Origin of the sequence: Streptomyces sp. NPDC101225 (assembly GCF_044767585.1) — a bacterium.
GTDB lineage: Bacteria > Actinomycetota > Actinomycetes > Streptomycetales > Streptomycetaceae > Streptomyces.
This window is the reverse complement of record NZ_JBIWOE010000046.1, coordinates 1-56098: the sequence shown is the minus strand read 5'-3', so window position 1 is coordinate 56098 and position 56098 is coordinate 1. Positions and strand designations below refer to the sequence as shown.

General features: G+C 73.1%; 53 protein-coding genes and 1 pseudogene (1 of these 54 cut by a window edge). 30 read left to right on the top strand and 24 right to left on the bottom strand.

Going from position 1 to position 56098, the window contains the following annotated elements:
• A protein-coding gene (locus tag ACIRPX_RS39175; RefSeq protein ID WP_404204396.1) for a LacI family DNA-binding transcriptional regulator crosses the window boundary here: on the top strand, positions 1-780 show its 3' portion. Its footprint begins 225 nt before the window's first position; the window shows 780 of its 1005 coding nt (coding positions 226-1005); its start codon lies off the left edge, out of view; it ends in the stop codon at positions 778-780.
• A gap of 33 nt (positions 781-813) precedes the next feature.
• The gene (locus tag ACIRPX_RS39170) at positions 814-1602 is read left to right on the top strand and encodes an SGNH/GDSL hydrolase family protein (protein WP_404204394.1); all 789 of its coding nucleotides are present in this window, start codon (positions 814-816) and stop codon (positions 1600-1602) included.
• A gap of 27 nt (positions 1603-1629) precedes the next feature.
• Here the strand turns inward: ACIRPX_RS39170 and ACIRPX_RS39165 are convergent, their stop codons facing one another.
• The gene (locus ACIRPX_RS39165) at positions 1630-2253 is read right to left on the bottom strand and encodes an anti-sigma factor antagonist (RefSeq protein ID WP_404204392.1); all 624 of its coding nucleotides are present in this window, start codon (positions 2251-2253) and stop codon (positions 1630-1632) included.
• A gap of 216 nt (positions 2254-2469) precedes the next feature.
• Here ACIRPX_RS39165 and ACIRPX_RS39160 point away from each other — a divergent pair, with 216 nt between their 5' ends.
• A complete protein-coding gene (locus ACIRPX_RS39160; protein WP_404204390.1) occupies positions 2470-2808 on the top strand; it encodes a helix-turn-helix transcriptional regulator in 339 nt (112 codons plus the stop codon).
• 31 nt (positions 2809-2839) lie between these two features.
• Here ACIRPX_RS39160 and ACIRPX_RS39155 read toward each other — a convergent pair whose 3' ends face one another.
• Complete coding sequence (locus tag ACIRPX_RS39155) at positions 2840-4084, bottom strand: PP2C family protein-serine/threonine phosphatase (protein WP_404204388.1); 1245 nt, start codon at positions 4082-4084, stop codon at positions 2840-2842.
• Positions 4085-4164: 80 nt separating this feature from the next.
• Positions 4165-5850, bottom strand: coding sequence for a hypothetical protein (locus ACIRPX_RS39150; protein ID WP_404204386.1), 1686 nt, complete (start codon positions 5848-5850; stop codon positions 4165-4167).
• 176 nt (positions 5851-6026) lie between these two features.
• On the opposite strand from ACIRPX_RS39150, the gene ACIRPX_RS39145 reads away from it, so the two are divergent.
• Positions 6027-7235, top strand: a complete 1209-nt coding sequence (locus ACIRPX_RS39145; protein WP_404204384.1) for a carbohydrate-binding protein — start codon at positions 6027-6029, stop codon at positions 7233-7235.
• 34 nt (positions 7236-7269) lie between these two features.
• On the opposite strand, the gene ACIRPX_RS39140 is transcribed toward ACIRPX_RS39145, so the two are convergent.
• Positions 7270-7968 carry an alpha/beta fold hydrolase gene (locus tag ACIRPX_RS39140; protein WP_404204382.1) on the bottom strand — a complete coding sequence of 233 codons (699 nt, stop codon included), beginning with the start codon at positions 7966-7968 and terminating at the stop codon, positions 7270-7272.
• A gap of 201 nt (positions 7969-8169) precedes the next feature.
• Here ACIRPX_RS39140 and ACIRPX_RS39135 point away from each other — a divergent pair, with 201 nt between their 5' ends.
• Entirely contained in the window at positions 8170-8904 is a 735-nt protein-coding gene (locus ACIRPX_RS39135) for an FAD binding domain-containing protein (RefSeq protein WP_404204380.1), read from the top strand.
• Positions 8905-8940: 36 nt separating this feature from the next.
• On the opposite strand, the gene ACIRPX_RS39130 is transcribed toward ACIRPX_RS39135, so the two are convergent.
• Positions 8941-9681: a GntR family transcriptional regulator gene (locus ACIRPX_RS39130; protein ID WP_404204378.1), complete on the bottom strand. Its 741-nt coding sequence runs from the start codon at positions 9679-9681 to the stop codon at positions 8941-8943.
• A gap of 212 nt (positions 9682-9893) precedes the next feature.
• On the opposite strand from ACIRPX_RS39130, the gene ACIRPX_RS39125 reads away from it, so the two are divergent.
• The 6 genes from ACIRPX_RS39125 to ACIRPX_RS39100 all read left to right on the top strand — a co-directional run bounded on the left by ACIRPX_RS39125 (position 9894) and on the right by ACIRPX_RS39100 (position 15964).
• Positions 9894-11045 carry an ABC transporter substrate-binding protein gene (locus ACIRPX_RS39125; RefSeq protein WP_404204376.1) on the top strand — a complete coding sequence of 384 codons (1152 nt, stop codon included), beginning with the start codon at positions 9894-9896 and terminating at the stop codon, positions 11043-11045.
• Positions 11042-11941, top strand: coding sequence for an ABC transporter permease (locus ACIRPX_RS39120; protein ID WP_404204374.1), 900 nt, complete (start codon positions 11042-11044; stop codon positions 11939-11941). Before ACIRPX_RS39125 ends, ACIRPX_RS39120 begins: the two co-directional genes overlap by 4 nt.
• Positions 11926-12744, top strand: coding sequence for an ABC transporter permease (locus tag ACIRPX_RS39115; protein WP_404204372.1), 819 nt, complete (start codon positions 11926-11928; stop codon positions 12742-12744). The genes ACIRPX_RS39120 and ACIRPX_RS39115 overlap by 16 nt, the downstream gene beginning before the upstream one ends.
• 3 nt (positions 12745-12747) lie before the next feature.
• Entirely contained in the window at positions 12748-13824 is a 1077-nt protein-coding gene (locus ACIRPX_RS39110; RefSeq protein ID WP_404204370.1) for an ABC transporter ATP-binding protein, read from the top strand.
• A 43-nt stretch (positions 13825-13867) separates the two neighbouring features.
• The gene (locus tag ACIRPX_RS39105; RefSeq protein ID WP_404204368.1) at positions 13868-15337 is read left to right on the top strand and encodes an HAD-IA family hydrolase; all 1470 of its coding nucleotides are present in this window, start codon (positions 13868-13870) and stop codon (positions 15335-15337) included.
• Positions 15338-15496: 159 nt separating this feature from the next.
• Positions 15497-15964, top strand: coding sequence for a hypothetical protein (locus ACIRPX_RS39100; protein WP_404204416.1), 468 nt, complete (start codon positions 15497-15499; stop codon positions 15962-15964).
• A gap of 18 nt (positions 15965-15982) precedes the next feature.
• On the opposite strand, the gene ACIRPX_RS39095 is transcribed toward ACIRPX_RS39100, so the two are convergent.
• From ACIRPX_RS39095 to ACIRPX_RS39080, 4 genes are all read right to left on the bottom strand, one after another.
• Positions 15983-16978: an MASE1 domain-containing protein gene (locus ACIRPX_RS39095; protein ID WP_404204366.1), complete on the bottom strand. Its 996-nt coding sequence runs from the start codon at positions 16976-16978 to the stop codon at positions 15983-15985.
• Positions 16979-17029: 51 nt separating this feature from the next.
• On the bottom strand, positions 17030-17857 hold the full coding sequence (locus ACIRPX_RS39090; protein WP_404204364.1) for a PP2C family protein-serine/threonine phosphatase: 828 nt from the start codon (positions 17855-17857) through the stop codon (positions 17030-17032).
• Positions 17858-18010: 153 nt separating this feature from the next.
• Complete coding sequence (gene pgm / locus ACIRPX_RS39085) at positions 18011-19651, bottom strand: phosphoglucomutase (alpha-D-glucose-1,6-bisphosphate-dependent) (protein WP_404204362.1); 1641 nt, start codon at positions 19649-19651, stop codon at positions 18011-18013.
• An 80-nt stretch (positions 19652-19731) separates the two neighbouring features.
• A complete protein-coding gene (locus ACIRPX_RS39080; protein WP_404204360.1) occupies positions 19732-20919 on the bottom strand; it encodes a serine hydrolase domain-containing protein in 1188 nt (395 codons plus the stop codon).
• 402 nt (positions 20920-21321) lie between these two features.
• Between ACIRPX_RS39080 and ACIRPX_RS39075 the strand changes: the two genes are divergently transcribed.
• The 8 genes from ACIRPX_RS39075 (at position 21322) to hypA (ending at position 27730) form a co-directional block, all read left to right on the top strand.
• On the top strand, positions 21322-22863 hold the full coding sequence (locus tag ACIRPX_RS39075; RefSeq protein ID WP_404204358.1) for a hypothetical protein: 1542 nt from the start codon (positions 21322-21324) through the stop codon (positions 22861-22863).
• A gap of 1 nt (position 22864) precedes the next feature.
• On the top strand, positions 22865-23935 hold the full coding sequence (locus tag ACIRPX_RS39070) for a hydrogenase expression protein HypE (protein ID WP_404204356.1): 1071 nt from the start codon (positions 22865-22867) through the stop codon (positions 23933-23935).
• A gap of 67 nt (positions 23936-24002) precedes the next feature.
• Positions 24003-25796, top strand: coding sequence for a nickel-dependent hydrogenase large subunit (locus tag ACIRPX_RS39065; protein ID WP_404204354.1), 1794 nt, complete (start codon positions 24003-24005; stop codon positions 25794-25796).
• Positions 25789-26346, top strand: a complete 558-nt coding sequence (locus tag ACIRPX_RS39060; RefSeq protein WP_404204352.1) for a NifU family protein — start codon at positions 25789-25791, stop codon at positions 26344-26346. The genes ACIRPX_RS39065 and ACIRPX_RS39060 overlap by 8 nt, the downstream gene beginning before the upstream one ends.
• On the top strand, positions 26343-26924 hold the full coding sequence (locus ACIRPX_RS39055) for a DUF5947 family protein (RefSeq protein WP_404204350.1): 582 nt from the start codon (positions 26343-26345) through the stop codon (positions 26922-26924). Before ACIRPX_RS39060 ends, ACIRPX_RS39055 begins: the two co-directional genes overlap by 4 nt.
• A gap of 40 nt (positions 26925-26964) precedes the next feature.
• The gene (locus tag ACIRPX_RS39050) at positions 26965-27171 is read left to right on the top strand and encodes a hypothetical protein (protein ID WP_404204348.1); all 207 of its coding nucleotides are present in this window, start codon (positions 26965-26967) and stop codon (positions 27169-27171) included.
• Between the two features lie 27 nt (positions 27172-27198).
• Positions 27199-27384 (top strand): hypothetical protein, encoded by a 186-nt coding sequence (locus tag ACIRPX_RS39045; protein ID WP_404204346.1) that lies wholly within the window; start codon positions 27199-27201, stop codon positions 27382-27384.
• A gap of 7 nt (positions 27385-27391) precedes the next feature.
• Positions 27392-27730, top strand: a complete 339-nt coding sequence (hypA, locus tag ACIRPX_RS39040) for a hydrogenase maturation nickel metallochaperone HypA (protein WP_404204344.1) — start codon at positions 27392-27394, stop codon at positions 27728-27730.
• 236 nt (positions 27731-27966) lie between these two features.
• Here the strand turns inward: hypA and hypE are convergent, their stop codons facing one another.
• The 7 genes from hypE to ACIRPX_RS39005 form a co-directional block, all read right to left on the bottom strand.
• Positions 27967-28956: a hydrogenase expression/formation protein HypE gene (hypE, locus tag ACIRPX_RS39035; protein WP_404204414.1), complete on the bottom strand. Its 990-nt coding sequence runs from the start codon at positions 28954-28956 to the stop codon at positions 27967-27969.
• 73 nt (positions 28957-29029) lie between these two features.
• Positions 29030-30175 carry a hydrogenase formation protein HypD gene (gene hypD, locus ACIRPX_RS39030; protein ID WP_404204342.1) on the bottom strand — a complete coding sequence of 382 codons (1146 nt, stop codon included), beginning with the start codon at positions 30173-30175 and terminating at the stop codon, positions 29030-29032.
• Positions 30172-30489 carry a HypC/HybG/HupF family hydrogenase formation chaperone gene (locus tag ACIRPX_RS39025; protein WP_404204340.1) on the bottom strand — a complete coding sequence of 106 codons (318 nt, stop codon included), beginning with the start codon at positions 30487-30489 and terminating at the stop codon, positions 30172-30174. Before ACIRPX_RS39025 ends, hypD begins: the two co-directional genes overlap by 4 nt.
• Positions 30490-30499: 10 nt before the next feature.
• The gene (gene hypF / locus ACIRPX_RS39020; protein ID WP_404204338.1) at positions 30500-32833 is read right to left on the bottom strand and encodes a carbamoyltransferase HypF; all 2334 of its coding nucleotides are present in this window, start codon (positions 32831-32833) and stop codon (positions 30500-30502) included.
• The gene (gene hypB, locus ACIRPX_RS39015) at positions 32830-33576 is read right to left on the bottom strand and encodes a hydrogenase nickel incorporation protein HypB (protein WP_404204336.1); all 747 of its coding nucleotides are present in this window, start codon (positions 33574-33576) and stop codon (positions 32830-32832) included. Before hypB ends, hypF begins: the two co-directional genes overlap by 4 nt.
• Positions 33577-33624: 48 nt before the next feature.
• Positions 33625-34212 (bottom strand): hydrogenase maturation protease, encoded by a 588-nt coding sequence (locus ACIRPX_RS39010; RefSeq protein ID WP_404204334.1) that lies wholly within the window; start codon positions 34210-34212, stop codon positions 33625-33627.
• Positions 34209-35960, bottom strand: a complete 1752-nt coding sequence (locus tag ACIRPX_RS39005) for an enoyl-CoA hydratase-related protein (protein WP_404204332.1) — start codon at positions 35958-35960, stop codon at positions 34209-34211. Before ACIRPX_RS39005 ends, ACIRPX_RS39010 begins: the two co-directional genes overlap by 4 nt.
• A gap of 188 nt (positions 35961-36148) precedes the next feature.
• Between ACIRPX_RS39005 and ACIRPX_RS39000 the strand changes: the two genes are divergently transcribed.
• Genes ACIRPX_RS39000 through ACIRPX_RS38975 form a run of 6 tightly spaced genes read left to right on the top strand, consistent with a single transcriptional unit; the run spans position 36149 to position 42933 of the window.
• Positions 36149-37027, top strand: coding sequence for an FAD binding domain-containing protein (locus ACIRPX_RS39000; protein WP_404204330.1), 879 nt, complete (start codon positions 36149-36151; stop codon positions 37025-37027).
• 14 nt (positions 37028-37041) lie between these two features.
• On the top strand, positions 37042-37527 hold the full coding sequence (locus tag ACIRPX_RS38995; RefSeq protein ID WP_404204412.1) for a (2Fe-2S)-binding protein: 486 nt from the start codon (positions 37042-37044) through the stop codon (positions 37525-37527).
• A complete protein-coding gene (locus ACIRPX_RS38990; protein ID WP_404204328.1) occupies positions 37524-39920 on the top strand; it encodes an aerobic carbon-monoxide dehydrogenase large subunit in 2397 nt (798 codons plus the stop codon). The genes ACIRPX_RS38995 and ACIRPX_RS38990 overlap by 4 nt, the downstream gene beginning before the upstream one ends.
• A gap of 11 nt (positions 39921-39931) precedes the next feature.
• Entirely contained in the window at positions 39932-40807 is an 876-nt protein-coding gene (locus ACIRPX_RS38985) for an XdhC family protein (RefSeq protein WP_404204326.1), read from the top strand.
• Between the two features lie 3 nt (positions 40808-40810).
• The gene (locus ACIRPX_RS38980; protein WP_404204324.1) at positions 40811-41725 is read left to right on the top strand and encodes an AAA family ATPase; all 915 of its coding nucleotides are present in this window, start codon (positions 40811-40813) and stop codon (positions 41723-41725) included.
• On the top strand, positions 41722-42933 hold the full coding sequence (locus ACIRPX_RS38975; RefSeq protein WP_404204323.1) for a VWA domain-containing protein: 1212 nt from the start codon (positions 41722-41724) through the stop codon (positions 42931-42933). The genes ACIRPX_RS38980 and ACIRPX_RS38975 overlap by 4 nt, the downstream gene beginning before the upstream one ends.
• Positions 42934-42974: 41 nt before the next feature.
• Here ACIRPX_RS38975 and ACIRPX_RS38970 read toward each other — a convergent pair whose 3' ends face one another.
• From ACIRPX_RS38970 to ACIRPX_RS38960, 3 genes are all read right to left on the bottom strand, one after another.
• Entirely contained in the window at positions 42975-43448 is a 474-nt protein-coding gene (locus ACIRPX_RS38970) for a carboxymuconolactone decarboxylase family protein (protein WP_404204321.1), read from the bottom strand.
• Between the two features lie 128 nt (positions 43449-43576).
• Positions 43577-44533 carry a LysR family transcriptional regulator gene (locus ACIRPX_RS38965; RefSeq protein ID WP_404204320.1) on the bottom strand — a complete coding sequence of 319 codons (957 nt, stop codon included), beginning with the start codon at positions 44531-44533 and terminating at the stop codon, positions 43577-43579.
• A 129-nt stretch (positions 44534-44662) separates the two neighbouring features.
• Positions 44663-45121 (bottom strand): flavodoxin family protein, encoded by a 459-nt coding sequence (locus ACIRPX_RS38960; RefSeq protein WP_404204318.1) that lies wholly within the window; start codon positions 45119-45121, stop codon positions 44663-44665.
• Positions 45122-45248: 127 nt separating this feature from the next.
• Here ACIRPX_RS38960 and mgrA point away from each other — a divergent pair, with 127 nt between their 5' ends.
• Positions 45249-46292 (top strand): L-glyceraldehyde 3-phosphate reductase, encoded by a 1044-nt coding sequence (gene mgrA, locus ACIRPX_RS38955; protein ID WP_404204316.1) that lies wholly within the window; start codon positions 45249-45251, stop codon positions 46290-46292.
• Between the two features lie 15 nt (positions 46293-46307).
• Here the strand turns inward: mgrA and ACIRPX_RS38950 are convergent, their stop codons facing one another.
• On the bottom strand, positions 46308-47189 hold the full coding sequence (locus ACIRPX_RS38950) for a YegS/Rv2252/BmrU family lipid kinase (RefSeq protein ID WP_404204314.1): 882 nt from the start codon (positions 47187-47189) through the stop codon (positions 46308-46310).
• 78 nt (positions 47190-47267) lie between these two features.
• Positions 47268-48866, bottom strand: coding sequence for an FAD-binding oxidoreductase (locus ACIRPX_RS38945; protein WP_404204312.1), 1599 nt, complete (start codon positions 48864-48866; stop codon positions 47268-47270).
• An 82-nt stretch (positions 48867-48948) separates the two neighbouring features.
• Between ACIRPX_RS38945 and ACIRPX_RS38940 the strand changes: the two genes are divergently transcribed.
• The 3 genes from ACIRPX_RS38940 to ACIRPX_RS38930 all read left to right on the top strand — a co-directional run bounded on the left by ACIRPX_RS38940 (position 48949) and on the right by ACIRPX_RS38930 (position 51466).
• A complete protein-coding gene (locus ACIRPX_RS38940; protein WP_404204310.1) occupies positions 48949-49548 on the top strand; it encodes a TetR/AcrR family transcriptional regulator in 600 nt (199 codons plus the stop codon).
• On the top strand, positions 49545-51122 hold the full coding sequence (locus ACIRPX_RS38935) for a glycerol-3-phosphate dehydrogenase/oxidase (protein ID WP_404204308.1): 1578 nt from the start codon (positions 49545-49547) through the stop codon (positions 51120-51122). The genes ACIRPX_RS38940 and ACIRPX_RS38935 overlap by 4 nt, the downstream gene beginning before the upstream one ends.
• A 68-nt stretch (positions 51123-51190) precedes the next feature.
• Positions 51191-51466, top strand: coding sequence for a hypothetical protein (locus ACIRPX_RS38930; RefSeq protein ID WP_404204306.1), 276 nt, complete (start codon positions 51191-51193; stop codon positions 51464-51466).
• Between the two features lie 23 nt (positions 51467-51489).
• On the opposite strand, the gene ACIRPX_RS38925 is transcribed toward ACIRPX_RS38930, so the two are convergent.
• From ACIRPX_RS38925 to ACIRPX_RS38915, 3 genes are all read right to left on the bottom strand, one after another.
• Positions 51490-52521 carry a methyltransferase gene (locus tag ACIRPX_RS38925; RefSeq protein ID WP_404204305.1) on the bottom strand — a complete coding sequence of 344 codons (1032 nt, stop codon included), beginning with the start codon at positions 52519-52521 and terminating at the stop codon, positions 51490-51492.
• Positions 52522-52645: 124 nt separating this feature from the next.
• Entirely contained in the window at positions 52646-54727 is a 2082-nt protein-coding gene (locus tag ACIRPX_RS38920) for a DUF1996 domain-containing protein (protein ID WP_404204304.1), read from the bottom strand.
• Positions 54728-54898: 171 nt separating this feature from the next.
• A complete protein-coding gene (locus ACIRPX_RS38915; protein WP_404204302.1) occupies positions 54899-55678 on the bottom strand; it encodes a maleylpyruvate isomerase family mycothiol-dependent enzyme in 780 nt (259 codons plus the stop codon).
• Between the two features lie 216 nt (positions 55679-55894).
• On the opposite strand from ACIRPX_RS38915, the pseudogene ACIRPX_RS38910 reads away from it, so the two are divergent.
• Positions 55895-56098, top strand: a pseudogene (locus tag ACIRPX_RS38910) (chitinase); the annotation flags it as partial.

The following is a 56098-nucleotide window of genomic DNA, read 5'->3' as shown; positions in this document are numbered from 1 at the left end:
GACCTGTGGCTGCAGCAGCTGATGGCGGCCATCGGCCGCGAACTGCTCGCCGGGGACCGCTACGCGCTGATCCTGGACGCGGGCGGCGACCCGGACCGTGAGCTCGCCCTGGCCAAGCAGTTGCGCGACCAGCGCGTGGACGCCCTCCTCGTCTCCCCCGTCAACCCCTCCGCGGAAGGGTGGTCCGCGATCGCCGACGCGCTGCCGGTGGTCGCCGTCGGCGACTCGCTGAGCCGGGCGCGCACCGCCGGACAGGTCATCTTCGACAACCGCGCCGGCATCGACGCCGTACTGGAGTATCTGCACGCGCTCGGGCACCGCCGGGTGACCGTGCTGACCCCGACCCGCCCGAGCACACCGGACCGGCCGGCCGACGTGTATGTGGGCGAGGCGGCCGGCCGGCTCGGGCTGCGGGCCGAACTGGTCCCCTGCCCGCAGGAGTTGAGCGAGGCCACGGCGGTGGCGCGCGGCGTTCTGCAGAGCGCGCACTCGCCGACCGCCGTGTTCTGCTTCTCGGACTCCCTGGCGTACGGCGTGTACGCGGCGGCGGCGGAGGACTCGCTGGAGGTGGGCCGTGACGTCTCCGTGGTGGGCTTCGACGACCACCCGGTGTCCCGGGTGCTGACGCCGCCGCTCACCACGGTGGACTGGGGGCTGGGCGAGATCGCGGCGGAGGCGGCGCGGCTGACCGTCGCGGCCATCGAGGGAAAGCGGGTGCGCAAGAAACGGGTGCTGTGCGCACCGCGGATGCGGGAGCGCGGCTCCACCGTGCGCGCCTGAACTCCGGATGAACCGACGATAGACTTTCCCGGCATGACGGCCACGCACCCGTTCCTGCGTTACGTCGCGATCGGCGACAGCCTGACCGAGGGCATCGGGGATCCCGGTCCGGCGGGCGGCCACCGCGGCTGGGCCGACCGGTTCGCCGAGATCCTGGCGCGGTCGCAGCCGGCCCTCACCTACGCCAACCTCGCCGTGCGCGGCAAGACCAGCGGCCAGGTCAGGGCGGATCAACTCGGCCCCGCCCTCGCGCTGCGGCCCGACCTGGTGACGGTGACGGCGGGCATGAACGACGTCGTACGGCGGCGCTACGCCCCGCAGGCCGTCGCCGCGAACATGGAGGAGATGTTCACCCGCCTCACCGCGGCGGGCGCGCACGTCGCCACGATGACCTTCCCGGACCTGGGCACGATCTCACCGGTCGCCCGCCGGGTGCGGCCCCGCATCCTCGACCTCAACGCGCGGCTGCGCACCGTCGCGGCGCGCCACGGTGTCGAGGTACTCGACCTCTTCCCGCATCCGTTCACGGCCGATCCCCGCCTGTGGAGCGACGACCGGCTGCACGCCGGTCCGGCCGGACATGCCCGCATCTCCGCGGGCATGGCGCACACCGTCGGCCTTCCGGGCCACGAGGACTGGTCCGCGGCCCTGCCCGCGCGCACTCCCGTCCCCGTCCTCAAAGCCCTGGGCGCCGACGTCCGTTGGGCCGTCGACCATGTCGGCCCCTGGGTGTGGCGACGCCTGCGCGGCGATGTCCCCGGCGACGGCTTCACGGCGAAGCGGCCGGTGCCGCGGCCGGTGACGGTGCGGCAGACGGGCTGAGGCACCCGGGGCGGGCCGTCGCGGGACTCAGCCGCCGGGGTCCGCGCCGCCGGCGTTTCGGCCGTCGGGATCGCCGTGCTCCTGGACCGCCGAGGCCACATGGTCGGCCAGGGACTCGGGCAGCGCCTCGCCGTGCGCGGTCCGCAGCAGGGCCTCGGCGATCACCTGCAGTTTGGTGTTGGCGCGCTGGGATGCGGTCACCAGGACCTGCCACGCCTGCCCGGGGGTCAGGCGGAACGACGCCATGAGCATGCCCCGCGCCAGGTCGATGGTGGCGCGGGTCTCCAGGGCGCGGTGCAACTGGGTGTTCTCGGTGGCGAGTTCGTCAGCGGCGGCGCCCGGCTCCCGCGTCCCGTCCTCGAACAGCGGGAGGGCGCCGGAGAGGGCGAGCAGGCGCCGCACCGGCGGACTGCTCGCGCGCAGGACGAGGCTCTTGGAGGTCGCGCGGGCGTGCTGGTGCACCCGCAGCAGAACCCGGAGGGCGGAGCAGTCGCAGAAGTCCACGCCCGCGAGGTCCAGTTCCAGGCCCCCGGTGGCGCGGTCGAGCGCGTCGCTCAGGGTCTTCTGCAGCAACTCGTCGCTGTCCAGGTCGAGTTCTCCGGACACGGTGACCACGAGCCGGTCGCCGGCCGTGTCGACACGCAAGGTCACCGGTTCCGGCGTCCGCGTTCGCCGGAACGCGGTGCCGCTCTCCGGGCAGTCCCCCTCACCCGGGGGAAGAACCGCATGGTGGGACATTCCACGCTCCCGCTCATACCGTCTTCACGACTCCTCACAGCATCACCCCACCATCCTTTCGCGTCAATGAATACACGAAAAGAAATACGTCCTTTGCAATACGTGAATCGGGCTCCGTATGCTGGGCGTATGGGGCAAGCGCGGGAACCGCATGCAGGCTGGACGTTCTTGACCAATCACTCCCGGGTACTGGCCGCCATCGCCGAGGACCGCACCACCCGCGTCCGCGACATCGCCGTCCGCTGCCGGCTCACCGAACGGGCGGTGCAGAAGATCATCGCCGACCTGGAGGAGGGCGGCTACCTCACCCACGTCCGGGAAGGCCGCTCGAACGTCTACCGGATCGCCCCCGGCACCCTGCTGCGCCATCCCGCGGACGCCCCGGCCACGGTCGCGGAGCTGCTGGCGATCCTGGCCCACCACGAGTCCGCCCGCCCTTCGCCGGCCCGGGACCACGACAGCACCTGACCCACCGCGGACCCGCCCGGGCGCCCGGCAGTCAGCGGGTCCCGGTGGAGCGCGGCCGGGCGGCCAGGACCGCCACGTCGTCCTCCGCGTGCAGGGCTCCCAGGCGGGCGAGGACGGTCTCCAGGACGTCGTCGGGACCGTCCCCCGGCAGGAAGCGGATGCGGGCCAGCCGGTCCAGGGACCGGTCGATGTCCTCGCCCCGGCGCTCCACGAGTCCGTCGGTGAACATCAGCAGGGTCCGCGTCTCGTCCAGATCCTGCGTGGCGGGCTCGTAGCCCCCGATCCCGGTGCCCAGGGGCGGGCCGACCGGGACCGGCAGCAGTGAGGTCCCGCCGTCGCCGTCGACCACCGCGGGTGGCAGATGACCGGCGCCCGAGAGGGTCACCCGGCCGCGCACCGGGTCCACCCGGGCGACCAGGCAGGTGGCCGGCCTGCGGTCCGGTGCACGCGCGGCGATGTCGTCGAGCCGGCGCAGGATGCGGTGCGGCGGCAGATCGGCGGCGGCCAGGGAGCGCAGGTCGGAGCGGTAGGAGGCCATGTCGACGGCGGCCTCCACCCCGTGCCCCATGACGTCGCCGACGACCAGCAGGGTGCGGCCGAAGTGCAGCCGTACCGTCTCGCACCAGTCGCCGCCGACCACGGCCCGCTTGCCGGCCGGCAGGTACCGGACGGCCACGTCGAGGTTCGGGTGCGGCCGTCCGGGTTCGGCGCGCAGGGCACGCTGCAGGTCCCCGGCGGTCCGGCTCACCCCGGCGAACTCGCGCGCGTGGCCGATGTGCGAGGCGGCGCACTCCGCCAGGAGCGCGAGGAGATCCGCGTCGGCCGCCGTGAACGCAGTGCCCGCCCCGGCGCACACGAGGACGCCGTAGCGGTGCTCGCCGGTGGCCAGCGGCACGCAGAGCGCGGGCCGGTCGCGGCCGGCCGGCGGGTGGGCGGCGCGCGGTTCCGTCCGTCCGTCGAGCCGGGGCCGCGCCATGGCGCGGGCCACGGCCGCGGCCCAGTGGGCGTCCGGCAGCGCGCCCGCGTCCCCGGCGACCGCCTCGTACCCCGTGCCGGTCGCCGCCTCGGCCCGCAGCACCGCCGCCGCGCAGTGGAAGTGAGCGGCGACGGCTCGGGTCAGTTCGGCGCAGGTGGTGGGCTCGTCGAGGGTCGTCCCGATACCGGCCAGCAGCCTTCGCAGCACGCCGGCCGCACTCGACGCACCGCCCGCCCGCCCGGCCGCCCCGCCCGCCGCGGGACCGCGGATCGAGCGGATCAGCCGTACGACACCCCACACGTACGAATCCTGACAAAGTCCACGGTCGTGTGCACCACGCGCGGACGGGCCGCCATGATCGTCCCAGAGGCGCGGGCGGCTCAGTTCTCCCCGTCGCAGCAGCCGCCGGGGCCCGGCCCGCTCTCCAGACGGCAGAAGCAGGACGCCTCGATCGGTACGTCCGCCACCGCCGCCGCGATCTTCAGCTGCTGGGCCACGATGCCCGCCTCGCCCTCCTTGCCGAGCCGCACGAGGCACTCGTGGAAGCCGTGCAGGGACCAGACGTTGGCCGGGTGCTGCCGGGCCCGCGGCAGGGTGTCGTCGAGGCCCAGGTCCGCCCGGTAGACGGCCTCCGCCTCCGCGACCAGGCCCTGTTCGAGGAGCAGTGCCCCGTAGGCGTGCCGGGTGGGCTGCATCCAGCCCCACGGTTCGTCGTACGGCAGCGCGTCGTCCAGCTCGATCGAGCGGCGCAGGGCCGCGAAGGCCGCGTCGTGGTTCCCCCTGCGGTACTCCAGCTCTCCCTCCAGCATCGCCGCGGCGATCTCCAGCAGGTCCGCGCAGGTGTTGTTGAACAGCATCCGGCTCTCCGGGACGCGTGCGGCGGCGGCACGGAAGAGGCCCCGCTCGGTCCGCGCCGCCTCGATCCGGCCCGTGGCCGCGAGGGCGACGCCGCGCGCGTAGTGGAGCATCGCCGTGGTCGTGCAGTACAGCTGTGCGTCGGCGGGCAGCGGGAGCGCGAGGATGTCGTCCCAGCGGCCGAAGCGGATGAGCACGTGCACCCGCATCGCGAGGAAGCCCTCCAGCCAGTCGGCCATGGGCGGGCTGTCCACCCGCAGCAGGTCCTCGGGCACGGACGCCTCGAGCCGGCGCACCGTGTCGATCGCGTCCTGGTGGCGGCCGAGGAACATCGCACCGTAGATCTTGAAGTGGAGGTTGTGGCAGCGGTAGAGGGTGTAGAAGTTCATCGCTCCGGCCTCGGCCAGGTACTTCTCGTCCGCCGCGGTCGCCGTGGTGTTGTCGGAGACGACCCTGCGGTAGTCGCCGCAGAGCACTTCCAGGTGGGAGGGCATGTGCTGCAGGTGTCCCGCGTCCGGCACCAGACCGCGCAGCCGGTCGCCGGCGAACAGGGCGGCCTCGGGGGTCGGGGACATCTCCATCAGGTGGATGTACATGTGCAGCAGTCCCGGATGCCGCGTGCCCGCCTCGGTGGCGAGCGCCGGCTCCAGCACCGCCCTGGCCTCCGTGGTGCGCGCGCCCGGCGCCGGTGTGCCCGTGCGGAGGTCCCAGAGCTGCCAGGGGGTGAGGTTCATCAGCGCGTCGGCGTACAGGGCGCAGACGTCGAGGTCGCCGGGGGCCTGCCGGTGCACCTCGCGCATGCGCTCGGCGTAGGCGGTGTTCCACACGGAGCAGACCTCGACGGCCGGGGCCCGCTCCTGCGGGTAGCGGGCCGCCAGGGCACCGATCAGGGCCTGTTCGACGGGGGTGGCACCGGCGGCCCTGGCGTGCGCGCGCCGGACCGCGGCGTGGGTGCGCTCCACCGTCCGCGTCAGGTCCTTCTCGTCGAAGAACTCCCACGGCTTGTTGTAGTTGGGGCCGAGCGCGTAGGCGACGCCCCACTCGGCCATCGCGCAGCCGGGGTCCGCCGCGGCGGCCGCCTCGAAGCAGCGGACGGCCTCCTCGTGGTTGAAGGCGTAGCTCCAGTTGAGGCCGCGGTCGAACCAGGTCTGCGCCTCGGCGGACGAGGTCGTCACCCGCCGGCCGTGGCTGCCGAGGTCGAAATAGGTCACCTGTCACGAAATACCGCACATCGGCCGTAAGGCACAAGACGCACTCGCGCGAAAGTAAAAGAATCTTATGGTCCAGACCAAAACGGCGTTTGGTCTAGTCCAACCCATGGACGCCGGTCGCGGGGCGGCAGGAAGCTGGGGCACTCCCTCCCCCACCCCCTCACCGGAGGCACACCGTGAGACGTCTTCGCGCCTGTCTGGGCGCCGCAGCGGCAGTCGGACTCACCGCGGCAGGCACCACAGCGCTGGTGGCAGGGCACGCGTCGGGCGCGACCAGCGCGCTCGGCAACCGCTGGTACGCGGCGGCCCCGTATCTGATGCCGCTGGACAACGACCCGCCGGACGCGGGCACCATCATGGACGCCACCGGGCTGAAGGCCTTCCAGCTCGCCTTCGTCCTCGCCCCCAACGGCGGTGGCTGTTCACCCACTTGGGGCGGTACCGCGCCCGTCTCCTCGGACACCGCCGTGCAGTCGGTCATCAGCACCATCCGCGCCAAGGGCGGCGACGTGTCCGTCTCCATCGGCGGCTACGGAGGCACGAAACTCGGTCAGACGTGCTCGGACGCGGCGGCCACGGCGGCGGCGTACCAGCAGGTCATCACCAAGTACGGCCTGCACGCCATCGACTTCGACCTGGAGGAGCCGGAGTACGAGAACACCGCGGCCATCAAGAACGAGATCGGCGCCGCGAAGATCCTCCAGCAGAACAATCCCGGTCTGTACGTCTCCGTCACCACCGCCGGCACCGCCGACGGCACCGGCTGGTTCGGCAAGCAGATGCTGCTGGAGGCCAAGTCGCAGGGCTTCACGCCCAACAACTTCTCCATCATGCCCTTCGACGGCGGCTTCAACGGCGCCGCCTCGCAGACGAGCGCGCTCACCAACTTCAACTCGATCCTGCAGTCGACGTTCGGCTGGGACCAGGCCACCGCCTACGCCCACGAGGGCTTCTCCGGCATGAACGGGCGCAGCGACACGGGCGAGATGTTCTCCCAGGCGGACTTCCAGACCGTGCTCGACTACGCCACCGGCCACAACATGGACCGCTTCACCTTCTGGTCGCTGAACCGCGACCGCCAGTGCAGCCCGCCGGACAACGGCGGCCGTACGTCGGGCACGTGCTCCAGCGTGGCGCAGAACTCCTGGGACTTCGCGAAGTACTCGGTGAAGTTCGCGGGCGCCACACCGCCGTCGACGACCCCCACGCCGACTCCCACGCCGACGCCCACCTCCTGCAAGACCGCCTGGAGTTCGAGCTCCGTCTACACCGCCGGCGACGAGGTCTCGTACCAGCAGCACAACTGGAAGGCCAAGTGGTGGACCCAGAACGAGGCTCCGGCCGCCTCCGACTGGGGCCCCTGGCAGGACGAGGGGGCGTGCTGACGCCTGACGGACGGGCCGCCGGTGCCGTTCGCCGTCACAGGCGAACGGCGCCCTCGGCCGCACATGCCTGTGCCGCCAGACCCTCGGCTTCCGCCTCCCCCCGGAGCATCTGGCCGACGATCTCGGCCGTGGCGCGGTGCCAGTCGCCGACGCGGCGCAGCATCGCGTGGTCCCCGCCCCCGACCAGGACCATGCCGGCCGCGGCCCCGGCTTCCCGGGCCCTGCGCACGTAGTCCGCCGACTCGGCCAGCGGGGTCACCCGGTCCTGGTCCCCGTGCAGGAACACCAGGCGCACACCGTCCAGGTGGCGCGCCGAGTCCTGGGGCGGGCACCACGGCGCGAGCGCCAGCACGCCGCGCACGAGCGGGTGCGACGCACAGCGCAGCGCCGCCCTGCCCCCCATCGAGTGCCCCACGAGGATCGTGGGCGCGTCCCCCGCCCGCCGCCGGAGTTCGTCGAGCGCCCGCAGGGTGTCGTCGGCGGGATCGCCGTCGTTCCAGCCGCGGTGCCGGTAGCGGACCCGGCCGAGCAGCACGTCCCGGGAGGCGGTCCCCGCCGCGGCCCGCAGGACCGGGTGCATGCGGAGCGCGGCCAGTTGCCAGGGGCGCGCCGCCCGGTGGTTCAGCTCCGAACCACCGTGCAGGGTGATGATCGCCGCGGACGCCGGCCCCCGCGGCGCGTGCCGCACGATCAGCGCGGAATCGGTCCCCTGCGTCGCTTCAGCATGTCCCACGGGTACGGCACCCCTCTCGTCCGGACCCCCATCCTCCCCCGGAGATCCCCGGCGGCGAACACCGAGGGGGCGCACGGTCTAGATCAGTGAGCCCTGTACGCGCCTGCACGCGCGTGAGGAAAATGCGCGGTGTCCCCGAGTCCGCTCCCCCGGGGCACGCTCACCTCAGCTCCGACTCGCCGAGAAAGCAGGTCCGCTCCCGTGCTGCTACGTCTGCCCGAGTCCGTGTCCGAGGTGCAGGAGTGCATCGCCGAAGGAGCCGTCCCCGTCGGCGGGGCGACCCTGATCTGGGCCGGCTGGCAACGCGACGGGTTCCCGCAGCGGGCCATGTCCCTGCGCAACCTGCCCGAGGCCAACGTGCTCACGGAGGCGACGCTGGGCGCCGCCGTGGTGCTGGGCCGTATCGACGGGCGCGTGCCCGAGGTCCTGCACCGGGCCGCGTCCACGGTGGGTACGGGTGCCGTGCGCCGGACGGCGACCGTCGGCGGCAACATCGTGGGCAGCACGCTGCGCTGCCTGCTGCCGGCCGCCCTGGTGCTGGAGGCCCGCGCGACGGTCCTCGACCGCGACCGCGTCTTCGAGACCGACCTCGCCGAACTGCTCGCCAAGCACCATCTCCTGCTCAGCCTGCACTGGCGGGAGCCGGTCGCGAGCAGCTACCGCAAGCTCCCCGCCGAGGCGGGCGGCCCGCCGCCGCTCGTCGTCGCCGCGGCGGTCCACACCGACGAGGACGGGCGTGGACGCCTGCACGTCGCCGTCCGCGACGGCTACGAGGTGGTCTCGGACGACGTCCCCTGCGGCACGGGGAGCGACGAGGCGATCGGCGCGCTCGGCGCCACCTGCGTCGGCACGCTCCGCTCCGCGGCCTGGCAGGTCGTGCGCGAGCACGTCACCGAGCTGCTCAGCCGTCCGGTCGGCCGGCCCCCTGAGCGGTGAACAGGCCGCCCCGGCCGGGACGTCGGGGGCCGGTCCTCACTCCGCCGTCTTGCGCGCCAGGGCGTTGTTGTCCATCGAGTTGTGCACGCTGAAGCTCACCGCGTCCGAGCGGTAGCGGTCGTCGGACCACTCCACCGGGCGTCCTTCGCGGGTGGTGGTGACGCGGCGGACGCGGAGCAGGGGGCTGGTGCGCCGGACGCCGAGCAGTTCGGCGTCCTGCGCGCCCGCCGCGACCGCGTCGATGACGTGCTCGCCGTAGGCGAAGACCAAGCCCGTGCTGTCGTAGAGCAGTTGGGTGACGGAGGCGGCGTCCGGGTCGAGCTTCTCGACGGCGGGTGAGATCCAGTCGGCGTAGACCGTGCGCTCCAGCAGGACCGGTTCGCCGTCCAGGCCGCGGACCCGCAGGACGTGCAGCACCGGTGCTCCCTGGCGCAGTTGGAGCCGTATGGCGTCCTGGGAGGTGGCCGGCAGGTACTCCTGCGCCACCACGTGCCCGGTCGCCTCCCGGCCCATGGCCCGTGCCCACTGGGCGAAACTGCGCAGCTCGGCGAAGCTCTGGCTGCGGCGGCCGGCGAGGACCACCCGGCGGGCGCCCTGCCGGGAGCCGATCAGGCCCTCGGCCGTCAGCGCGGCGACGGCCTGGCGGACGGTGCCGCGCGAGACGCCGTAGTGGGCGGCGAGCTCGCTCTCGGAGGGCAGCCTGCTGCCGACCACGTACTCCTCGCGGTCGATCGCCCGCCGCAGGGCGTCGGCGATCTCCTCGTGTCGCGTTCCCACCGTTCCCCTCCGAGTCGGCATCTGTGCACAGCGTGATCAGCGTAGACGAGACCCCGCGGTGATCGCGCTTTCCTCCGATTGTGCAGGGAATCGGGGGTAAAGATTTCGACACAGTTTACGGAAGGGATACCGCGGACCGTATTACTGAGGCCAACTTGTTCAGACAAGTTCTCACCCTCGTGCGTCCCCTGCGCCCCTTTACTGGAGTCACCGTGTCCCAGCCGAGAACCGTCGCACTGAGCGGCTCCCTCGCCATCGTCGCCGCGCTCGCCCTGAGTGCCTGCGGCGCCGCTCCCGACAACGCGTCGACCACCGCCGACGGCAAGAGCGCCGCCACGGCCACCTCCGCGGCCGACTTCGGCGGCCTCGACGCCCTGGTGAAGGCCGCCAAGAAGGAGGGCACGCTGCACGCCATCGCGCTGCCCCGCGACTGGGCCAACTACGGCGCCCTCATCGACGGCTTCACCAAGAAGTACGGCATCAAGATCCAGGTGGAGAACCCCGACGGCTCCAGCCAGGACGAGATCAACGCCGTCACCTCCCGCAAGGGCCAGGACCGCGCCCCGGACGTCCTGGACCTCGGCAGCTCGTTCGCGCTCAGCGCCGCCCAGCAGGGCCTGCTCGCGCCGTACAAGGTGGCCTCGTACGCGGACATCCCGACCGCGCAGAAGGACGCGCAGGGGCGCTGGTACAACGACTACGGCGGCTACGTCTCCATCGGCTGCGACGCCAAGCGCGTGAAGACCTGCCCCACCACCTTCGCCGATCTGCTCAAGCCGCAGTACAAGGGCCAGGTCGCCCTCAACGGCAACCCCACCAAGTCGGGTTCGGCCTTCGCCGGCGTGTACGCCGCGGCGCTCGCGAGCGGTGGCTCCTTCGACGACATCCAGCCCGGCCTGGACTTCTTCGCCAAGCTGAAGAAGAACGGCAACTACACCCCCGTCGAGTCGACGCCGGCGACCGTCGAGAAGGGCGAGACCCCGATCAGCATCGACTGGGACTACCTCAACGCCGGCTACGCCGACGAGTTCAGGTCCAAGGGCGTCGACTGGACGGTGTCGGTGCCGTCCGACGGCAAGTTCTCCCAGTACTACTCGCAGGCCGTCAACAAGGACGCCCCGCACCCGGCGGCCGCCCGCCTCTGGCAGGAGTACCTGTACAGCGCCGAGGGCCAGAACCTGTGGCTCAAGGGCTACGCCCGTCCGGCCCTGATGACCGCGATGGACGCGGCCGGCACGCTCGACAAGGCGGCCGCCGCCAAGCTCCCGAAGGTCTCCGGCACGCCCTCCTTCCCGACCGAGGACCAGCAGAGCAAGGCCAAGACGGTCATCGCGCAGGGCTGGGCGAAGGCCGTCTCCGGATGACCGCCACCCTCACGCGGTCCGACGTGGCGACCGCCGCTTCCCCGAAGCGGCGGCGCCGCGCCGGCGGCTGGCTCGCGGTCGTCCCGCTGCTGCTGTTCACCGCGGTCTCCTTCGGGGTCCCGGCGATCGCCATGCTGAACGGCGCCTTCACGGTCAAGGACCCGGCCACCGGCGCCGGTTCGTACAGCGCTCAGAACCTGACCACCTCGTTGCACGGCGCCTATCTGACCGCGCTGCTCGGCAGCGTCAAGCTGTCCGCGACCTGCGCGGGCGTCGCCACCGTGCTCGGGCTGCCGCTCGCGCAGGTCGTGGTCACCTCCCGGTTCCGCGCGCTGCGCGAGGCCGTGCTCACCGCGTCCGGGGTGCTCGCCAACTTCGGCGGTGTCCCGCTGGCCTTCGCGTTCGTGGCGACGCTGGGCAACGCCGGTGTCCTGACACGCCACCTGGGCCTCACCGAGAAGGGCTGGAACCTCTACAGCTTCTGGGGCCTGGTCATCGTGTACCTGTACTTCCTCATCCCGCTGATGGTGCTCACCATCACGCCGGCCCTGGAGGGCCTGCGCACCCAGTGGCGTGAGGCCGCGCAGAACAACGGGGCCACCGCCGTGCAGTACTGGCGGCACGTGGCGCTGCCCGTCCTGCTGCCGTCGCTGCTCGGCGGGCTGGTGCTGCTCTTCGGCAGCGCCTTCGCCGCGTACGCCACCGCCGCGGCCATGGTGGGCAGTTCGGTCCCGCTGGTCACCCTGCAGATCGCCGACGCCATCTCCGGCAACGTGCTGGTCGGCCAGGAGAACGTGGCGCTCGCCCTCAGCCTCGACATGGTCCTGGTCGCGGGCCTGGTCATGGCCGTGTATCTGCCCCTGCAACGACGGAGCGCGCGATGGCTCGACGCCTGAACCCGTGGCGGTGGGCCGTCCTCGGCCTGGCCGCCCTGTACTTCCTCGTCCCGCTCGCCGCGTCCGTGGTCTTCACCGTCGACGTGCCGGGTCAGGGCGTCACCTTCGACGCCTACCGCGAGATCGTCTCCACCGCCGGCTTCGGCTCCAGCCTGCTGCTGTCGCTCGAACTCGCCCTCGCCACCATCGCGTCGGTCCTGCTGCTGATGGTGCCCGCCATGGTCGCGCTCAGGCTCGGCGCGCCCCGGCTGCGTCCCGTGGTGGAGGTGGTGTGCGCACTGCCGCTGGTCGTGCCGCCGATCGCCTTCGTCGCCGGCATCTCCACGGTGCTCAAATGGGGCCCCGAGTACCTCTCGCGCACCCCGCTGTTCCAGACGTTCGTGGCCGCCCAGAACCCGGACTTCCCGTTCGTGCTCGTCCTCGCGTACGTCGTGATGGCGCTGCCGTTCGTCCACCGCGCCCTGGACTCCGGGCTGCGCGCGATCGACGTGCGCACCCTGGTCGAGGCCGCCCGCAGCTGCGGCGCCCCGTGGCCGCAGGCCCTGCTGCGGGCCGTGCTGCCCAATCTGCGCGGGGCCCTGCTCAACGCGGCCTTCCTGACCCTCGCGCTGGTCCTCGGCGAGTTCACCGTGGCCCAGCTGCTCGGCTTCCAGCCGTTCGCGGTGTGGATCTACAGCATCGGCGGCTCCCAGGCCCAGCTGTCCGTCGCCGTGTCCGTGCTGAGCCTGCTCGTCACATGGGTCCTGCTCCTCACGCTCGCCGGTGTCGGCGGGCGGAACCGTACCGCTTCGTCCCGGGGATGAACCATGACCGCCACCACGCTTGAGAAGACGTCCGTCGACAAGGCCGCCACGGTCGAGTTCCGCGGGCTGCGCCGGGAGTTCGGGGCGACCGTCGCCCTCGACGGGCTGGACCTGACGGTGCGGCCCGGTGAGTTCCTGGCGCTGCTCGGCCCCTCCGGCTGCGGCAAGACCACGGCGCTGCGCATGCTCGCCGGGTTCGAACACCCCGATTCCGGCGAGGTGCTGGTCGACGGGGAGGACGTCACCCGGGTGCCGGCCCACCGCCGTGACGCCGGGATGGTGTTCCAGTCGTACAGCCTCTTCCCGCATCTGAACGCTCTCGACAACGTCGCCTTCGGACTGCGGATGCGGAAGGTGGGCACGGCCGAACGCCGTTCCCGGGCGGCCGGGTTGCTGGACCTCGTCGGTCTCGCCGACAAGGGCGACCGGTTCCCGCACCAGCTCTCCGGCGGCCAGCAGCAGCGCATCGCGCTGGCCCGGGCCCTCGCGCTGCGCCCCCGCGTCCTGCTGCTGGACGAACCGCTGTCGGCGCTGGACGCCAAGGTGCGGCTCACGCTGCGCGAGGAGATCCGCCGCCTCCAGCAGGAACTCGGCATCACCACACTGTTCGTGACGCACGATCAGGAGGAGGCCCTGTCCGTCGCCGACCGGGTCGCCGTGATGCGGGCCGGGCGGCTCGAACAGTGCGCCGAGCCGGCCGAGCTGTACGGGCGTCCCGCCACCCCCTTCGTCGCGGAGTTCGTCGGCACCATGAGCCGGATTCCCGGGCGGCTGACCGGCTCCACCGTGGAGGTCCTGGGCCTGCGGCTGCCCGCCGAGGGCACCCTCCCCGCGGCGGCCGAGGTGGACGCCCTGGTGCGGCCCGAGGCCGTGCAGGTCACGGCGGACGACACGGGTGACGCCCAGGTGATCGCCACCGCGTTCCTCGGCGCGGCCACCCGCCTCACCGTGCGTCTGGCCGACGGCACCGAGGTGAAGGCCGATCTGCCCACGCACGAGGCCGCGGCGCTGAGCGCCGGAGCGGCCGTACGGGTGTCCCTGCCGGAGCGGCCGGTACTGGTCGCCGAACGCGCGGCGTGACCCGTCACCCGCCACTCCCCCACACCACGTGAAAGAAGAGACCGTGAACCGACCCCCGCTCCAGGCCGTCCTGTTCGACATGGACGGCACGCTCGTCGACACCGAGCGTCTGTGGTGGGAGGCGGTGCACCGGATCGCGTCGGAGCTGGGCCGGCCGCTGACCGACGCCGACGAGCCGGAGGTGCTGGGCCGGCCGGTCGAGCACACCGCGGCCTGGCTGGGCCGGCTCACCGCCGAGCCGGCCGCGCGGCTGGCGGACCTGCTGCACCGGGAGTTCACCGCTCGCGTCGGCACCGGTATCGAGCCGCGCCCCGGGGCGATCGACCTCCTCGACGCCCTCGCCCGCGAAGGCGTCCCCACCGCCCTGGTCACCGCCTCCCCCCGCACCGTCGCCGAGGACGTCCTGGCCGTGCTGGGCACCGACCGCTTCCGGGTCTGCGTCACCGCGGACGACACGACGCACACCAAGCCCGCCCCCGACCCCTACCTCGCCGCCTGCCGGGCCCTCGGTGTGGACCCGGCGCGCTGCGTGGCCGTCGAGGACACCCCCACCGGCGTCAGCTCCGCAGAGGCGGCCGGCTGCACGGTGCTCGCGGTGCCGTCGCTGGCCCCGATCGGGCCGGCACCGGGCCGGACCGTGGTGGCGAGCCTGGAGGAGGTGACCCCCGGCCGGCTGCGCTCCCTGGTCGGGCGGCCCCGGCTGCGCGTCATGAGCTGGAACCTCTGGTTCGGCGGCACGAAGGTCGACGACCACCGCGCCAAGCAGCTCAAGGTCGTCCTGGACACCGAGGCCGACGTCGTGGGCCTGCAGGAGACCGCGGGCACCTCGTCCGCGGAACTCGCCGAGGCGCTCGGCTGGCACCACCACCAGGCCGGCGAGAACCTCGGCATCATCAGCCGCCACCCCATCACGGCCCGCCTCGGGGACGCGGACGTCGGCTTCTACGGAGCGGCGGGCGTCCGTATCCGCGTCGACGCGGCGCGGGAGGTGGACGTATGGACGGCCCACCTCCACTACACGCCGTACGGACCCTACGAGGCGGACTTCGACGGGCTCGGTCCGGACGAGCTGATCGCCCACGAGGGCGTACGGCTGGAGCAGATGCGGGAGGCCCTGCGGCGGATCGAGGAATGCGCGGACGCGGCCGTCCCGGTGATCCTCACCGGGGACTTCAACTGCCCGTCCCACCTGGACCGGACCGACGTGGCGTGGCCCGTGACGCGGGCGGCCGAGGCGGCCGGGCTGCGCGACTCCTACCGCGAGGCGCACCCCGACCCCGGCCGCGCCCCCGGCCACACCTGGTCGCCGGTGCACACCCGCAACGAGGACGACCCCTCCCGCCGGGAGCCGCAGGACCGCATCGACTACGTCCTGTACGACGGCCGCGGCCTGCGGGTCGTCGACTCCCGCACCGTCGTGACCGGCACGCCGCGGAACTGGCCGGACGTGGCGGGCAACGACTGGCCGTCGGACCACGCCGCGGTCCTGACCACCTTCGCCTTCGGTCCCTGATCACGCCTGGGCCGTCCGGCGCGACGCCGGCCGCCCGCCCCGAACGGCCGCATGATGCCCCTTTCACCCGTCCTGATCCGGTTGCTCCGTCCGAGTGGTGGATCCGCGCGGGCGGTCGTAGCGTCGTAGCGTCGGTACGTGACGACTGGGGGATGCACCATGCGCAGGTACGCACTGAGGACCGCGGTGACCGTCCTGTTCGCCGCCTCGCTCGCGGCGGCGGCGGGAGCGCCCTCGTCCGCCCGGCCGACGACGGCGCCGGCCGCGGACGAGGCCCGGCCGCAGCCCCGCTCTCCGGTGCTCGTCGACTGTCTGTGGCACGCGAAGGTGCGCCCCGCCTCCTTCATCCTCGCCTGCGGCGACGGCAACAGCCGTCTGGTCTCGCTGCACTGGTCCCGGTGGGGTCCGCGCGCGGCGCGGGCCGAGGGCGTCAACGTCGTCAACGACTGCAAGCCCTACTGCGCGGCGGGCCGGTTCCACTCCTACCGGGTGGTCGTCCGGCTCGACCACGTCAAGCCCTGGAAGAAGCACCCTCGGCTGCCGCACTACAGCCGGATGACCCTGACGTACGAGGGCCGCACGCCGGCGAACTTCCCGAAGACGGTGACCTATCCCCTGTGGGACTGAGTCGTCCTGCCGGCTCCGTCACGGGCGGTCGTCGGCGTCCCCGGGCGCCGGGGCCTGCGGCTTCTCCCCCGCGGTGAGGTGTTCCAGGACCTCGACGAGTTCCTGGCAGGCCTGTTCCACCGAGCGTCGGGTGTTGAGCTGCTCGGCGATCACCGCGGAGAGCAGGAGGGCGGTCAGGGCCATCGCGCCGTTGAAGGCCTGCAGCTTGATCATCACTTCGATGCGGGTCATCCGGGCGAACGGCCCGATCCGGTCCGTCGCCGCGATGGTGACCATGACGGAGGCGAACAGGGCGCAGAGCATGCTGCCCGCGAGCTGGAAGCGCAGGGCGGCCCAGATCAGCAGCGGGTAGACCAGGAACAGCATGCTCACGTCGCTGTGGCAGGCGTAGGGCACGATCACCAGGGCGGCGGCGGCCAGGCCCACGGCCTCCTTCCACCGGGGCACGTGCGGACGGCCGCGCGCCTCGTACAGCACGAGCAGGACCGGCGTGACGATCAGGACGCCCATCGCGTCCCCGGCCCACCAGGCCGACCAGGCCACCCAGAAGCCGCTCGCGGCGAGCTTGCCCGTCAGGACCAGCAGGCCGGCGCCGGTGGTCGCACTGATCAGCGTCGCCGTGAAGGCGCCCAGGAACACGAGGGCGAAGCCGTCGCGCAGTCGGCCGAGGTCGTTGTGGAAGCCCACCCTGCGCAGCAGGTAGTAGGCGAAGACGGGGGCCGCGGTGTTGCCCACCAGGGTGCCGATCACGGCGGGCTGGAGGGAGGTGATGGACATGACGACGAAGAGCGCGCCGAGCGCGATGCCGGGCCAGGTGCGCAGCCCGAACAGGAGCAGGCAGGCGACCGCGACGCCCGTGGGCGGCCAGATGGGTGTGACGACGGCCTGTTCGACGACGAGCTGCCGCAACAGCCCGAGCCGGCCGGCGGCGTAGTAGCAGGCGGCGACGGCCAGCGTCTGGAGGGCGAAGACAGCCGGCCGCCGCAGGTCCTGGAGAGCCACCACAGCTGCCATCAGACACCGAGGCCGCGCCGACGGCGAGGCGAACAGGGCCGCGGCCCGGCGCTACGGCTGGGCGAACGGCCCGTCGTGGCCGACGACGAGCACGGCCGCGTCATCCTCGTGACCGACACTTTCGGCCACCTTCATCACGCCCTCGGCGAGCGCGTCGGCCTCCATGCCGGCGACCGCGGCGATGCCCGCGAGCCGTACGACCTGCTGGAGGCCGTCCTCGACGGACAGCGACGGTCCTTCGACGACGCCGTCGGTGAGCATCACGAAGACACCGCCCGTCGTCAGCTGGTAGCGGGTCACCGCGTAGCGCGCTCCGTCCTGGATGCCCAGGGGCGGCCCGCCCTCGTCCTCGGCGATGCCCGACTTTCCGTCCGCCGTGGCCCAGATGTGCGGGATGTGCCCGGCCCGCGCGCTCTCCAGCACCCCGGTGGACGGGTCGAGCCTTATGAAGGTGCAGGTGGCGAAGAGGTCGGTGCCGAGGGTGAGGAGCAGGTCGTTGATCCGGGAGAGGAGTTCGCCGGGTTCGCCGGTGACGGAGGCGAGCGCGCGCAGGCCGACGCGGACCTGGCCCATGAAGGCGGCCGCCTCGATGTTGTGGCCCTGGACGTCTCCGATGGACAGTCCGATACGGCCGTCCGGCATCGCGAAGGCGTCGTACCAGTCGCCGCCCACGTTGAGCCCGTGGCAGGCCGGCACGTAGCGGACGGCGAGGTGGAGCCCCCCGGCGGAGGGCAGGTCCCGGGGCAGCATGCCGCGCTGGAGGGCGAGGGCCAGCTTCACCTGGGAGCGCTGCAGCTCGGCGAGCTCGCGTGCCTGGGCGGTCAGCGACCCGAGTCTGGCGAGCAGTTCGTCGCCGTGCTCTGCACGCTCGAGGGACATCGATCACTCCGGCGGGGCCGGGGGCCAAAGCCCCTTCAGGGTAAACCGCATGATGATGATTTTAGGAGGATGATAGCGACATAACGGGTGGAGCAGGCCGCGGGAGGTTCCGCCGGTCACCTCGCCGCGGCCTGTGCGCCTCGCACCGGCGGCTCAGCCGCCGAGCGCGGCCATCACCACGTCCCTGGCCTCCTCCTGCACCTGCCGCAGGTGGTCGGCGCCGCGGAAGGACTCGGCGTAGATCTTGTAGACGTCCTCGGTGCCCGAGGGCCGGGCGGCGAACCAGGCGTTCTCGGTGCTCACCTTGATGCCGCCGATGGGTGCTCCGTTGCCCGGCGCCTCGGTGAGCACGCCGGTGACCGGCTCGCCGGCCAGCGTGTCGGCGGTGACCTGCGCGGGTGAGAGCTTGGCCAGCAGCGCCTTCTCCTCACGCGTCGCGGGGGCGTCGATGCGCGCGTAGGCGGGTTCGCCGAAACGGGCCGTCATGGCGGCGTAGTGCTCCGAGGGCGACCTGCCGGTGACCGCGATGATCTCGGAGGCGAGCAGGGCCAGGATGATGCCGTCCTTGTCCGTGGTCCACACCGAGCCGTCCCGGCGCAGGAAGGACGCCCCCGCGGACTCCTCGCCGCCGAAGCCGATGGAGCCGCCGACCAGTCCCTCCACGAACCACTTGAACCCCACGGGCACCTCGACCAGCCGCCGCCCGAGGTCGGCGGCGACCCGGTCGATCATGCCGGAGGACACCAGGGTCTTGCCGATCCCGGCGTCGGTGGGCCACTGGGTGCGGTGGGCGTACAGGTACGAGATGGCCGTGGCCAGGTAGTGGTTGGGGTTCATCAGCCCCGCGTCCGGTGTGACGACGCCGTGCCGGTCGGCGTCGGCGTCGTTGCCGGTGGCGACCTGGAAGCGGTCGCGCTGCTCGATGAGGGAGGCCATCGCGTACGGCGAGGAGCAGTCCATCCGGATCTTGCCGTCCCAGTCGAGCGTCATGAAGCGCCAGGTGGGGTCGGCGAGGGGGTTGACCACGGTCAGGTCGAGCCGGTGCTGTTCGGTGATGCGGCCCCAGTAGGCGACCGACGCCCCGCCCAGCGGATCGGCGCCGATGCGGACGCCCGCGGCGCGGACCGCGTCCAGGTCCAGCACGTTCGGCAGGTCGGCGACGTAGGCCCCGAGGTAGTCGTGGCGCCGGGTGGTGTCGGCGGCGAGCGCGCGGGTGTACGGGATGCGGCGCACGTCCTTCATGCCGCTGCCGATGATCTCGTTGGCCCGGTCCTGGATCCACGAGGTGGCGTCGGAGCCGGCGGGCCCGCCGCTCGGCGGGTTGTACTTGAAGCCCCCGTCCGCGGGCGGGTTGTGCGAGGGGGTGACCACCACGCCGTCGGCGAGGCCGGAGGCACGGCCGCGGTTGTGGCTGAGGATGGCGTGCGAGACCGCGGGCGTGGGCGTGTAGCCGTCCGCGCTGTCGACGAGCACGGTCACGCCGTTGGCCGCGAACACCTCCAGCGCGGTGACCCGCGCGGGCTCGGACAGGGCGTGGGTGTCGGCGCCGAGGAAGAGGGGGCCGTCGGTGCCCTGCCGGGCCCGGTACTCGCAGATCGCCTGGCTGGTCGCGGCGATGTGGTCCTCGTTGAACGCGGTCGCCAGGGACGATCCGCGATGCCCCGAGGTGCCGAACGCCACCCGCTGGCCGGGGTCGGCGGGGTCCGGGTGCAGGGCGTAGTACGCCGTGACCAGCCGGGCGACGTCGACGAGGTCCTCGGGGGCGGCCGGCTTGCCCGCTCGCTCGTGCTGCATGTGCCCGCTCCTCCACATGGGTTGACCAAAACGCTTGCCGCCCCATCTTCGCTCGTCACGGGACGGACAGCGAGAGCGGGTCAGTGCCGGGAACGCGTGAGCAGCGCGCAGACGAAGTTCTCCTGAACGGCACGCAGGCGGCTCAACAGCTCCGGGTTCTGCGACGCGTTGATCTGCGAGGTGACGGAGAAGGTCAGCGACCGCCGGCCGTCGGGAGTCGCGGCGATCAGCTGCGTGTAGCCCGGGGTGTTGCCGGTGTGCCCCAGCACCACGCCGCACCGGGTGGCGTACCGGAAGAGGGCGAGTCCGGCCATGTTCTCCCCGGGTCCCGCGGGTTCGGACGCCCCGGGGATCCAGCGCCGCTGCTCGCGCACGACTGCTCCGCCGTAGAGCGCGCCGCCGACGTACCCGCGGACGAAGCGCGTCATGTCGGCCGGCGTGGAGATGATCCCTCCCGACGCCCAGGAGCCGGAGGCGCCGACGGCCTCGCTGACGTCCTCCGGCGGCGGGGTCGTGTCGTAGCCGTGCAGATAGGGCTCGGGCATCCGGTAGCCCTGGGGAAGGCTCGTGGCGTGCAGGCCGAGCGGCCGGTACACGAGGGTGCGCAGCAGTTGTTCGTACGGGGTGCGGGTCGCGGCCTCCGCCATCAGCGCCACGGCGATGTTGTCGGAGTTGGAGTAGTGGTACCGGCTTCCCGGCGGGAAGCCGAGGGGCTGGTCGGCGACGAAGTCGAGGAGGCGGCGGGAGTCGAAGACGTGGTGCGGGTCGGCGGTGATGATGCTCCGGAACGCGGGGGCCGCCGAGTAGTCCGGCAGGCCGCTGGTGTGGTTGAGCAGCTGCCTCAGCGTCACGTCGTGCCAGGCCACGGGGAGCCGCGGCAGCCGCCGGCCCAGCGTCTCGTCCAGCCGCAGCGCGTGTCGGTCGACCAGGCTCAGCGCCACCGCCCCGCTGAACGCCTTTGCCGCGCTGGCGATGCGCATGTGGTCGCGGACGCCCGGGAGCCGGCCCGTGGCGAGGTCCGCGACACCCGCCCGCAGAACCCGGGTGCTGCCGCCCCGCTGCAGCACGGCGATGACGCCGGGCGGCCCCCCGGGTGCCCGCACGAGCTGCTCGATCTGTGCCTGGAGGTCGCCCTCGCGCGGCGTGGGAGCGGCGGCGCTGCTCGGGGCCGGCCGGCAGAGCGCGGTCAGGCACAGGGCGACGACACAGCCCACCCGCAGGCGGGAACGGCGAGCGGACGGACGGGCCGGAGCGGAGCGAAGGGGCATCAAATCTCCCTGGGCGGGCCGATGGTGCAGCCCAGCCTTTCCCCGTGCCCGGCGCCGGGCCCTCCCGGCTGCTGCATCCGGCCCAACGGCGCGACCGCCGCACCACCCCGCCACCGCGCCCGGAGTCCGCAGCACCCGGTTCCCGGCAGGACGCCCTGCCCGGCCCGCCGACCGAGCACGAGGAAACAGCAGGACAAAGGGACAAGAGAACAAGGAGACAGAAAGACAAGGGCGTGGCCTGGGGCGCGGCCACCACGTACCGGACCCGCACCCCCCACTCCCCGCCCCGCCCGGCCTCGTCACCTGAACGGCCCAGGCAGGGCTGCCGGAAGAGGCGGGGCCCGGTTCGCGGGGTGACCGTGGTGGAAGGCATGGGCGCGCATCCGGATCCGAGGAGGCGGAATGGCAGAGGGCCTGACCGAGGCCGAGGCGGTGCACGCCGTGCCGGAAAACGGCACGGGGCGGGCGCCGGACCCGGTCCGCAGCGGCTTCGAGGAGCTGGGGTCGGTCGCCGACGCCGTCCTCTACGAGGGCTATCTGCTCTACCCCTACCGTCGTTCCTCGGCCAAGAACCGCGTCCGATGGCAGTTCGGCGTCCTCTTCCCCCGCGACTGGGCGGAGGCGTCCGGGCCGGTCGTCCCGGGCCTGTCCGGCGCCGCGGACTCCTGGTACCAGCAGACCGAGTGCCTGCTGCGCGCCCGGCGGGACGACGCCGTCGTACGCGTGCGGGTGCGGTATCTGCAGACGCAGCACAAGCAGGTGGAGGAGGCCGGCCCGGACGGCGGCCATCGTGCGGTCGCGTCGCTGCGGACCGCCGACGGCACGACACATCTGACCTTCGAGGAGGCCGTGCCGCGGGAGGCGGAACTCACCGTCCCGCTCGGCGACCTGCTGAAGAACGAGCGTACGGTCTCCGTCGGGGCGCCGGGCGCCACCGAGGTCGAGCCGCTGCCCGGGGGCGCCGGGCGGGTGGTCCGGCGGCGCGAGGAGGTCCGGGCGGACGCCACGCTGACGGCCGAGCGGATCCGCGAGGACGTCGTACGGCTCCGGGTGCGTACGGTGAACGGCGGGCCGGCGCCCGATCCGCGGGCACCGCGTGACAAGGCCCTGTGCCGCGCCCTCGTCGCCACGCACACGCTGATCGCCGGCGACGGCCTGGAGTTCGCCTCGCTGATCGATCCGCCCGCCGAGCTGCGCGAGCACGCCCGTGCGTGCCGGAACGAGTTCACCTTCCCGGTACTCGGCGGCGAGCCCCCCGCCGAGGAGACGGGCAGCGGACCCCTCGTGCTCTCCTCGCCGATCATCCTGCCCGACCACCCCCAGGTGGCGCCCGAGAGCCCCGGCGATCTGCACGACGCCGCCGAGATCGACGAGATCCTCACCCTGCGCACCATGCTGCTGACGGACGAGGAGAAACGGGAGGCCCGCGCCACCGACCCGCGGGCCGCCGCGATCCTCGACCGGGTCGACACGATGCCGCCGGAGGTCTTCGCGCGGCTGCACGGTGCCGTCCGCTCGCTGACACCGGCCGCTCCCGCCCCCGAGCGGCCCGCCTGGTGGCGCGAGGACGCCGAGGCGGGGTTGTCCCCGACCACCGACACCGTGCTCGTCGACGGCGTCGCGCTGTGCGGCGGCAGCCGTGTGCGGCTGCGCCCGCGGGGCCGCGGGGCCGACGCCCAGGACATGTTCCTGGCCGGGCGGACCGCCCGGGTGGCCGCCGTGCTCCGGGACGTGGACGGCAGCACCCACCTGACCGTCACCCTCGACGACGACCCCGCGGCCGAACTGAACAGCTGGTACGGCCGCTTCCACTACTTCCGGCCCGACGAACTCGAACCGCTCGAGGCCGCCGGCCCACCGGACCGGCCGCCGGCACCGGCTCCCGCCGCGGCCCCGGCAGTGCTCCCGACCGACTCCGACACCCCCTGCAGCGGAGGCCGATGACATGACAGCCCACACCACCGAAGGCGACCGCACCGAGGCCCGCAAGGGCATCGACGAGATCCACATCCTCTGGATCTCCGAGGGCATGAGCTGCGACGGCGACACCGTCTCCCTGACGGCCGCCGACCAGCCCTCCATCGAGGACCTGGTGCTCGGGCTGATCCCGGGCCTGCCCAAGGTGAACCTGGTCAACAAGGTGCTCTCCCCGAGCCTGGGCGGCGAGGACTTCCTCGCTCCCTACCGCGCCGCGGCCCGCGGCGACCTGGCGCCGTTCATCCTCGTCATCGAGGGCTCGATCCCCAACCAGAACATCATCGAGGGCGACGGCTACTGGACGTCCTTCGGCAACGACCCGGAGACCGGTGAGCCGCACACCCTCAACTGGTGGATCGACCAACTCGCCCCGAAGGCCTGGGCGGTGGTCGCCGCCGGCACCTGCGCGACCTTCGGCGGCATCCACGCGATGGCCGGCAACCCCACCGGCTCCATGGGCCTCGCGGACTACCTCGGCTGGGACTACAGGTCGCAGGCCGAGCTGCCCGTGGTCAACGTGCCCGGCTGCCCGATCCAGCCGGAGAACTTCATGGAGACCCTGATCTGGGTCCTCCAGCACGCGGCCGGTGACGCTCCCCCGCCCCCGCTGGACCACATGCTGCGCCCGCAGTGGCTGTTCGGGAAGACGGTCCACGAGGGCTGCGACCGCGGCTCGTACTACGAGCAGGCCACCTTCGCGAGCGACTACAACTCCCCCAAGTGCCTGGTGAAGACCGGCTGCTGGGGCCCGGTCGTCAACTGCAACGTGCCCAAGCGCGGCTGGATGGCGGGCATCGGCGGCTGCCCGAACGTGGGCGGCATCTGCATCGGCTGCACCATGCCGGGCTTCCCCGACGCCTTCATGCCGTTCATGGACGAGCCGCCCGGCGGAACCCTGTCGTCGCTCGCCATCAAGCCGTACGGCGCCGTCATCCGCCGCCTGCGCGGCTTCACCAACGAACTCGTCAACCACGAGCCCGGCTGGCGCCACAACAAGAAGAAGCTGACCAGCGGTTACGACCCGCGCTGGCGGCCCTGACGCCGCGCGGCGCCCGCACCCCACCCACGCATCCGAGGAACACCGACAGCTAGGGGCAGCAACAGCCATGACCACCACCGAGGCACGGCCCACCGGACGCAAGCCGCCACAGATCGTGGACATGTCCTGGGACCCGATCACCCGCATCATCGGCAACCTTGGCATCTACACGAAGATCGACTTCGCCAACCAGGAAGTCGTGGAGTGCCACAGCACTTCGTCCCTGTTCCGCGGCTACTCGGTGTTCATGAAGGGCAAGGACCCGCGCGACGCGGGCTTCATCACCTCGCGTATCTGCGGCATCTGCGGCGACAACCACACCACCTGCTCCGGCTACGCGCAGCAGATGGCGTACGGCGTGAAGCCGCCCCGGCTGGCCGAGCACATCGTCAACCTCGGCGAGGCGGCCGAGTACATCTTCGACCACACGATCTTCCAGGACAACCTGGTCTTCGTGGACTTCTGCGAGGCGATGGTCAAGGCCACCAACCCCGGTGTGCTGGCCCGCGCCGAGCGCACCGAGGCGCCCCACGGCGACATCCACGGCTACCGGACCATCGCCGACATCATGAAGGCCTTCAACCCCTTCGAGGGCGAGGTCTACAAGGAGGCCCTGAAGGTCAGCCGGATCACACGGGAGATGTTCTGCCTGATGGAGGGGCGGCACGTGCACCCCTCGACGCTGTATCCGGGCGGCGTCGGCACACTGCCGCAGCCGACGGTCTTCACCGACTACCTCAGCCGGCTCATGCGGGTCATCGACTTCGTCAAGAAGGCCGTGGCCATGAACGACGACGTCTTCGACTTCTTCTACGAGGCGCTGCCCGGCTACGAGGAGGTCGGCCGCCGCCGCACCCTGCTCGGCTGCTGGGGCGCCTGGCAGAACCCCGACGTCGTCGACTACCGCTACGAGAACATGAACGCCTGGGGCAAGGCGATGTACGTCACCCCGGGGATCATCGTCGACGGCGAACTGGTCACCAACAACCTCGTCGACATCAACCTCGGCCTGCGCATCATGCTCGGCAGCTCCTACTACGAGGACTGGGTGAACGAGCAGCCGTTCGTGACCCACGACCCGCTCGGCAACCCCGTCGACATGCGCCACCCCTGGAACCAGACCACCGTCCCCGTGCCGCAGAAGCGGGACTTCGACGACAAGTACAGCTGGGTGATGAGCCCGCGCTGGCTCGACGGGCGCACCGGCGACCACCTCGCGCTGGACACCGGCGGCGGCGCGCTGGCCCGGCTGTGGTCGACGGCCCTCAGCGGCCTGGTCGACACCCCCTACGTCAAGGCCACCGGCACCAGCGTGCGCATCTCGCTGCCCAAGGGCGAGACGCTGCCGGAGACGACCCTGGAGTGGCGGGTCCCGAAGTGGAGCAACACCATCGAACGGGACCGCGCCCGGCCGTACTTCGTCGCCTACGCGGCGGCGATGGCCCTGCAGTTCGTCGAGGAGGCCATGGGCCTGGTGCGGGCCGGCGACACCAAGGTGTTCGAGAACTTCGAGGTGCCCGACGAGGCGATCGGCTGCGGCTTCCACGAGGCGGTGCGCGGCGTCCTCTCCCACCACCTGGTGATCAAGGACAAGAAGATCGCGAACTACCACCCCTATCCGCCCACCCCGTGGAACGCCAGCCCCCGCGACAAGTTCGGCACCCCCGGCCCGTACGAGGACGCCGTCCAGGGCCAGCCCATCTTCGAGGAGAACGGGCCGGACGACTTCAAGGGCGTCGACATCATGCGCACCGTACGCAGCTTCGACCCCTGTCTGCCGTGCGGCGTGCACATGTACGTCGGCAACGGCAAGACGCTGACGACCCTGCACTCGCCGACGTACGGAGCCGACCATGGCTGAGGCCGAAGCCCCGGCCGAGCGGCTCGCGGACCCGGCGGTCGAGGGCCGGCTCGCCCGGCTCGACGAGCTGCTGGCCGGACTCGAGTCGGCGCCGGGCCCCACCACCCGGTCCGCGATCGAGGCGGTACGGCTGCTGACGGAGGTCTACGGCGAGGCGCTGGCCCGCGTCATGGACCACGCGGACGGGCCGCTCGCCGCGCACCTCACCGAGGACGAGCTGGTGGGACACCTGCTGGTGCTGCACGCCGTCCACCCGGAGCCGGCCGAGCGGCGGGCCGCCCGCGCGGTGGAGCGCCTGCGGCCCGCGGTGCGCGAGCGCGGCGGGGACGTGGAGTGGGCGGGCGTGCAGGAGGGTGTGGGCCGGGTCCGGCTGACGGCGGGCGGCGGCTGCGGCTCGGGATGCGGCGGCGGGTCCGCCGACGTCTCGGCCGTGGTCCGTGCGGCGGTGCTGGCCGCCGCTCCCGAGCTGACGGCGGTGGAGCCGGAGCCGGCAGCCGCTCCCGCCGCCTTCGTACCGCTGGCCGACCTGAAGCGGCGGAGTACGCGGTGACCGCGGACGGAGCCCTGGCCCGGCTCATCCGCACACCGGTGGAGGCCGGTGAGCGGTGCGACCTGTGCGCCGCGCCGGTGGCCGACGAGCACCCCCACCTCTACGCCACCACGGAGCAGCGGGTCTGCTGCGCCTGCGGCCCCTGCTCGGTGCTGTTCGCCGGGGACGGGGCGGGCGAGGGGCGCTACCGGCTCGTTCCCCGCAGGCGGATCAGGCTGCCCCGGGTGGACACTGAGGTCCTGGGCGTGCCCGTCGGGCTGGTCTTCTTCGTGCCCCGGGCCGACGGCACGGTCACCGCCGAGGGTCCGAGCCCGGCCGGGGCCATGCGGTGGGAGGTGGACGCGGCGGCCTGGCAGCGCCTGGCCGCGGCCCATCCGCAGCTCGCCGCCATGGAGCCCGACGTCGAGGCCCTGCTCGTCAACACCGTCCACGGCCTCGACCACCACTGGCTCGTGCCGGTCGACGACTGCTTCCGCATGGTCGCCGTCGTACGCCACGCGTGGCAGGGCCTGTCCGGGGGCGGCGAGGTCTGGCCGGCCGTCGAGAGGTTCTTCGAGGACCTCACCGAGCGGTCGTGAGGACGCACTCCGCGCCGCGGAGGCGAGGAAGGAGACACCCATGGGCACCATCAGGGTCGGCCGCGCCGCGGCCAAGCCCGACCTGACCGGGCATGTGCCCGGCATCCACCAGGGCAACAAGGGGCCGTACGAGCGTCAGGTCGGCCATCACGAGGACGGCACCGCCGACGCGCGCCGCTCCACCGGGATCCATTGGAAGCGGCACGACGCTCTTCTGGACGTCATGCCGAACATCCCTCCGGGATGAGGAACAGACAGTAGGGAGTCGCCGGAAATGACGGTCCAACGAGCGGGAAGCACAACGGCCGCGCGCACGGGTCAGCGGCTGCTGATGGCCGAGGCCGCGGTGGTCGGCGCCCTGGCCCTCGCGCTGTTCGTGCGGGAGTTGCCGAGCCTGCGGCGCGAGCTGCGGATCTGGCGGATGGCGGGCGGTGTGCGCGCCGGCCACCGCTACCCGTGAGCCTGGCGTGCACGAGTTGTCGATCGCGACCGCGATCATCGAGCGGGCCGACGCACTCGCCCGGGAGGAAGGGGCGCAGGCCGTCTCGGCGGTGACCGTCCGGGTCGGCGAGCTGGCCGGGGTCGTTCCCGACGCCCTGAGTTTCGCCTTCGAGGTGGCCCGGGACGGCACCGCGCTCGCGGCGGCGCGGCTCGTGGTCGAGCACGTCCCCGCGCAGGCCTACTGCGGCCCGTGCGCCGAGGAGTTCGCGGTCGGCATGCCGCCGTTCTTCTGGTGCCCGCGCTGCGACCGGCCCTCCACCGAGCTGCGCAGCGGCCGGGAGCTGGAGATCACCGGGATCGGCTGACCCGCCGGGGTGCCCCCGGGGCGGGCGCCCGCGGGGCCCCCGCGGGGGGCCGGCACCGCAAGCGCGGCAGCAGCGAGCCGCCCGGCCCGGACACCCCCCCGGGACCCCCCAGGCCGCGCGCGCCCCCCCCCCCACCCCCCGGGGGCGCGGGGGGGGGGGGGGGCATCCCCCGGGGCGGGGCCCCCCCGGGGGGGCCCCCCGGGGGGGGCCCGGGGGGCCACCCCGGCGGGTGCCGGTCAGCAGATGCGCGGCAGCTGCTCGCCGAGCGGCAGGTCCACCACCCGGGTACCGCCGAGGCCGGTCGCGACCACGACCATGCCGGGGTGCTCGGCGACGCACTCACCGATCAGCGTGGCGCCGGCACCCTGCGGGTGGGCGCGCATCGCCGCCAGGACCTCCTCGGCCGCCTCGGGGGGCACGAAGGCGACCAGCCGGCCCTCGTTGGCGACGTACAGGGGGTCGAGTCCCAGGAAGCCGCAGGCGTTGGCGACCGCGTCCGGCACCGGGACGGCCCGCTCCTGGAGGCGTACGCCGGTGCCCGACGCCCGCGCGATCTCGTTGAGGGACGCGGCCAGACCACCGCGCGTGGGGTCGCGCAGCACGTGCAGGTCAGGGGTGACCGCGAGCATGGCCGCCACCAGGCCGGCGAGCGGTGCGGTGTCGCTGGCGATCTCGACACCGAACTCCAGCCCCTCCCGCACGCTCATGACGGCCACGCCGTGCAGGCCGATCGGGCCGCTGACGATGACGGCGTCGCCGGGCCGCGCCCGCTGGGGCCGGATGTCCACACCGTCGGGTACGAGTCCGACCCCGGCGGTGGTGACGTAGACGCCGTCGCCGTGCCCGGACTCGACCACCTTGGTGTCGCCGGTGGCCACGACCACGCCGGCCGCCTCGGCCGCCGTGCCCATGGCGCGTGCGATGCGCTCGACCACGCTCAGCTCCACGCCCTCCTCGAGGACGAAGGCCGCGGAGAGGTAGGCGGGCCGGGCGCCGCTCATCGCAAGGTCGTTGACGGTGCCGTTGACCGCGAGGTCGCCCAGGCTGCCGCCGGGGAAGAACAGCGGCCTGACCACGTGGGAGTCGGTGGAGAACGCGAACCTCGCACCGCCCAGCCGCAGGACGGCGGAGTCCGCGAGCGCGGCGAGGGTGGGGTTGCCGTAGGCGGGCGCGAACACCTGCTCCATCAGCTCGGCGGACAGGGCGCCGCCTCCGCCGTGCCCCATGACCACCACGGGCTGGTCGCGCAGGGGGGCGGGACACGACCAGTCGGCCGGGTCGACCCTCGTCTCGGAGAGTTCAGGCAACGGGGTTCATCTCCTCACGTGCGGCGGTCCGTTCGGCCTGCGGCGCCTGTCCGTTCATCCGGCGGTAGAGGTAGTAGGCCGCGCACGCGCCCTCGCTGGAGACCATCGTCGCGCCCAGGGGGGTGCGCGGGGTGCAGGTGGTGCCGAACGCCGCGCACCCGGTCGGCTTGATCAGCCCCTGCAGCACCTCCCCGGCCCGGCATTCCGCGGGCTCCTCGGTGCGGATGCCGCCGACGTCGAAGCGGTGCTCGGCGTCGTACGCGCGAAACGCCTCGGTCAGCCGCCAGCCGCTCGCCGGGATGGGCCCGATACCGCGCCAGTTGCGGTCGGTGACCTCGAACACCTCCTCGATCATGCGTACGGCGGCCGGGTTGCCGTCCTCGCGCACGGCACGCGCGTAGGCGTTCTCCACCCGGTGCTCGCCGCGCTCCAGCTGGAGGACGGCGCGGCGGATGCCCTCCAGGATGTCCAGGGGTTCGAAGCCGGTGACCACGAGCGGCACCCGGAACCGGTCGGCGAGCCGCGGGTATTCGGCCGTGCCCATCACGCTGCACACGTGCCCGGCGGCCAGGAAGCCCTGCACCCGGCAGGCCGGGGCGGTCATGATGGCCTCGATCGCGGGAGGCACCCGGACATGGGAGACGAGCAGGCTGAAGTTGGCCAGGCCCAGGCGGCGGGCCTGGTGCACGGCCATCGCGTTGGCGGGGGCCGTGGTCTCGAAGCCGATGGCGAAGAACACCACCTCCCGCTCCGGGTTGCGGCGGGCCAGCTCCAGGGCGTCGAGCGGCGAGTACACCACGCGTACGTCTCCGCCCTCGCCCTTGACCCGGAACAGGTCGCGGTCGGTGCCCGGTACGCGGAGCATGTCGCCGAAGGAGCAGAAGATGACGCCGGGGCGCGAGGCGATCTCCAGCGCCTTGTCGATGACCTCCAGCGGGGTGACACAGACCGGGCAGCCCGGGCCGTGGATCAACTCGACCTGCTCGGGCAGCAGCTGGTCGATGCCGTGCCGGATGATGGAGTGGGTCTGGCCGCCGCACACCTCCATCAGCGCCCATGGCCGGGTGACGGTGGCGCGGATGTCGTCCAGCAGCCGGCGGGCCAGCTCGGGGTCGTTGAACTCGTCGATGTACTTCACCGGGCCTCGCTCTCTCGGGTCTCCTCGGTCACCGCGGCGACCCCGGCGTCCCTGGACGCCTGCTCCCAGGCGTCGCCGAACTCCTCCTCCAGCAGGCCCAGTTCCTCGAAAAGCTTCAGCGAGGCCTGCGCCGACTCCTCGTCCAGGCGCTGCAGCGCGAAGCCGACGTGCACGATGACGTACTCACCCACCCGCACGTCCGGGACGTACTCCAGGCACGCCTGCTTCTGGACTCCGCCGAAGTCGACGAGACCGGTGCGGGGTTCGGCGCCGTCGTCGATGGACACGACCTTGCCGGGCACTGCCAAACACATGGGTCACTCCTCACTGTCGTCCGTGTGCCGCGATCACCAGCTGGCCCAGCGCCAACCCGCCGTCTCCCGGCGGGACTTCGCCGTGCAGGAGCACGGTGAAGCCGTCGCCGGACAGCAGGTGTGCGCACTCCCGCTCCAGCAGCGCGTTGGCGAAGACGCCGCCGCTGAGGGCGACGACGGTCAGGTCGGAGGCCTGGCGCGCACGCCGGCAGATCTCCAGGACGGCCCGTGCGACGCCGCGGTGGAACCGCGCGGCGATCACCCCGGGCGGGGTGCCGCGCCGGAGGTCGGCGACGACCGCGCGCAGCACGGGCGCCGGGTCGGCCTGCACGGGGCCCGTCGTGACGCCGAAGGCGTACGCCTCCGTGCCGGCGCCCCAGGCCGTCAGCGCCGCCGCCTCCAGCTCCAGGGCGGCCTGCGCCTCGTAGCCCGCGCGGTGGCACACGCCCACGAGTGAGGACACGGCGTCGAAGAGCCGTCCCATGCTGGAGGTGGGGACACAGGCCACGTTGCGCGCCAGCTGCCTCTGCAGCACGGCCAGTTCGTCGGGGGCGCAGGCGGTGACGCAGGGCAGGTCCGCGTCCCACGGCAGGCCGGCGGCCCACAGCCGGGCCAGCGCGAGACGGCAGGGGTTGGCCACGCCCGCGTCCCCGCCGGGGAGCGGGGCGGGAGTCAGGTGGGCGAAGCGCCGGTAGCCGCCGTAGTCGGCGAGCAGGAACTCGCCGCCCCAGACGGTGCCGTCGTCGCCGTACCCGGTGCCGTCGAAGGCGACGCCGATCACGGGGGCCGTGACGCCGTGTTCCGCCGCCGCCGAGGCGATGTGCGCGTGGTGGTGCTGCACGAACACCGGTGTGGGCCTGGGCAGTTGGAGCGCCCGCTGCCGGGCCCAGCGGGCCGAGTGGTAGGCCGGGTGCCGGTCCGCGGCGAAGAGCACCGGCTTGACCCCGGTCAGGCGGCGCATGTGCAGCTCCGCCCCGCGTGCCGCCTCCAGCGCGGTCAGGTCGCCCATGTCCCCGATGTGCGGGCCGAGCCAGGCCTGGTCGCCCTCGCCGACGCACAGCGCGTTCTTCAGGTCGCCGCCCACCGCGAGGGCGGGGCGCAGCTCCAGCGGCACGCGCAGCGGGCGGGGCACGTATCCACGGGAGCGGCGCAGCACCTGCTCGGTGCCGTCCGCGCGCACCCGCAGCAGCGAGTCGTCGCAGGGCGAGGCGATGCCTCTGTCGTGGGCGAGCCAGGCGTCGGCCAGTCCGGCGAGGCGGGTCAGTGCCTCGTCGTCGTCCGTGACGATCGGCTCCCCCGAGCGGTTGCCGCTCGTCATCACCAGGGTCCGGGGCCCCGGCGGGTCGCCCGGCAGCCCGAACAGCAGGGTGTGCACGGGGGTGTACGGCAGCATCACGCCGATGTGCGGGCTGCCCGGGCACACACCGGGCGCCAGGTGACGCGACGCGCCGGGCGTGCGCCCGCGCAGCAGGACGATGGGGCGACGGGAGCCGGTGAGAGCCCGGCGCTCGGCGGCGGAGACCTCGGCGATCCGCTCCACGTCGGCGAGGTCCGCGCACATCACCGCGAAGGGTTTGCCGCCCCGTTCCTTGCGGCCGCGCAGCGTGTCGACGGCGCGGGCGTCGGTGGCGTCGCAGGCCAGGTGGTAGCCGCCGAGGCCCTTCACGGCGACGATCCGCCCCTCGGCCAGCAGCGCCCGCGCCCCGGTCAGGGCGCCGGCGCCCCGCGCGGGGTGGATCCCGCTGCCGAACGCGGGCACCAGACGCAGCCGGGGACCGCAGTCCGGGCAGGCCACGGGCTGGGCGTGGAAGCGCCGGTCGGCGGGCTCCCCGTACTCCCGGGCGCAGCCGGGGCACATCGGGAAGCCGGTCATGGTGGTGGCCGCACGGTCGTACGGCATCCCGGTGGCGATGGTGAAGCGGGGCCCGCAGTGGGTGCACGTGACGAAGGGGTGGCGGTGCCTGCGGTCCGCCGGGTCGGCCAGCTCGCGCAGGCAGTCGGCGCAGGTCGCCGTGTCGGGCGGGAGCTGGGTGCGGCCCGGGGCCCGCTCGGTGGAGCGGATGGTGAAGGCGTCGTCGGCGCCGGTGACGGGCAGGTCCTCGACGTCGATTCCGGCGACCAGGGCCAGCGGCGGGGGCTCGGCGCCGAGGTGGTCGCAGAAGCGGGTGACGCCGTCCGGTGCGCCCTCCACCTCGATGAGCACGCCGTACGCGGTGTTGCTCACGAAGCCGGTGAGGGTCAGGCCGGCGGCCAGGCGGTGCACGTACGGGCGGAAGCCCACGCCCTGCACCGTGCCGCGCACCGTGACGCGGCGGCGGACGGCCCGGGTGGCGGGTGCTGTCACGAGAGGGGGCCGGCCGCCAGGCCCGCGTCCTCGTGCGGGTGCGCGTGGACGTGGGGGTGCGGCGCGAGCGGGGGCCGGTGGACGGGCGCGCCGTCCCGTGCGGTCAGCACCCGCTCCAGGACGGTGTCGACACCGGCGCCGTCCCGGGCGCAGGACCGGACGATCTCCACTCCGGGGTTGACCTGCTGCACATGGGCGCCGAAGGCCGGCGCGTCGAAGCCTGCCGGCCCGGCGAGGTCGGTCTTGGTGAGCACCACCAGGTGGGCGGAGGCGAAGGCGGTGGGGTACTTCAGCGGCTTGTCCTCGCCCTCCGTCACGGCCATCAGCACGATCCGCAGGCTCTCGCCGAGGTCGTAGGAGGCCGGGCAGACGAGGTTGCCGACGTTCTCCACGAACAGCAGCGCGGTGTCCTCGGGCAGCCAGTTGTCGACATGGCCGCGCAGCTGGCGCGCCTCCAGGTGGCAGAGACCGTCGGTGAGCAGCTGCTTCACCGGTGCTCCCGACCGGGCCAGCCGGCGGGCGTCGTTCTCGGTGGCCAGGTCGGCGGTGAGCGCGGCCGCCGGGATGCCCCGCTCCAGCGCACGGGCCAGGACGCGCCCGAGCAGTTCCGTCTTGCCGCTGCCCGGGCTGGACAGCAGGTTGACGACGGTGACTCCGCGCCGCGCCAGATCGCTGCGCAGGCTCGTCGCCAGGCCGTCGTTCTTCGCCAGGACGGCCTGGGTGACGTCCACGGAATCGCACATGCGCTGCTCCTCGGGCCGGTGTCGGAGGGGCCGGGGCGGTCCGGTCCGTCACCGATCCTCGGCGCCGCCCGCCGCCGGGGCGGCGAGCCCGGCCGGGGAGGGGTGCGCAGATTCCTCCGGGCGGCGCAACGACGCGGTCGCCGCGGGGTCGGCGAGCAGCACGGGGACCAGCCGGTGCAGGGCCTCGGCCGCCCGGCCGACCGCGTCGCGCACCGGTGCGCTCAGGCCGGGGACGATGTCCTCGTCCGGGTCCGGCCGGTCCTGGGGCTCGCAGGCGAGCACGAGGACCCGCGGCAGCGGCCCGTCGCCCAGGTGCGCGGCCAGGGCCAGCACCTTGGCCGGGTCCATGCCGTGCGCCTCGGGCGGCGCGGCGGCGCGGGCGGGATCGGGGACCTCCGCCTCGATCAGGAAGAGCGTGCCGGGCCGCCGGCCCCGTTCGGCCGCGTCGACCAGGACCGCGACGTCGTAGCCGTCGAGCAGCTCGTAGGCGAGGTCCAGGCCGCGGATGCCGAAGTCGCGCACCCGCACCTCGCCGGGCAGCGGTCGGCGCTCCAGGAGGCGGATCACCTCGGGTCCGAAGGAGTCGTCCGCGAGGAAGATGTTGCCCACGCCCGCCACCAGCACGCGCGCGGTCACCGGGCGTCCCCGGCGGGCAGGGACAGCGGACGGCTGGAGGTCCCGGGCTGCTTGCGGACGAAGGCCGACCGGAGGGAGTGGTAGTCGGAGAGCGGGTCGAAGAAGATGGCGCGCATCCGGGCGAGTTCGTCGCGCCGGTACTCCGCGAGCGGGCGTTCGTTCTCGTCCGCGCGCCGGGCCGCGGCCTTCGCGGTGATGCGCTGCACGAGGTCGGGGGCGTCGCCCAGCTCGTCCGCGAGGTTCCGGATCTCGGCGCCGAAGTCCTCGGCGGCGACGGGGACCAGGCGGTCCACGAGCCCGATGCGGGCGGCGTGCGCGGCGCTGATCGGCAGCGCCTCCTCGGTCAGCTTCTGGGCCGTCGGCGCTCCGACGCGGCGCGGCAGGGTGTAGGTCCAGAACTCGGAGCCGTACAGGCCCATCCGCCGGTAGTGCGGATTGAGGACGGCGCCCGTACGGCACCACACCTCGTCGGCGGCGAGGGCGAGCATCAGGCCGCCGGCCGCCGCGTTGCCGCCCATCGCCGCGACCACCAGCCGGTCCGTGGTCCGCAGTACCGCCTCGACCAGGTCGTCCATGGCGTTGAGGTTCGTCCAGGACTCGCCGGCCGGGTCGGCGGCGGCCTCGATGACGTTCAGGTGGATGCCGTTGGAGAAGAAGTCCCGCCCGCCGTCGAGGATCAGGACCGAGGTGGGGCGGGTGAGGGCGTACCGGTAGGTGGCGAGCAGCCGGCGGCAGTGGTCCGTGCTCATCGCGCCGCCGGGGAAGGAGAAGGACAGGAAGCCGACGTCGTCGTGCTGCCGGTAGCGGATGTCGGTCAGGGTGCGCCGTTCGGCGGGCAGTTCCAGCGGGACGGGCATCTCGGGCAGCCGCAGGGCGGGATCGCCGGAGCCGGTGCGGGTGACCGCGGTGCCCGACGGGGACGGCAGGCCGTCGAGCACGGAGGCCGCCGGGCGGCGGAAGGGCGCCGGGTCGCCGGAGGCCTTGCGCGGGCGCAGTTCGGGGATCCACACCGCGCCGTCCACGGTGGCGCGGCAGATCGCTCCGGCGCGGGTGGCGAGCAGTTCGCCGGGGCGGCCGCAAAGCCTGTCCTCGGGGTGGCCGCCGTGCAGGAACACCTCGTGGCCGAGGAGTTCGTCCAGGACTCCGGGCTGCGAGTCGGCGGCGCGCAGTTTGCGCAGCACCGTGCGGGTGCTGTCCTTCTCCCAGTCGATCCAGCGCCGTTCCTGGCGGAAGAAGTCGCGCCACACCACCTCGGTCCCGGGATCGCTCTGCGGCCGCGGCTTGTACGAACCCCCGGCGTACCGCCGCACGGCCTGCAGGACGGCGGCCGTCGCGGCGTCGGACACCTCGTTGCGGTAGAGGTCGCTCTTGCCCACGGGCGGGACGGCGAAGGACTGCGCCGCCCAGACGTCCCCCGCGTCCATCGCGGCCTCGGCCTGGAGGACCGTGACGCCCCAGTGCGGCACCTCCTGGTCGATCGCCCAGTCCAGGGCGGCGGGGCCGCGGTCGCCGGGGGGTCCCGGGTGCACGACGAGGCAGGTGTGCTCCTGCCACACGTCCTCGGGCAGCGCCGTCCTGAGCATCGGCGCGACGATCAGTTCGGGCCGCACCTCGGTCACGGCGGCACGGACGGCGTCGGCGCCGTGCGAGGCGAGCACGACGTCCACCCGGTGGTCCAGGTCCGACAGTTCCGCGTACACGCGCTGGGAGAGGCTGTTGAACGCACTGACGACGAGCAAGATGTCCATGACCCGGCATACTCGCCGCTGCGGAACTCCGCGAAAAGGATCATCGCGGCGTTTCGGCCGCCTCCGCCGGGTCCCTTGCTCCATCCGGATCGCACCGTCGTTCCGGCGGCAACTTAAGTGAACGGTTAACCAACCGTTGACACTCCCGGGAACCGAGAGCGCAATGGGCTCTGACATGGGGGTGTGACATGCAGGTTCCCGCTCCGTTCGAGTACCAGCGGGTGCACAGTGTCGGCGAGGCGATCGGGCTCCTGGACCGGCTCGGCGACACGGCACGGCTGGTGGCCGGCGGCCACAGCCTGATCCCGATGATGAAGCTCAGGCTGGCCAACTTCGAATACCTGGTCGACATCAACGAGCTGCACGACGAGCTCGGCTACATCCGCGTCGAACCGGGCCTGATCCGCATCGGGGCGATGACCCGGCACCGGGAGCTGCTGGAGTCCGACGAGCTGGCCGCGGCCTTCCCGATCTTCCGTGACGCCGAGCGCGTCATCGCCGACCCCGTGGTCCGCAACCGCGGCACCCTCGGCGGCTCGCTGTGCCAGGCCGACCCGTCCGAGGACCTGTCCGCCGTGTGTACGACACTGGGCGCCTCCTGTGTGATCCAGGGGCTCGGCGGCGAACGGGTCGTCCCGATGGAGGACTTCCACCAGGGGCCGTACGAGACGGCGGTCGGGGACGCGGAGATGCTCACCGAGGTGCGGTTCCCGGTGCGTCCGGGCGGTTCGAGCGCCTACGAGAAGGTCGAGCGGCGGGCCGGCGACTGGGCCGTCGTCTCGGCCGGCGCGGCCGTCTGGCTCGACGCCGGATCGATCACCGACGCCCGGGTGGGGCTCGCCGCCGTCGGCCCGAACACCGCGGGCATCGCGGGCATCGCCGACGTCATGCGCGGCCGTCCGCCCGGCGAGGAACTGTACGCGCGGGCCGGGGACATCGCGGCCGAGGCCTGTTCGCCGGTGAGCGACCGGCGCGGCAGCGCCGAGTACAAGCGCCATCTGGCGCGGGAGTTGACCGTGCGGGTACTGCGCCGGGCGGTGGCCCGGGCCGGCGGACAGGAGGCGTGAACGTGCAGGTCACGATGATCGTCAACGGCGAAGAGATCACCCGGGAGATCGAGGGCAGGCTGCTCCTCGTGCACTTCCTGCGCGACCACCTGGGACTGACCGGAACGCACTGGGGCTGCGACACGAGCAACTGCGGCACGTGCGTGGTGTGGCTGGACGGTGAGCCGGTCAAGTCCTGCACCGTGCTGGCCGCGATGGCGGGCGGCCACGAGGTGCGCACCGTCGAGGGACTGGAGCAGGACGGCGAACTCGACCCCGTGCAGCGAGGGTTCGTCGAGTGCCACGGCCTGCAGTGCGGCTTCTGCACCCCCGGCATGATGATGACCGCGCGGGCCCTGCTGGACCGCAACCCCGACCCGTCCGAGCAGGAGATCCGCGAGGCGATCTCGGGGCAGATCTGCCGCTGCACCGGCTACGCCACCATCGTCCGCTCCATCCGGTGGGCGGCGGCCGAGGAGGCCGGCACCCGTACGACGGCCACGGAGGCGAGCGCACCATGACCACGACCGCACCCGACGGCCACCGCACCGCGTTCGTCGACAACGACCTCAAGCCCTGCGGGCACGGGCGGATGCTGCGCAAGGAGGACCCGCGCTTCGTGCGCGGCAAGGGCCACTACGTCGACGACCTGCAGCTGCCCGGCATGCTGCACCTGGCGATCCTGCGCTCGCCGCTCGCCCACGCGCGCGTGCTGTCCGTCGACACCAGCCTCGCCGAGGCGCATCCGAAGGTCCGCCTGGTGGTGACCGGGGCGATGCTCGCGGAGAAGGGCCTGGCCTGGATGCCGACCCTCTCCAACGACGTCCAGGCCGTCCTCGCCACCGACAAGGTGCGCTTCCAGGGCCAGGAGGTCGCCTTCGTCGTCGCCGAGGACCGCTACGCGGCCCGCGACGCCCTGGAGCTGATCGACGTCGAGTACGAGCCCCTCGACCCGGTGATCGACGTCCGTACCGCCCTCGCGCCCGACGCGCCCGTCATCCGCGACGACCTGGAGGGCAAGGCGGACAACCACTGCTTCGACTGGGAGACCGGCGACGCCGCGGAGACCGACGCCGTCTTCGACCGCGCGGACGTCGTGGTCGAGCAGGACATCGTCTATCCGCGCGTGCATCCGGCGCCCATGGAGACGTGCGGCGCGGTCGCCGACTACGACGCCGTCGACGGCAAGCTGACGCTGTGGTCCACCACCCAGGCGCCGCACGCCCACCGCACGCTGTACGCCATCGTCGCGGGGCTGCCGGAGCACAAGATCCGGGTGGTCTCCCCCGACATCGGCGGCGGCTTCGGCAACAAGGTGCCGATCTATCCGGGTTACGTGTGCGCGATCGTGGGCTCCCTGCTCACCGGCAAGCCCGTGAAGTGGGTGGAGGACCGCTCGGAGAACCTCATCACCACCGGGTTCGCCCGCGACTACGTCATGCGCGGCGAGATCGCCGCGACGCGCGAGGGGCGGATCCTCGCCGTCCGCACCCATGTCCTCGCCGACCACGGCGCGTTCAACGGCACCGCCGCACCCGTGAAGTACCCGGCCGGCTTCTTCGGCGTCTTCACCGGCAGCTACGACCTCGAGGCCGCGTACTGCAAGATGACGGCCGTCTACACCAACAAGGCGCCGGGCGGGGTGGCGTACGCCTGCTCGTTCCGCATCACCGAGGCGGTGTACCTGATCGAGCGGATCGTGGACTGCCTGGCCCGCGAACTCGGCATGGATCCGGTGGAGTTGCGGATGAAGAACTTCATCCGGCCCGAGCAGTTCCCGTACCGGACCAGGACCGGCTGGGTGTACGACTCCGGGAACTACGCGCCCACCATGGAGCTGGCGACCCGGCTCGCCGGGTACGCCGAACTCCGTGCCGAGCAGGCGGAGAGGCGGGCCCGGGGTGAACTGATGGGGATCGGGGTGTCGTTCTTCACCGAGGCGGTCGGCGCGGGGCCCCGCAAGGACATGGACATCCTCGGCCTCGGCATGGCGGACGGCTGCGAACTGCGGGTGCACCCCACCGGCAAGGCGGTCGTACGGCTGTCGGTGCAGAGCCAGGGACAGGGTCACGAGACGACGTTCGCGCAGATCGTCGCGGAGGAACTCGGCATCCCTCCGCAGGACATCGAGGTCGTGCACGGCGACACCGACCAGACGCCCTTCGGGCTCGGCACCTACGGCAGCCGCTCCACCCCCGTGTCGGGAGCGGCGGCGGCGCTGGTCGCCCGCAGGGTGCGCGACAAGGCCCGGTTGATCGCCTCCTCGATGCTGGAGGTGTCCGTCGCCGACCTGGAGTGGGAGAAGGGCTCCTTCCAGGTGGCGGGCGACCCGAAGGCGTCGGTGACCATCCAGGAGGTCGCCATGCGCGCGCACGGCGCGGGCGATCTGCCCGAGGGGGTGGAGGGCGGCCTGGAGGCGCAGATCTGCTACAACCCGGAGAACCTCACCTATCCGCACGGTGCCTACATCTGCGTCGTCGACATCGACCCGGGCACCGCGAAGGTCACCGTCCGCCGCTTCGTCGCGGTCGACGACTGCGGCACCCGCATCAACCCGATGATCATCGAGGGCCAGGTGCACGGCGGGCTCACCGACGGCGTCGGGATGGCGCTGATGGAGATGATCGCCTTCGACGAGGACGGCAACTGCCTGAGCGGGTCGCTGATGGACTACCTCATCCCCACCTCCCTGGAGGTCCCGGACTGGGAGACGGGGTTCACCGTCACGCCCTCCCCGCACCATCCCATCGGTGCCAAGGGCGTCGGCGAGTCCGCGACGGTCGGCTCACCGCCCGCGATCGTCAACGCGGTCGTCGACGCGCTGGCGCCCTTCGGTGTCCGGCACGCCGACATGCCGCTCACTCCGTCGCGGGTGTGGGAGGCCATGCAGGGCCGCCCCGCACCGCCGATCTGAAGGTGGTGGCGATGACCGGCACCGTGAGCGCGCGAGCGCTCGAACTCAGCCGCCGGCGGGTGCCGTTCGTGCACGCGCGCGTGGTGCGCGCCCAGGCACCGGCCTCCGCGCACCCCGGCGACGAGGCCATCGTGCACGGCGACGGCACGATCGACGGCTTCGTCGGCGGCCACTGCGCGGAGGGCTCGGTGCGTACGGCGGCGCTGGGCGCCCTGCACGGCGGCGGGCCGCTGCTGCTGCGGGTGCTGCCGGCGGGCGAGGACGCCTTCCCGGAGACACCGGGCGCACAGGTCGTCGTCAACCCCTGCCTGTCGGGCGGTGCGCTGGAGATCTTCCTGGAACCCGTCCTGCCGCCGCCGCTCATCGAGGTCGCCGGGGACACACCGATCGCCGAGGCCTTCCTCGCCCTGGCCGACGTGCTGGGCTACGCCACCGCCCGCTCGCTGCCGGAGAACCGGCCCGCCGAGCACACGGCGGCGGTGATCGTGGCGGGGCAGGGCCACGGCGACGCCGAAGCGGTGCGCGCGGCCCTCGACGCGGGCGTTGCGCACATCGCGCTCGTCGCCAGCCGCCGGCGCGGCTCCGCCCTGCTCGACGAACTCGGCCTCGGCCCGGGGGAAAGGGCCCGCGTCCACTCCCCCGCCGGCCTGGACATCGGCGCCCGCACCGCACCCGAGATCGCGCTGTCGATCCTGGCCGAGGTCGTGGAGGCCGTCCGGGCACGGCCGGTGACCCTCGCGGCGCGACCGGCCGAGGCCGTCGACCCGGTGTGCGGCATGACGGTGACCGTCCAGGCCGAAACACCCCATCTGACCACGGACGACGGCGAGTTGTGGTTCTGCGGCACCGGCTGCCGGGACCGGCACGCCGCGGGACTGGTGGGCTAGGGCGTGAGCGGGCTGTTCATCGACGCGGAGGAGGTGCGCGGGCGCCTGGACACGGTCGGCCACCTGGTCGACGACGGGACCGCGACCGCCCTCTTCCTCGCCACCGTCCTGGACCGGCCGCTCCTGGTGGAGGGCGAGCCCGGCGTCGGCAAGACCAGCCTCGCCAAGGCCCTCGCCCAGGCGCTGGACACCCCGCTGATCCGGCTCCAGTGCTACGAGGGCCTGACACCGGGTGAGGCGCTGTACGAGTGGAACCACCAGCGTCAGCTCCTCGCCATCCGGCTGACCGAGGCGCGCGGCGGACAGCTCGCCGACGCCGACGTGTTCACCGAGGAGTTCCTGCACGACCGGCCCCTGCTGCGGGCGGTGCGGCACGTGGGACCGCTGCCGCCCGTCCTGCTGATCGACGAGATCGACCGGGCGGACGACGAGTTCGAGGCGCTGCTCTTCGAGTTCCTCGGCGAATGGTCCATCACCGTGCCGGAGCTGGGCACGTTCGCCGCCGTACGCCCGCCCGTGGTGCTGCTCACCTCCAACCGCAGCCGCGAGCTGCACGACGCGCTGCGCCGCCGCTGCCTCTACCACTGGATCGACTTCCCCTCCCCCGAGCGCGCCGCGCAGATCCTGCGCCGGTCGGTCCCGGCCGCGTCCGAGCCGCTGATCGCCTCCGCGACGCAGTTCATCGGCGGGGTGCGCCGGCTGGACCTGGACAAGGCGCCCGGGATGGCGGAGGCGATCGACTGGGTCTCCGCGCTGGCGGCTCTGCGCGTCGCCCGGCTGACGCGCGCCGACGTCCTCGGCACGCTCAGCACGGTCGCCAAGAGCCCCGACGACCGTGTCGCCATCACCGAGGCCCTCGACCGGCTCGACCCTTCCGGCCGGCTGCTCGACCCTCCCGAACAGGCGAGGAGACCGTGAGCCTGCTGCCGGCCGTCGACCGGGCCGCGTTCTGCGTCGCGTTCGCCGACCGGCTCAGACGGCACGGGGTGGCGGTGGAGCTCACGGCCACGCAGGACTTCGTCCGGGCGCTCGTGGCCGTCGCGCCCATGTCCCGGACGCAGCTGTACTGGGCGGCCCGGATCACGCTCGTCCGGCGCCGGCCGGACCTGGCGCGGTTCGACGAGGTCTTCGAGGCCGTCTTCGGCGAGGCGCTGCTGTCCGTGGACCCGCACGCCCGGCGCGACGGAGCGCGGTCCGGCCCGCGCGGGGTCGACGCCCGTCCGCCGGCGCCCGGTGAGCCGTACGACGTCTCCGGCGCGTCCGGTGACCGGAGCGGTCTGCCGTGGGCGACCCTGCCGCCCGTCGACGCGGACGCCGGCCACGACGACGACGTGGCGCTGTCCGTGCCGCAGCGTCTGCCCAGCGAACTCGCCGACTGCCTGGACGTGCCGTTCGAGCAACTCGACGCCGTGCAGGCGCAGTTGCTCGGCCAGTGGCTGGAGCGGGGGCTGCGGGAGTGGCCCGTGCGCCGGTCGCGGCGGTACGCGGTGCGGCCCGGCGGCCCCCGGGTGGCGATCCGCGAGACGGCGGCCCGGGCGCGGCGCACCGGCTGGGACCCGGTCCATCTGGTGCGCACCGGACCGGTGCGGCGGCCGCGCCGGGTGGTGGTGCTGTGCGACGTGAGCCGGTCGATGCAGGCGCAGGCCCGGGCGTACCTGCATCTGATGCGGGCGCTGACGCTGACCACCCACGCCGAGGTGTTCGCCTTCGCGACCTCGCTGACCCGGCTGACCACGACGCTGGGCAACCGGTCGACCGAGGCGGCGCTGGAGGAGGCGACGGAGCGGGTCGCGGACCGGTTCGGCGGTACGCGGATCGCGCACTGTCTGTCGGCGCTGCTCGCCTCGCACCACGGCGGCACGGTGCGGGGCGCGGTCGTCCTGATCGGTTCGGACGGCTGGGACGGTGACCCGCCGGAACGGCTGGCCGCGGCCATGGCCCGGCTCCGGCGCCGGGCGCACCTGGTCGTCTGGCTGAACCCGCGCGCCGCGGCCCCGGGCTTCGCCCCCCGTACGACGACCATGGCCGCGGCACTCCCCCATGTGGACCTGCTGCTCCCGGCGGACACCTTCGCGGACCTGCTGCGGGTACCGGGCGAGATCGCACGGCACTCGCGCCGTGACTGAGCCGCCGGGGCCGTCCGCCGTGACCGGCGCCGCCGGGGGCGTCAGCCGAACATGCCGGGCTGGTAGTCGCCGGCGGGCTGCTGGACGATGACGTTGAAACGGTTGTAGAGGTTGATCAGGGCGACGGTGGCCACGAGGGCGGCGAGCTGCTCCTCGTCGAAGTGCTTGGCGGCGTTCTCCCAGACGTCGTCCGGGACGCCCCCGGCCGCGTCCGCGATGCGGGTGCCCTGCTCGGCCAGCTCCAGGGCGGCGCGCTCGGCCTCGGTGAACACCGTGGCCTCCCGCCAGGCGGCGACCATGTGCAGACGCTGCGGGTCCTCGCCCGCGGCCAGGGCGTCCTTGGTGTGCATGTCGGTGCAGAACCCGCAGCCGTTGATCTGACTGGCGCGCAGCTTCACCAGCTCTCCCGTCGCGGCCGGCAGCGTCGAGTCCGACACGACCTTCCCCGCCGCGTTCATGTGCTTGAACAGCTTCCCCGCGATCGGGTTGTCGAAGAGGCTCATGCGAGCTTCCATGGTGCGCTCCTGTATGCCGTTGCCGTTGGGTACACCCCGATGACGGCACGGCCCGGCGGGATGTGACACGCACGGATGTGACCTGCGTCTCCTGGGGCGGGCGGACGGCGCTGCTTTCGCAACGGCCCCTAGCTCCACAAGGTGACGTGGACGGCCGGCCTGAAGCGGCCCGCGGTCACTCCCGCGCCCCGCAGCATGGCCTGGGTGGCGCGGGGCGTGGTGACGAAGCGCCGCAGTTCCGCCGCGGCCGCGGGCGCCTCGCGGTCGTGCAGGGCGAGCAGGTTCCAGGAGCCGCGGGCCGGCAGATGGGGGCCTTCGAGCCGCCGCAGATGCCCGTCGGCCAGATCCCTCGCCACGGCGAAGGACACCGCGAGGGCGATCCCCTTGCCGCGTTTGGCCTCGTCCAGGGCCGCGGCGTGGCTCTGGAAGATGCGCTGGTTGTGCTCGGGGACGCTGAGCCGGCGCAGCACCGAGGGGACCAGGCCCGCGCGGCCCACGGCGGAGGGGCCGAGCAGCCATGTCTGCTCGCGCAGCTCCGCGACGCCCACGCCGCCGGCGGCGAGCGGATGGTCGGGCCCGACGACCGCGATCACCTGGTAGTTGAGGAAGTGGGTGCAGGTCAGGGTGTCGTCGAGGGTGGCCGGACGGGGTCCGACGGCCACGTCCACGGCGCGGTTGACGAGCAGCGCGCCGAACTGTTCCGGGTCGTGCACGCTCAGTTCCACGTCCAGGTCGGCGGCGCGCTGGGCGAACAGCTCGATGAGGCCGGGTGCCGCGTACTCGGCGAAGAGGCCGGAGGCGGCCAGGCGCAGCAGCCGCCGGCCGGAGCCGGCCCGCCGCACCTCCAGGATGGTGCGGTCCTGCAGGCCCAGCATCTCGGTCGCGCGGCTGGCGAGCCTCAGTCCTCCGGGCGTGAACGCCAGACCGTGCGCGGTGCGGGTGAACAGCTTGTCGCCCAGTTCCCGGCGCAGATGCGCGATGTGCGTCGAGACGGCGGCTTCCGTCACGGCGAGGTCGGCCGCGGCCGCCTTCACCGAACCGAGGCGCACGGTGGCTGAGTAGGCCCGCAGCTGTGCCGGGGTCAACGAGAACCTCCCCGCTCTCCACGGGTGTACATCACCTGTGACCTGCACCTCAAATTAGCGCACCAGTTCCCCGAGAGCCACTGGCGCGAGTGACGTGCGGGGCTCAAGTGACGCACGGTGCAGGACCGATCAGACTTGGTCCAGCAGGCCCGCGGCGAGCGTGGCGCCCAGTTCCCAGCAGGCCTCCAGACCGGCCTTGGCGGGCTCCCCCGTCACGGTGACGGGCTGGGCGGCGGTCTTCCAGCCGAGGCCGGTCGTGATCGTCCCGATCCCCCGCAGCGCGCCCGCCACGTCGCTCCCGCCGTGCACGTAGCAGCCGAAGGGCCTGCCCCGGGTCGCGTCCAGGCACGGGTAGTAGATCTGGTCGAAGAAGTGCTTCAGCGCCCCGGACATGTAGCCGATGTTGGCCGGCGTGCCGAGCACGTAGGCGTCGGCGGCGAGCACGTCGGACGCCGTGGCCGCGAGGGCCGGCCGCCGCACGACCTCCACGCCCTCGATCTCGGGCGCGGTCGCGCCGGCGACGACGGCCTCCAGCATGGCCTGGCAGTTCGGCGAGGGCGTGTGGTGCACGATCAGCAAGGTGGGCACGCCTGGCACCCTAGTGCGCCGGATGCGACGCGTGCGCGGATCGTGCGCCGATTCAGAAACGGCACCGCTGAATCCGATGAAAAGCACTTGTTGGACTTCAGAATCACGCGCGAGCACAGTAAGGCGCATGACCCACCTCGCACATCCCGAGCGCTACCACGGCACCATGCGCTACCGGCGGACCGGCCGTTCCGGTCTGGACCTCCCCCTGCTCTCCCTCGGCTACTGGCACAACTTCGGGGACGGCACGCCGTTCGAGACGCAGCGCGAGATCGCCCTGCGCGCCTTCGACCTCGGGATCACCCATCACGACCTGGCGAACAACTACGGCCCGCCCTACGGCTCCGCCGAGATCAACTTCGGCCGGCTGATGCGGCAGGACCTCGGGCCCTACCGCGACGAGCTGGTGATCTCCACGAAGGCCGGCTGGGACATGTGGCCCGGCCCGTACGGCCAGGGCGGCGGTTCGCGCAAGTACATGCTCGCCTCGCTGGACCAGTCGCTGCGCCGCATGGGCCTGGAGCACGTCGACATCTTCTACTCCCACCGCCTCGACGCGACGACTCCGCTGGAGGAGACGATGGGCGCGCTGGACACGGCGGTGCGCCAGGGCAAGGCCCTCTACGTCGGCATCTCCTCCTACGACGCCGCCCGCAGCCGCGAGGCGGTGGCGATCCTGCGCGATCTGGGCACCCCGCTCCTCATCCACCAGCCGTCGTACAGCATGCTCAACCGCTGGATCGAGACGGAGGGTCTGCTGGACGCGGCCCAGGAGGAGGGCTTCGGGGTCATCGGCTTCACGGCGCTGGCCCAGGGGCTGCTGACCGGGCGCTACCTGAACGGTGTGCCGGAGGGCTCGCGGGCCGCGGCGGGCACGTCGTTCGACACCTCCTGGCTGTCCGAGGACATGCTGGACAGGCTCCGCGCGCTGAACGGGATCGCCGCCCGGCGCGGGCAGAGCCTCGCCCAGATGGCTCTGGCCTGGGCGCTGCGCGACGAGCGCGTCACCTCGCTGGTGATCGGCGCCTCGCGCACGGAGCAGCTCGAACAGAACGTCGCCGCGCTGGAGAACCTCGACTTCAGCGCCGAGGAGCTGGCCGAGATCGACAAGTACGCCGCCGACGGCGGTGTCGACCTGTGGCGGGACGCCCGGCTGGGCAACCTCGGCTGACGCCGGGCCGGGCGCTCAGCACAGCACGCGCAGCGCCCCCGGCAGCACTCTGGCCGTGACGGGCAGGACGGCCTCGACCTCGCCGTCGGCGCCGTAGGGCACGTCACGGTCGGCGGACATGCGCAGCTCCCTGCCGCGCAGGACGCGCACCTGCGGCCGGTCGACGTGCCGGCCCGTCTTCAGCTCGTTCATCAGGGCGAAGAAGAGCCGCCGGGGCGCCTCGCTGATCATCACGATGTCCAGCAGGCCGTCGTCCACGCGGGCGTCCGGCGCGATGAGCCGGCCGGAGCCGTAGTAGCCGGAGTTGGCGGCCACCACCGTGTAGCCGGTGTGCAGATGCTCCTCGCCGTCGACGGTGATCCGGTAGCGGGCCGGCCGCCAGGTGGTGACGGCGCGCAGCCCGCCGGCGTAGTAGGAGGCCGCACCGCGCAGCAGCCTCGCGTGGTTGGCGTGGCGGTTGGCGAGGGCGTCGACGCCGGCGTAGACGCTGCCGAGGACGACGGTGCGGTCGTGGGTGGCCGACTCGACCTCGATGGTGTCGACCGCGCGGGCCTCGTGGTGGAGCAGTACCTCGGCCAGCGCCGCCGGCTCGGCGGGCAGTCCGAGGGCGCGGGCGAAGTCGTTGCCGCGGCCGGCGGGGACCAGCCCGAGCACGGCGCCGGTGCCGCTGAGGGCGCCGCCGATGCCGCCCGCGATGCCGTCCCCGCCGACGGCGAGCACGACGCGGCCTTGCTCGCCGGCCTGCCGGGCGAGTTCCTGGGCGTGGGCCAGGCTGCGGCTGTACTCGGTCTGCAGCTCGGCCCCCGCCTCACGCAGCAGCCGCGCCACGGCGAGCAGCGCGGCGGCCGAACTCGACCCGCCCGCGGTGGGGTTGACGACGGCGGTGAACTGTCGCATCGGTGTGCCTCCGGGGCGGACGTGCCGGTTCTGCGGGACGGGGGTGCGGGGTCGTCGGGGCGGCGGACGTGATGTCCGTCAGCCGTCGAGGGGCAGCAGGACGCCGGGGCTGAGCACGCCGTCCGGGTCCAGGATGCGCTTGACGGCGCGCAGCGCGTCGACGGCCAGCGGTCCGGCCTCCCGGACGTACCAGTCCCGGTGGTCGGTGCCCACGGCGTGGTGGTGCGTGATGGTGCCGCCGGCGGCGAGGATGGCGTCGTTGGCGGCGTGCTTGGCCCGCGTCCAGTGCGCCACGGGGTCCTCGCCCTGCGCCGAGACCACCGTGAAGTAGAGCGAGGCGCCGTTCTCGTAGACGTGCGAGATGTGGCACATGACCAGGGGCGGCGTACCGGCCTCGGTGAGGGTGGCGGTGAGCGCGTCGCGTACGGCGGCGTAGAGCCCGGGGACGCCGGACCAGAAGGTCGCCGTCTCCAGGGTCTCGGCGAAGGCGCCCGCGTCGAGCAGGGCGTCACGCAGGTAGGGGGCCGCGTAGCGGCCGTGCGCCCAGCGTTCGCCGGGCTCCGCCCCCAGGGGCGTGCCGCCGCACTCGCGCAGCACGGCGGCGGCGTGCTCCCGGCGGTGGGCGGTGTCCTCCTCCGTGCCCTCGTAACCGGCGACGGCCGTGCACCCGGCGGCGGCCGGGGCGCCGGAGGCGCCGATGGCCTCCGGCTGGGCGAGGCCGATCAGGGTCTCGGTCTCGTCGGACAGGCGCAGCACCGTCGGGCGCGGGCCGTCCTGGGCGAGCCGGCGCAGCGCCGCCGTCCCCTCCTCGAAGGAGGCGAACGACCAGCCCTCGTAGATCCGCGTCGCGGGGACGGGGCGGACGCGGAGCGTGACGGACGTGATGACGCCGAACGCGCCCTCGGAGCCGAGCAGGAGCTGGCGCAGGTCGGGGCCGGCGGCCGAGCGCGGGGCGCGGCCCGTGTCGATGGTGCCCTCGGGGGTGGCGAGGGTGAGGCCGAGCACCATCTCGTCGAAGCGGCCGTAGCCGGCGGAGGCCTGGCCGCTGGAGCGGGTGGCGGCGAAGCCGCCGATGGTGGCCCACTCGTACGACTGCGGGAAGTGGCCCAGAGTGAAGCCATGTTCGGCGAGCAGCGCCTCGGCCTGCGGGCCGCGCAGGCCCGGCTGGAGGGTGGCCGTGCGTGAGACCGGGTCGAGGGCGAGCAGGCCGTCCATGCGCCGCAGGTCCAGGGTGACGAAGGGGCCGCGCCGGCCGGGCGCGAGCCCGCCGACCACGGAGGTGCCGCCGCCGAACGGGACCACGGCGAGTCCGTGCCGGGCGCAGACGCGCAGCACGGCGAGGACCTCGTCGTGGCCGGCCGGGAGCAGCACGGCGGCCGGGGCGTCGACGGTGTCGCCCTCCCGGATGCGCAGCAGGTCGGGCGTGGACTTGCCGCGCGTGTGCCGGACCCGCGTCTCCGCGTCGGTGCGCACGTACTCCTCGCCCCCGACGGCGGCAGCGAGCGCCTGGTGGGCGGCGAGTCCCAGCTGCCCTTCCGGTACGTCGATGTCGGCGAGGCCGACCGGTTCGGTGCTGCGCGGCCGCACGCCGAGCAGATCGCGCAACAGCCCGATCACCGTGTCCGGCAGCGGTGCCGCCTTGGCCGGGTCGCCCCAGCCGCTCCACAGCATGTCCATGACTGTCGTCCTCACCGGTCGGTACGAGCGCTTGCGTCCTCCTCTCGACGCCCGGGGGCGTCGAGGCGTTACACTGTGACACATGACGCCTATTCGTCACAACAGGTCGGACGGCGACGCGGTGCTCGACGCGGTGCGGGACTGCGTCCTGGCCGTCGGGGTCCGTCGCACGACGCTCACCGACGTGGCCCGCCGCGCCGGGGTCTCCCGGATGACGCTGTACCGGCGCTGGCCCGATGTGCGCACCCTCGTCGGCGACCTGATGACCCGGGAGTGGGTCGACGTGGCCACCCGGGCGATCCCCGGGCGCAGGCCGGAGGCGCACGCGCGCGGGCTGCTCGTGGACGGGCTGGTGGCAGGCGTGGAGTCCTTCCGCGCCCACCCCCTCTTCCGCAAGATCGTCGACGTCGACCCCGAACTGCTGCTGCCCTACGTGCTGGACCGGCGCGGGGCGAGCCAGAACGCCCTGCTGGAGCTGCTGGCCGACGGCCTCAAGGAAGGACACGCCGACGGGTCGGTCCGGGTCGACCATCTCGAGCGCCAGGCGCGCTCGCTGCTGCTGATCGTCCAGTCCTTCACCCTGTCCCTGCGGACCATGACCGACGAGGACGACACGGAGCTGTCCTCCGCCGCCTTCCTCACGGAGCTGCGCTCCATCCTCGAGAGGACCCTCACGCCATGAGCCTGCGCCCCGCCCCCGACGCGTCCCTGTCCGCCGACCGGCGCTCGCGCGAACTCACCGACACCGTCGGCGGTCCCGCGGTGGACGTGCTCGTCGTCGGGCTCGGCGCCACCGGCGCCGGGGCCGCCCTGGACGCGGCCGCCCGCGGACTGAGCGTCGCCGCCGTCGACGCCCACGACCTGGCCTTCGGCACCTCCCGCTGGAGCAGCAAGCTCATCCACGGCGGGCTGCGCTATCTCGCCGCCGGCCAGTTCGACGTCGCGCACGAGAGCGCCGTGGAGCGGGGGGCGCTGATGGAGCGCACGGCGCCTCACCTGGTCCGCGCGCAGCCGTTCGTCCTGCCGCTCACCCCGCTCGTGTCCCGGGGCCAGGCGGCGCTCGCCTGGGCGGGATTCCACGCCGGGGACGCCCTGCGCCTCGCGGCCCGCACCGCCCGGGCCACGCTGCCGCAGCCGCGCCGGCTGTCCGCGGTGGAGACCCGCCGCCTCGCCCCGGCCCTGCGCGCCGACGGCCTGCGCGGCGGCCTGCTGTCCTGGGACGGCCGGCTGGTCGACGACGCCCGGCTGGTGACCGCCCTCGCCCGCACCGCGGCCGCGCACGGCGCGCGCGTCCTGACCCGGGTACGCGCGCTCGAACTCACCGGCTCCGGCGCCCGCGTCCGTGACGAACTCACCGGCGAGGAGGGCGAGATCAGGGCCCGCGCCGTGATCAACGCATCCGGCGTCTGGGCGGGCGGCCTGGTGGACGGCATCCGCATCCGCCCCTCCCGCGGCACCCACCTGATCCTGCGCGAGCAGGACCTCGGCCCGCTGCCGGCCGGCCTGCACATCCCCGTCCCCGGCGAGACCAACCGCTTCGTCCTGGTCCTGCCCCAGGGCGACGGCCGCGTCTACGTCGGCCTCACCGACGAACCCGTGGAGGGCGACATCCCCGACGTCCCCGAGGTGCCGGAGACGGACATCGGCTTCCTGCTCGACGTCCTCGGCTCGGTGCTGAACCTCCCGGTCCGGCGGGCGGACGTCGTCGGGGCCTTCGCGGGGCTGCGGCCGCTGCTGGACACCTCGCCCGAGGGCCACCACGACAGCGCGGCGAGGACCTCCGACATCTCCCGGCGGCACGCCGTGCTCACCTCGTCCGAAGGCGTGATCACGGTGGTGGGCGGCAAGCTCACCACGTACCGGCGGATGGCCGAGGACGCGGTGGACGCCGCCGTCGCGGGCCGCGGTCTCGGCGCCGGCCCCTCCCCGACGGCGCACCTCCCCCTGGTCGGCGCCGCGTCCCGCGAGGCCCTCGACGCACTGCGGGCACCGCGCCACCTGGTACGGCGCTACGGCACCGAGGCGCCGGCCGTCCTCGCGCTCGGCCGGGGCGACGCCCGGCTCGGCGAGCGGGTGCTGCCCGGGCACCCCGTCACCGGGGCGGAACTGGTGTGGGCGGTGCGCCACGAGGGAGCCCTCGACGAGGCCGACGTGCTCGATCGCCGTACCCGGATCGGTGTGGTCCCGGCGGATCGCGCGGCGGCGCTGGAAGCCGTGCGCAACCTGGTCGGGGAGGGCCTGGCCCGGCGGGGCTGACCCACCCGGGCCTGGGCGGCACCGGCTCGACGCGCATATGACGACATAGACATCTATGCTCCATTTGCGTGACTCATCTATTCGACGAGCTGGTGGAGAAGCAGCGCGCGGCCGACCAGGCGCACAGCCGGGTCGAGGAGCTGCGCCACTCGTTCGGCCCGCCGACCCAGCAGGGCGGCTGGAGCGGACGGCAGACGCACACGTACGAGACCGCGTGGCGCGCCTGGCGGGATCTGGCCCGCGAGGCGCAGTCCTCGGTCACCGAGTACGCGAAGGAGTCGGGGAAGCCGCGCACCGAGATCGAGGCGGACGTCCAGCGCAGGGCGAGCCGGTCCCGCCGGTAGAGCGGCTCGCGCACGTCGGGCGCTCAGGCCGGCAGCGCCTCGATCACCGAGATCGGCGACGGGTGCGGCAGGCGCCGCACCTCTGCCACCCGGAAGCCGGCGCGCCCGCACAGCGACCGGTACTCGGCCTCGGTGCGCTCGCGGCCGCTCACGTTCGCCAGCATGTGCAGGTCGCCGATGTACATCACCGGCGGCACCGAACCGTCGACGGTCTCCGGCATCACCACTTCGATGATCAGCAGCCGTCCCTCGCGCGGCAGCGCGGCCCTGACGTTGGCGAGGATCGTGGCGGCCCGATCGTCGTCCCAGTCCTTGACGACGCCCTTGAGCAGGCAGACGTCCGACCCGGCGGGCACGGAGACCAGGAAGTCACCGGTGACGACCTCGCAGCGCCCGGCGACGCCGGCGGCGTCCAGGAGCGGACCCGCCTCGGCGGCTCCCCGGGGAGTCTCGAACAGCACGCCGCGCAGGTGCGGGTGAGCCGTCAGGAGCGCCGCGAGCAACGTCCCGTCGCCGCCGCCGACGTCGGTGACCGAGGCGGCGCCCGCGAGACCGAGCTCGCCCTTCAGGATCTGGGCCGTCGCCCCCGTGCCCTGGCGCATCGCCGCGTTGAACGCCCGTGACAGCTCGGGGTGGGCCGCGAGGTGACCGAAGAAGTCGGTCCCGTACAGCTCGTCGAAGGCGGCACGCCCGGTGCGGACGCTGTCGTCGAGATGGCTCCAGGCACCCACCGTCGTCCGGTCCGTGAACATCGCGACGAAGGCCGCGACCGAGTCCGGGTGGTCGGTGCGCAGCAGCGCGCCCCGGGGGGTCAGGGCGAACACGCCGGGACGCACCTCGGCCGCCAGACCCGACCCGGCCAACGCGCGCAGAAGGCGTCGGGTGGCGTCCGGATCCGTGCCGAGACCGGCGGCCACGTCGGCGGCGTCCCGCTCCTGGTCGCCCAGCCGGTCGGCGACGCCGAGTCGTACCGCCGCCCCGAGGGTCTGGGCCTCCATGTGTCCGAAGACCGTGGACATGATCGCGTCGCGGTCCTGCGGCATCGGCTCGGTCATCGCGTCCTCCGCGGTCGGCTGCGGACACCCGTTCCGTGGTCCGTGCCGCGGTCCCCCGCCGGACTCCGGAACGACGGGGGCGCCCGGACCGCGGGCCGGTCCGGGCGCCCTCCGGGCGTCGCTCCTAGGCGCGCCGCCGCGTGCGGGTCAGCAGGAACAGACCACCGAGCAGCAGGACCGCGCCGGCCGCGGCGGGCCACAGTGTCGTGCCGGTCTCCGCGAGGTCGCCGCCCTGCGGTTCGGTCTGGTCGCCGACGACGGACGTGTTGCCACCGGTGCCCTGGGCCTGGACGGAACCGTTGCCGCCCGTGCCCTGGTCCTGGACGGAACCGTCACCGTTGTCGCCGCCGTTCCCCGACCCGCCCTGCTCCGCGCCGGCCGCGGCGCTCCTGGAGGCCTTGGCCGACACGTAGACCTTGGGTTCCGTCGTGCTGGACATCGTGGGGTCGCCGTCCGACTGCTGCCGCGTCTGCGTCGCCGTGGGCTGTGCCGTCCGGCCTTGGTACCCGCCGTTGCCGCCCTTGCCGGACCCGGCGTTGCCCTGGTCGTCGCCGGCGGGCGGCGTGGTCGGCTCCTCGGTCGGCTGAGCGGTCGGCTCCTGAGTGGGCTGATCCGTGGGCTTCTCGCTCGGCCGGTCCGTCGGCTGTCCGGACGGCTGCTGGGTGGCCCCGCCGTTCGAACCCGTCCCGTCGCCGTTGCCCGCGCCACAGTCACGGCCGCTGTTGATGCAGTCGGCGATCTTGCCGGCCAGACCGCCGGTCGTGATGCTGACGAAGTCGTCGTGGTCGGTGGCCGCCTTGTGCAGCTGCTCCGGGAAGCCGTCGACCGCGTACGGGTTCTTGACCTGGCCGTTGGCGATGGTCGGCGTCGGGACGTCGTAGACCAGGCGCATCGTCAGCTGCGGGATCGCCTTGAAGCCGTTCGGGCAGGCACCGCTCGCCGGGTCCGCGAAGGCCACGTGCGTGCGGTGGTTGGCGCTGTCGATGTTCCGGCCGTCCCAGCAGCTCTGGAAGGCGAACGTACGGACCACCTTGCTGCCCTGCGGACACAGCGGGTACTGCTCCGTGAGCTGGACCTTGTCCTCGAAGCCGGTGCAGCTCCAGTGCGCGTTGGCGTTCGCCAGACCGTTGGTGGTGGTCTTGGCGTCACCGGTGATGATGCGCAGGAACTGAGGTATCGCCACGACCTTGCTGGTCGGGTTGCCGACGTACCTGATCTGGGCCTGCTGGGCGGTCAGGATCTTGCCGACGTTCCCTTCCTTGCCGCCGCCGTCCTTGTTCTGGTCGAACTCCTGCGTGCCGTCCTGCAGTCGCAGCACCGGCCAGTAGTAGGCCGACAGGTCGCTCTTGTTCTGACAACTGGTCCCGCCCTGCAGGAAGTTGTCGTTGCTGGAGAACGCGTTGATCTTCTGGTTGCCGACGTAGTCGTGCGTGTGGTGCGCGCCGTTGTTCACGCCGGGTGCCACGATCACGTTGTCGGTGTTGAAGATCCTGTTGGCGTTCACTCCGCATTCGGTGGTGAACGAACCGGTCGAGGCCCGGCCGCCGTTCCGCGGTGTGCCCTGGACGTTCGCGCCGACCTTCGTGATGTCCACGAAGTCGGCCGCGACCGGACCGTTGCCGGCCTGACCGCCGTTGCCCTGCTGCTGGCCGCCGTTCTGCTGCCCGCCCTGGTCCTGCTGCCCGGCCTGGTCCTGCTGCCCGCCGCTCTGGGCGGCGCCCGCGTCCTGGCCGGCGTTCTGGTTGTTCCAGGTGCGCATCGAGCAGCCGGCCATCGCGTCGAGGCCGTCGGGACGCTGCCCGGCCTGGTCCATGGCGTTGCCGATGCGGTCGAGCGTCTCGCCCCGCTTCTCCTTCAGCGGCTTCATGATGTGGTCGTCGGTGTAGCCGCTGTCCTGGCGCTGCTCCGGCGTCGCCGCCTGCAGTTGCTGGTACGCCTCTGCCACCTGCTGGTCCAGTGAGGCGAGTTCCTTGTCGACGTCCCCGCGCGCCTGGTCCGGAACCTCCGTCAACTTGCTTCCGACGTCCGGGCAGTCGATCGTGCCGGCCGCGGCACTGCGCGTCTGCGCGTCCGTGCCCGAGCTGCCTTCCGTCGCCGAGGCGTAGACGTTGGCCGCCACCAGGCCGCCTCCACCCAGCATCAGCGCGAATGCCGCAAAGGTTGCGCGGCGCGGGCCTGTCGGGCGTCTGCGCGTATTGCGTCCCACGAGAAATCTCCTACGGATCACGGCGGTCAGGCATGAAAATCCCTCGCTCCATACGGACGTGGGCCCGCACGTGTTCAACCGCCCCACGGATTCATGGAGACCTCATACGAATTCATAGGAACCTCCCAGTAAGCGCGTGCGGGCGCACACCCCGCGCCGGCCGCCGGGCGGTCACGCCTCCAGCCAGAACCCGGTCCGGTCCAGCCACAGTTCGAGCAGGTCCTTGTCACCGTGGATCTCGACGCCCTCCGCCGGCCGCCGGTAGAGGAACAGCAGAAGGTCCGTCACCGGCCCCCGCACCGTCACCGCGGCCTCGCCCGGTTGCGTGCGCCAGGCCGGCCGGTCGGTGGCGAGGTCGACGAACCACCCGCCGGTTCCGGGGGCTTCGAAGTGGAGGGTGCGGCCGGGGCCGAGGAGCGCGGGGCCCTCCGGGGGCGGCTCGTACGCCTCGGGGACCGTGGAGAAGTCCAGCCACTCCTCCACCGCGTCGAGCGCGAGTTCGGCATCCAGGGTGAACGGCGCGCCGGTCGCGAGCGCCGCGTCCGCGCGGTGCACGGCGGTCTCATGGGTCATCCTGCGCGCCCAGAACAACGCCGTGGAGCGCTCGTGGGCAGGCGTCCAGACCCGCATGCCGGGCCCGGCGGCGCGCAGGGTGGCACTGAGCCGCGCGGCGCCCTCGCCGAGCCAGCCGACCAGCGCGTCACCGTTCACGTGGGCGTAGACGGACGGGTCGTCGACGGGGTCGCCGGAGACGGGTCCGGCCGCGCGCTCGCGGACGATCTCCTCCGCCCACCGGTGGTCTCCCCCGACGTGCCGCAGCAGGCGGGCGACGTCCCAGCCCGGGCAGGTGGGTACCGGGGTGGCCGGGTCCACGCCCCGGATCTGCCGACCGAGCAGGCCGGTCTGGTCGACGATCGCGTGACGGTAGTCGTCGAAGGTCAATGAGGTCACGCGCTCATCCTGTCAGCCGGATCCACCGGCGCCTTCAAGAGATGCATGCCTCAACTCCGTATGTCCGATGCCTGCTTCATCTCTTGACGTGTTTGGTTCAGACCTTTAGGTTCCCGGACACGCAGCTTCACAGGCACGCCCAAGGTTCACACACATGAACAGTCTGGGAGTGCATCCCCCACCGTCCGCTGCTGCCGAAAGGCGTGACCCCCACAGATGAACACCCACCCCCGCACCCGGGCCGCCGCGTTGGGCGGCGGCCTCGCCACGGCCCTGCTCGCCGGCTCCGCCACCACCATGACCGCCTCCCCCGCCGAGGCCGCCGCGTCCGCGCCGATGGCGGTGGCGCCGTACCTCTACAACGGCTGGGGCGACCCGCCGAGCCCCACCACGATCACCGACGCCACCGGCGTGAAGTGG

Coding starts and splice junctions, on each gene's coding strand:
- ACIRPX_RS39170 (WP_404204394.1), top strand. CDS start 814: ATGACGGCCACGCACCCGTTCCTGCGTTACGTCGCGATCGGCGACAGC.
- ACIRPX_RS39160 (WP_404204390.1), top strand. CDS start 2,470: ATGGGGCAAGCGCGGGAACCGCATGCAGGCTGGACGTTCTTGACCAAT.
- ACIRPX_RS39120 (WP_404204374.1), top strand. CDS start 11,042: ATGACCGCCACCCTCACGCGGTCCGACGTGGCGACCGCCGCTTCCCCG.
- ACIRPX_RS39115 (WP_404204372.1), top strand. CDS start 11,926: ATGGCTCGACGCCTGAACCCGTGGCGGTGGGCCGTCCTCGGCCTGGCC.
- ACIRPX_RS39110 (WP_404204370.1), top strand. CDS start 12,748: ATGACCGCCACCACGCTTGAGAAGACGTCCGTCGACAAGGCCGCCACG.
- ACIRPX_RS39100 (WP_404204416.1), top strand. CDS start 15,497: ATGCGCAGGTACGCACTGAGGACCGCGGTGACCGTCCTGTTCGCCGCC.
- ACIRPX_RS39095 (WP_404204366.1), bottom strand. CDS start 16,978: ATGGCAGCTGTGGTGGCTCTCCAGGACCTGCGGCGGCCGGCTGTCTTC.
- ACIRPX_RS39090 (WP_404204364.1), bottom strand. CDS start 17,857: ATGTCCCTCGAGCGTGCAGAGCACGGCGACGAACTGCTCGCCAGACTC.
- pgm (WP_404204362.1), bottom strand. CDS start 19,651: ATGCAGCACGAGCGAGCGGGCAAGCCGGCCGCCCCCGAGGACCTCGTC.
- ACIRPX_RS39080 (WP_404204360.1), bottom strand. CDS start 20,919: ATGCCCCTTCGCTCCGCTCCGGCCCGTCCGTCCGCTCGCCGTTCCCGC.
- ACIRPX_RS39075 (WP_404204358.1), top strand. CDS start 21,322: ATGGCAGAGGGCCTGACCGAGGCCGAGGCGGTGCACGCCGTGCCGGAA.
- ACIRPX_RS39070 (WP_404204356.1), top strand. CDS start 22,865: ATGACAGCCCACACCACCGAAGGCGACCGCACCGAGGCCCGCAAGGGC.
- ACIRPX_RS39065 (WP_404204354.1), top strand. CDS start 24,003: ATGACCACCACCGAGGCACGGCCCACCGGACGCAAGCCGCCACAGATC.
- ACIRPX_RS39060 (WP_404204352.1), top strand. CDS start 25,789: ATGGCTGAGGCCGAAGCCCCGGCCGAGCGGCTCGCGGACCCGGCGGTC.
- ACIRPX_RS39050 (WP_404204348.1), top strand. CDS start 26,965: ATGGGCACCATCAGGGTCGGCCGCGCCGCGGCCAAGCCCGACCTGACC.
- ACIRPX_RS39045 (WP_404204346.1), top strand. CDS start 27,199: ATGACGGTCCAACGAGCGGGAAGCACAACGGCCGCGCGCACGGGTCAG.
- hypE (WP_404204414.1), bottom strand. CDS start 28,956: ATGGGGCACGGCGGAGGCGGCGCCCTGTCCGCCGAGCTGATGGAGCAG.
- ACIRPX_RS39025 (WP_404204340.1), bottom strand. CDS start 30,489: ATGTGTTTGGCAGTGCCCGGCAAGGTCGTGTCCATCGACGACGGCGCC.
- hypB (WP_404204336.1), bottom strand. CDS start 33,576: ATGTGCGATTCCGTGGACGTCACCCAGGCCGTCCTGGCGAAGAACGAC.
- ACIRPX_RS39005 (WP_404204332.1), bottom strand. CDS start 35,960: ATGGACATCTTGCTCGTCGTCAGTGCGTTCAACAGCCTCTCCCAGCGC.
- ACIRPX_RS39000 (WP_404204330.1), top strand. CDS start 36,149: ATGCAGGTTCCCGCTCCGTTCGAGTACCAGCGGGTGCACAGTGTCGGC.
- ACIRPX_RS38995 (WP_404204412.1), top strand. CDS start 37,042: ATGATCGTCAACGGCGAAGAGATCACCCGGGAGATCGAGGGCAGGCTG.
- ACIRPX_RS38990 (WP_404204328.1), top strand. CDS start 37,524: ATGACCACGACCGCACCCGACGGCCACCGCACCGCGTTCGTCGACAAC.
- ACIRPX_RS38985 (WP_404204326.1), top strand. CDS start 39,932: ATGACCGGCACCGTGAGCGCGCGAGCGCTCGAACTCAGCCGCCGGCGG.
- ACIRPX_RS38970 (WP_404204321.1), bottom strand. CDS start 43,448: ATGGAAGCTCGCATGAGCCTCTTCGACAACCCGATCGCGGGGAAGCTG.
- mgrA (WP_404204316.1), top strand. CDS start 45,249: ATGACCCACCTCGCACATCCCGAGCGCTACCACGGCACCATGCGCTAC.
- ACIRPX_RS38950 (WP_404204314.1), bottom strand. CDS start 47,189: ATGCGACAGTTCACCGCCGTCGTCAACCCCACCGCGGGCGGGTCGAGT.
- ACIRPX_RS38945 (WP_404204312.1), bottom strand. CDS start 48,866: ATGGACATGCTGTGGAGCGGCTGGGGCGACCCGGCCAAGGCGGCACCG.
- ACIRPX_RS38940 (WP_404204310.1), top strand. CDS start 48,949: ATGACGCCTATTCGTCACAACAGGTCGGACGGCGACGCGGTGCTCGAC.
- ACIRPX_RS38935 (WP_404204308.1), top strand. CDS start 49,545: ATGAGCCTGCGCCCCGCCCCCGACGCGTCCCTGTCCGCCGACCGGCGC.
- ACIRPX_RS38925 (WP_404204305.1), bottom strand. CDS start 52,521: ATGACCGAGCCGATGCCGCAGGACCGCGACGCGATCATGTCCACGGTC.